Source organism: Actinomadura geliboluensis (assembly GCF_043197915.1).
GTDB classification, from domain to species: Bacteria; Actinomycetota; Actinomycetes; order Streptosporangiales; family Streptosporangiaceae; genus Spirillospora; species Spirillospora geliboluensis.
Window position 1 is genome coordinate 356,593 of the sequence record NZ_JBICUA010000003.1, and the last position, 56,479, is coordinate 413,071.

At 75.2% G+C, this 56,479-nt stretch carries 50 protein-coding genes (2 of these 50 running past the window's edge); 23 read left to right on the top strand and 27 right to left on the bottom strand.

Going from position 1 to position 56,479, the window contains the following annotated elements:
- From ACGFI1_RS12105 to ACGFI1_RS12135, 7 genes are all read right to left on the bottom strand, one after another.
- A protein-coding gene (locus ACGFI1_RS12105) for a chromosome partitioning protein ParA (protein ID WP_392785017.1) crosses the window boundary here: on the bottom strand, positions 1–194 show its 5' end (the start). The gene continues 2,917 nt to the left of window position 1, outside the view; only the first 194 of its 3,111 coding nucleotides appear in the window; its start codon is at positions 192–194; the stop codon falls past the left edge of the window.
- Positions 191–835 (bottom strand): DprA-like winged helix domain-containing protein, encoded by a 645-nt coding sequence (locus ACGFI1_RS12110; protein WP_392785019.1) that lies wholly within the window; start codon positions 833–835, stop codon positions 191–193. Before ACGFI1_RS12110 ends, ACGFI1_RS12105 begins: the two co-directional genes overlap by 4 nt.
- A complete protein-coding gene (locus ACGFI1_RS12115) occupies positions 832–1,389 on the bottom strand; it encodes a hypothetical protein (RefSeq protein WP_301178075.1) in 558 nt (185 codons plus the stop codon). Before ACGFI1_RS12115 ends, ACGFI1_RS12110 begins: the two co-directional genes overlap by 4 nt.
- Complete coding sequence (locus tag ACGFI1_RS12120) at positions 1,386–2,597, bottom strand: hypothetical protein (protein WP_364554025.1); 1,212 nt, start codon at positions 2,595–2,597, stop codon at positions 1,386–1,388. The genes ACGFI1_RS12115 and ACGFI1_RS12120 overlap by 4 nt, the downstream gene beginning before the upstream one ends.
- A gap of 150 nt (positions 2,598–2,747) precedes the next feature.
- Positions 2,748–4,190: an aldehyde dehydrogenase gene (locus ACGFI1_RS12125; RefSeq protein WP_364554023.1), complete on the bottom strand. Its 1,443-nt coding sequence runs from the start codon at positions 4,188–4,190 to the stop codon at positions 2,748–2,750.
- A 109-nt stretch (positions 4,191–4,299) separates the two neighbouring features.
- A complete protein-coding gene (locus tag ACGFI1_RS12130) occupies positions 4,300–4,737 on the bottom strand; it encodes a deaminase (RefSeq protein ID WP_364554022.1) in 438 nt (145 codons plus the stop codon).
- Complete coding sequence (locus tag ACGFI1_RS12135) at positions 4,730–5,416, bottom strand: RibD family protein (protein ID WP_386869807.1); 687 nt, start codon at positions 5,414–5,416, stop codon at positions 4,730–4,732. Before ACGFI1_RS12135 ends, ACGFI1_RS12130 begins: the two co-directional genes overlap by 8 nt.
- 107 nt (positions 5,417–5,523) lie before the next feature.
- On the opposite strand from ACGFI1_RS12135, the gene ACGFI1_RS12140 reads away from it, so the two are divergent.
- Positions 5,524–6,651, top strand: coding sequence for an exonuclease SbcCD subunit D (locus tag ACGFI1_RS12140; protein WP_392785022.1), 1,128 nt, complete (start codon positions 5,524–5,526; stop codon positions 6,649–6,651).
- Positions 6,652–6,712: 61 nt separating this feature from the next.
- Positions 6,713–9,736 carry an AAA family ATPase gene (locus ACGFI1_RS12145; protein WP_392785024.1) on the top strand — a complete coding sequence of 1,008 codons (3,024 nt, stop codon included), beginning with the start codon at positions 6,713–6,715 and terminating at the stop codon, positions 9,734–9,736.
- A gap of 4 nt (positions 9,737–9,740) precedes the next feature.
- Here the strand turns inward: ACGFI1_RS12145 and ACGFI1_RS12150 are convergent, their stop codons facing one another.
- Entirely contained in the window at positions 9,741–10,106 is a 366-nt protein-coding gene (locus ACGFI1_RS12150) for a PH domain-containing protein (RefSeq protein WP_138640554.1), read from the bottom strand.
- A gap of 371 nt (positions 10,107–10,477) precedes the next feature.
- On the opposite strand from ACGFI1_RS12150, the gene ACGFI1_RS12155 reads away from it, so the two are divergent.
- The 3 genes from ACGFI1_RS12155 to ACGFI1_RS12165 are packed head-to-tail and all read left to right on the top strand — an operon-like array spanning position 10,478 to position 13,580.
- On the top strand, positions 10,478–11,560 hold the full coding sequence (locus tag ACGFI1_RS12155) for a multicopper oxidase family protein (protein WP_392785026.1): 1,083 nt from the start codon (positions 10,478–10,480) through the stop codon (positions 11,558–11,560).
- 58 nt (positions 11,561–11,618) lie between these two features.
- On the top strand, positions 11,619–13,103 hold the full coding sequence (locus ACGFI1_RS12160) for a multicopper oxidase domain-containing protein (protein ID WP_392785028.1): 1,485 nt from the start codon (positions 11,619–11,621) through the stop codon (positions 13,101–13,103).
- Positions 13,104–13,124: 21 nt separating this feature from the next.
- Positions 13,125–13,580, top strand: a complete 456-nt coding sequence (locus ACGFI1_RS12165) for a hypothetical protein (RefSeq protein ID WP_364552951.1) — start codon at positions 13,125–13,127, stop codon at positions 13,578–13,580.
- A 70-nt stretch (positions 13,581–13,650) separates the two neighbouring features.
- On the opposite strand, the gene ACGFI1_RS12170 is transcribed toward ACGFI1_RS12165, so the two are convergent.
- The 7 genes from ACGFI1_RS12170 to ACGFI1_RS12200 form a co-directional block, all read right to left on the bottom strand.
- Positions 13,651–14,367: a helix-turn-helix transcriptional regulator gene (locus ACGFI1_RS12170; RefSeq protein WP_392785031.1), complete on the bottom strand. Its 717-nt coding sequence runs from the start codon at positions 14,365–14,367 to the stop codon at positions 13,651–13,653.
- A gap of 59 nt (positions 14,368–14,426) precedes the next feature.
- Complete coding sequence (locus ACGFI1_RS12175) at positions 14,427–14,747, bottom strand: GroES family chaperonin (protein WP_089326083.1); 321 nt, start codon at positions 14,745–14,747, stop codon at positions 14,427–14,429.
- Between the two features lie 10 nt (positions 14,748–14,757).
- Complete coding sequence (locus tag ACGFI1_RS12180) at positions 14,758–15,666, bottom strand: NAD-dependent epimerase/dehydratase family protein (protein WP_392785034.1); 909 nt, start codon at positions 15,664–15,666, stop codon at positions 14,758–14,760.
- A gap of 43 nt (positions 15,667–15,709) precedes the next feature.
- Positions 15,710–16,480 carry a serine protease gene (locus ACGFI1_RS12185; protein ID WP_392785035.1) on the bottom strand — a complete coding sequence of 257 codons (771 nt, stop codon included), beginning with the start codon at positions 16,478–16,480 and terminating at the stop codon, positions 15,710–15,712.
- Positions 16,450–17,430 carry a DMT family transporter gene (locus ACGFI1_RS12190; protein WP_392785037.1) on the bottom strand — a complete coding sequence of 327 codons (981 nt, stop codon included), beginning with the start codon at positions 17,428–17,430 and terminating at the stop codon, positions 16,450–16,452. Before ACGFI1_RS12190 ends, ACGFI1_RS12185 begins: the two co-directional genes overlap by 31 nt.
- 120 nt (positions 17,431–17,550) lie before the next feature.
- Positions 17,551–18,318 (bottom strand): SDR family NAD(P)-dependent oxidoreductase, encoded by a 768-nt coding sequence (locus ACGFI1_RS12195; RefSeq protein ID WP_392734082.1) that lies wholly within the window; start codon positions 18,316–18,318, stop codon positions 17,551–17,553.
- A 9-nt stretch (positions 18,319–18,327) separates the two neighbouring features.
- Positions 18,328–19,779, bottom strand: coding sequence for a flavin-containing monooxygenase (locus ACGFI1_RS12200; protein WP_392785039.1), 1,452 nt, complete (start codon positions 19,777–19,779; stop codon positions 18,328–18,330).
- 115 nt (positions 19,780–19,894) lie between these two features.
- Here ACGFI1_RS12200 and ACGFI1_RS12205 point away from each other — a divergent pair, with 115 nt between their 5' ends.
- From ACGFI1_RS12205 to ACGFI1_RS12220, 4 genes are all read left to right on the top strand, one after another.
- Positions 19,895–22,375: a DUF4132 domain-containing protein gene (locus tag ACGFI1_RS12205; protein ID WP_392785041.1), complete on the top strand. Its 2,481-nt coding sequence runs from the start codon at positions 19,895–19,897 to the stop codon at positions 22,373–22,375.
- A 62-nt stretch (positions 22,376–22,437) separates the two neighbouring features.
- Positions 22,438–24,090 (top strand): DUF4132 domain-containing protein, encoded by a 1,653-nt coding sequence (locus ACGFI1_RS12210; RefSeq protein WP_392785043.1) that lies wholly within the window; start codon positions 22,438–22,440, stop codon positions 24,088–24,090.
- The gene (locus ACGFI1_RS12215) at positions 24,090–26,405 is read left to right on the top strand and encodes a DUF4132 domain-containing protein (protein ID WP_392785045.1); all 2,316 of its coding nucleotides are present in this window, start codon (positions 24,090–24,092) and stop codon (positions 26,403–26,405) included. The genes ACGFI1_RS12210 and ACGFI1_RS12215 overlap by 1 nt, the downstream gene beginning before the upstream one ends.
- A complete protein-coding gene (locus tag ACGFI1_RS12220) occupies positions 26,405–26,797 on the top strand; it encodes a hypothetical protein (RefSeq protein ID WP_392785047.1) in 393 nt (130 codons plus the stop codon). Before ACGFI1_RS12215 ends, ACGFI1_RS12220 begins: the two co-directional genes overlap by 1 nt.
- Positions 26,798–26,809: 12 nt before the next feature.
- On the opposite strand, the gene ACGFI1_RS12225 is transcribed toward ACGFI1_RS12220, so the two are convergent.
- Entirely contained in the window at positions 26,810–27,475 is a 666-nt protein-coding gene (locus tag ACGFI1_RS12225) for a DNA-binding response regulator (RefSeq protein ID WP_392785049.1), read from the bottom strand.
- 83 nt (positions 27,476–27,558) lie between these two features.
- On the opposite strand from ACGFI1_RS12225, the gene ACGFI1_RS12230 reads away from it, so the two are divergent.
- Together ACGFI1_RS12230 and ACGFI1_RS12235 are read left to right on the top strand one after the other, a co-directional pair.
- Complete coding sequence (locus tag ACGFI1_RS12230; RefSeq protein ID WP_392734094.1) at positions 27,559–28,419, top strand: aldo/keto reductase; 861 nt, start codon at positions 27,559–27,561, stop codon at positions 28,417–28,419.
- A 56-nt stretch (positions 28,420–28,475) separates the two neighbouring features.
- Positions 28,476–29,042: a PadR family transcriptional regulator gene (locus tag ACGFI1_RS12235; protein WP_338072593.1), complete on the top strand. Its 567-nt coding sequence runs from the start codon at positions 28,476–28,478 to the stop codon at positions 29,040–29,042.
- 4 nt (positions 29,043–29,046) lie between these two features.
- Here ACGFI1_RS12235 and ACGFI1_RS12240 read toward each other — a convergent pair whose 3' ends face one another.
- Positions 29,047–30,033, bottom strand: a complete 987-nt coding sequence (locus ACGFI1_RS12240; protein WP_386869773.1) for a diacylglycerol/lipid kinase family protein — start codon at positions 30,031–30,033, stop codon at positions 29,047–29,049.
- A gap of 175 nt (positions 30,034–30,208) precedes the next feature.
- Between ACGFI1_RS12240 and ACGFI1_RS12245 the strand changes: the two genes are divergently transcribed.
- From ACGFI1_RS12245 to ACGFI1_RS12265, 5 genes are all read left to right on the top strand, one after another.
- Positions 30,209–31,207, top strand: coding sequence for an alpha/beta hydrolase (locus ACGFI1_RS12245; RefSeq protein ID WP_392785051.1), 999 nt, complete (start codon positions 30,209–30,211; stop codon positions 31,205–31,207).
- A 20-nt stretch (positions 31,208–31,227) separates the two neighbouring features.
- Positions 31,228–32,115, top strand: a complete 888-nt coding sequence (locus ACGFI1_RS12250) for an amidohydrolase family protein (RefSeq protein ID WP_386869769.1) — start codon at positions 31,228–31,230, stop codon at positions 32,113–32,115.
- A 133-nt stretch (positions 32,116–32,248) separates the two neighbouring features.
- Positions 32,249–33,343 (top strand): GH12 family glycosyl hydrolase domain-containing protein, encoded by a 1,095-nt coding sequence (locus ACGFI1_RS12255; protein WP_392785053.1) that lies wholly within the window; start codon positions 32,249–32,251, stop codon positions 33,341–33,343.
- A 25-nt stretch (positions 33,344–33,368) separates the two neighbouring features.
- Positions 33,369–34,871, top strand: a complete 1,503-nt coding sequence (locus tag ACGFI1_RS12260) for a cellulase family glycosylhydrolase (RefSeq protein WP_392785055.1) — start codon at positions 33,369–33,371, stop codon at positions 34,869–34,871.
- A gap of 2 nt (positions 34,872–34,873) precedes the next feature.
- Positions 34,874–36,868 (top strand): glycoside hydrolase family 44 protein, encoded by a 1,995-nt coding sequence (locus ACGFI1_RS12265; protein ID WP_392785057.1) that lies wholly within the window; start codon positions 34,874–34,876, stop codon positions 36,866–36,868.
- A gap of 25 nt (positions 36,869–36,893) precedes the next feature.
- Here ACGFI1_RS12265 and ACGFI1_RS12270 read toward each other — a convergent pair whose 3' ends face one another.
- The 3 genes from ACGFI1_RS12270 to ACGFI1_RS12280 are packed head-to-tail and all read right to left on the bottom strand — an operon-like array spanning position 36,894 to position 39,367.
- Positions 36,894–37,907, bottom strand: coding sequence for a cation diffusion facilitator family transporter (locus ACGFI1_RS12270; RefSeq protein WP_387070641.1), 1,014 nt, complete (start codon positions 37,905–37,907; stop codon positions 36,894–36,896).
- Entirely contained in the window at positions 37,904–38,308 is a 405-nt protein-coding gene (locus tag ACGFI1_RS12275; protein WP_392785059.1) for an ArsR/SmtB family transcription factor, read from the bottom strand. Before ACGFI1_RS12275 ends, ACGFI1_RS12270 begins: the two co-directional genes overlap by 4 nt.
- A 24-nt stretch (positions 38,309–38,332) precedes the next feature.
- Positions 38,333–39,367, bottom strand: a complete 1,035-nt coding sequence (locus ACGFI1_RS12280; protein WP_392785061.1) for a DUF6777 domain-containing protein — start codon at positions 39,365–39,367, stop codon at positions 38,333–38,335.
- A 101-nt stretch (positions 39,368–39,468) separates the two neighbouring features.
- Between ACGFI1_RS12280 and ACGFI1_RS12285 the strand changes: the two genes are divergently transcribed.
- Positions 39,469–41,073: a serine/threonine-protein kinase gene (locus ACGFI1_RS12285; protein ID WP_392785063.1), complete on the top strand. Its 1,605-nt coding sequence runs from the start codon at positions 39,469–39,471 to the stop codon at positions 41,071–41,073.
- Here the strand turns inward: ACGFI1_RS12285 and ACGFI1_RS12290 are convergent.
- The 6 genes from ACGFI1_RS12290 to ACGFI1_RS12315 are packed head-to-tail and all read right to left on the bottom strand — an operon-like array spanning position 41,062 to position 49,322.
- Positions 41,062–42,234: a VWA domain-containing protein gene (locus ACGFI1_RS12290; protein ID WP_392785065.1), complete on the bottom strand. Its 1,173-nt coding sequence runs from the start codon at positions 42,232–42,234 to the stop codon at positions 41,062–41,064. The genes ACGFI1_RS12285 and ACGFI1_RS12290 overlap by 12 nt on opposite strands.
- Positions 42,235–42,260: 26 nt before the next feature.
- Complete coding sequence (locus ACGFI1_RS12295) at positions 42,261–44,528, bottom strand: DUF5682 family protein (RefSeq protein ID WP_392785067.1); 2,268 nt, start codon at positions 44,526–44,528, stop codon at positions 42,261–42,263.
- Positions 44,525–45,637 carry an ATP-binding protein gene (locus tag ACGFI1_RS12300; protein ID WP_392785532.1) on the bottom strand — a complete coding sequence of 371 codons (1,113 nt, stop codon included), beginning with the start codon at positions 45,635–45,637 and terminating at the stop codon, positions 44,525–44,527. The genes ACGFI1_RS12295 and ACGFI1_RS12300 overlap by 4 nt, the downstream gene beginning before the upstream one ends.
- A gap of 11 nt (positions 45,638–45,648) precedes the next feature.
- On the bottom strand, positions 45,649–47,247 hold the full coding sequence (locus tag ACGFI1_RS12305; protein WP_392785069.1) for a DUF5691 domain-containing protein: 1,599 nt from the start codon (positions 47,245–47,247) through the stop codon (positions 45,649–45,651).
- Complete coding sequence (locus tag ACGFI1_RS12310) at positions 47,244–48,542, bottom strand: SWIM zinc finger family protein (RefSeq protein WP_301177987.1); 1,299 nt, start codon at positions 48,540–48,542, stop codon at positions 47,244–47,246. Before ACGFI1_RS12310 ends, ACGFI1_RS12305 begins: the two co-directional genes overlap by 4 nt.
- Before the next feature lie 54 nt (positions 48,543–48,596).
- Positions 48,597–49,322 carry a M50 family metallopeptidase gene (locus ACGFI1_RS12315; protein WP_301177992.1) on the bottom strand — a complete coding sequence of 242 codons (726 nt, stop codon included), beginning with the start codon at positions 49,320–49,322 and terminating at the stop codon, positions 48,597–48,599.
- 190 nt (positions 49,323–49,512) lie between these two features.
- Here ACGFI1_RS12315 and ACGFI1_RS12320 point away from each other — a divergent pair, with 190 nt between their 5' ends.
- Genes ACGFI1_RS12320 through ACGFI1_RS12330 form a run of 3 tightly spaced genes read left to right on the top strand, consistent with a single transcriptional unit; the run spans position 49,513 to position 53,809 of the window.
- Positions 49,513–50,496: an AAA family ATPase gene (locus ACGFI1_RS12320; protein WP_301177986.1), complete on the top strand. Its 984-nt coding sequence runs from the start codon at positions 49,513–49,515 to the stop codon at positions 50,494–50,496.
- Positions 50,497–50,498: 2 nt separating this feature from the next.
- A complete protein-coding gene (locus ACGFI1_RS12325; RefSeq protein WP_392785071.1) occupies positions 50,499–51,629 on the top strand; it encodes a DUF58 domain-containing protein in 1,131 nt (376 codons plus the stop codon).
- Positions 51,626–53,809: a DUF3488 and transglutaminase-like domain-containing protein gene (locus ACGFI1_RS12330; RefSeq protein ID WP_392785073.1), complete on the top strand. Its 2,184-nt coding sequence runs from the start codon at positions 51,626–51,628 to the stop codon at positions 53,807–53,809. The genes ACGFI1_RS12325 and ACGFI1_RS12330 overlap by 4 nt, the downstream gene beginning before the upstream one ends.
- Here ACGFI1_RS12330 and ACGFI1_RS12335 read toward each other — a convergent pair.
- The gene (locus tag ACGFI1_RS12335; RefSeq protein WP_301176692.1) at positions 53,790–54,428 is read right to left on the bottom strand and encodes a hypothetical protein; all 639 of its coding nucleotides are present in this window, start codon (positions 54,426–54,428) and stop codon (positions 53,790–53,792) included. The two genes, ACGFI1_RS12330 and ACGFI1_RS12335, sit on opposite strands and share 20 nt — an antisense overlap.
- 18 nt (positions 54,429–54,446) lie before the next feature.
- Between ACGFI1_RS12335 and ACGFI1_RS12340 the strand changes: the two genes are divergently transcribed.
- From ACGFI1_RS12340 to ACGFI1_RS12350, 3 genes are all read left to right on the top strand, one after another.
- Positions 54,447–54,626, top strand: coding sequence for a hypothetical protein (locus ACGFI1_RS12340; RefSeq protein ID WP_364553559.1), 180 nt, complete (start codon positions 54,447–54,449; stop codon positions 54,624–54,626).
- A complete protein-coding gene (locus tag ACGFI1_RS12345) occupies positions 54,623–55,561 on the top strand; it encodes a threonine ammonia-lyase (RefSeq protein WP_392785075.1) in 939 nt (312 codons plus the stop codon). Before ACGFI1_RS12340 ends, ACGFI1_RS12345 begins: the two co-directional genes overlap by 4 nt.
- A 75-nt stretch (positions 55,562–55,636) precedes the next feature.
- Positions 55,637–56,479, top strand: the start of a protein-coding gene (locus ACGFI1_RS12350; RefSeq protein WP_392785077.1) for a fibronectin type III domain-containing protein. The gene runs 1,236 nt beyond the window's last position; only the first 843 of its 2,079 coding nucleotides appear in the window; it begins with the start codon at positions 55,637–55,639; its stop codon lies beyond the right edge, outside the window.

Here is a 56,479-nt window from a genome sequence, read left to right on the forward strand (position 1 = left end):
GCGCCGTTGGAGTCCTTCGGCCCCTGCCCGGCGACCACGATCAGCGTCCCCGGCACGGTCGGCACCGGATGCGTCGACAGCCGCGAGATGTTCACCGCCTGCACGGCCACGAGCGTCCGGTCGCCGACCACGTTCCCGGTGTCGCGCGCGGCCGCCGCCGGTGCGGCCATCATCGGTTCGGTCCCGGCCGTCATGTGCTCTCCCCCCGTCCCCGCCGCCGCGCCCGGATCGCCGCGGCGAGCGGCGAGTCCGGCCCGGCGGCCAAGATCAGCTCTTCCTGAAGCCGGCGGCGCGCGGCATCGGTCAGCCGGTGGAACTGCGCCCCCGGCACGAACCCGCCGGCGTCGTCCGGGCCCGCCTTCACCTGCGCCACCAGCCCCGCGAGCCGCAGCCGCCGCAGCGACGCCTCCAGTTCGGTGACCGGAAGCTGGGTGCGGCGGCGCAGCTCGTCCAGCGGCGTCGGATGCGGCGACAGCCACGAGTCGTCCGCCAGCAGCCCGGCCGCGCGCGGGATCGCCACCGAATGGATCAGCACCAGCGTCAGCACGGCCCGCTCCCGCACGCCCGGAACGCACGCGGGGTCGTCGGCGAGCGCCTGCGCGACCTCGTCCCGGTACCCGGAGATCCAGCGGGTCTGCTCCGACCGGATGAGCGTCCGCCCGTTCAGCGCGAGCATCTCCTCGACCGCCCGCCGCAGCGCCGGCTCCCGCAGCGCCGCGAACCGCACCTCCGCCACCGGCTCCGCCGCGTGCTCGACCGCCATGTACGCCGCCACGACCTCCGCGCGCCGCCGCTCGTCGAACGCCCGCAGCACACCCTCGAACAACCCGCTCATCCGTCGCCCTCCGGGGCGCCCGCGGGCTCCGCCGGTTCGTGGTCCGGAGGCTGCGGGAGACGGGGGAGGAGGTTGCGGAGGGACGCGAGGGAGGGCTCGGGCCACAGGGCGGTGCGGGGACCCGGGCGGACGGTTCCGGCGGCCTCGTCCAGGATCAGCCAGCCCGTGTCGGACAGGCGGCGCAGTTCGCCGGTGGCCCAGCGGCGCGCCAGGTCGGTGTCGCCGCGCGTCATGTTCGCGTAGACCTCCAGGACGTCCGCGACCGGGGCGGGGGAGCCTGGCCAGGGCGCGTCGTCCAACCGGGTCCAGCAGCAGCGCAGCGCGGCGGCCAGCACGCGGCGGGCCTGGCCCGAGCGGTCCAGCGGCATCGGCGCGGTCTCGTACTCCTCCAGCAGCGCGGGCGTCGCGCCGTCCGGCCATTCGGGGAGCAGCCACACGCGGTCGCCGTCCGCCGCGGCGACCACGCCCGGCGGCACGGGATCGGACGCGGCGACCGCCGGCCCGCCCAGCAGCCGGGCGCGGGCGCGGGCCAGCACGTGCGGGTCGACGGTCACGGGCCGGTCCTCTCGAACCAGCCCGGGGACACCCAGGTCGGGGAGCCGTCGGGACGCGCGGCCAGGCCGTCCGACCAGGCGAGCCGGTAGGGCAGCTCGGGATGCTGGTGCGCGGCGGCCAGGTCGGCGAGCACGCGGCGGGCCGTCGCCCAGTCGCGGGCGAGGACGTCCTGGACCGCGACCCGGTCCCGGCCGCGCAGGATCTGCTCGGCGACCTCGCGGAGCCGCTCGGCCGCCGCGGTGTCCGCGCCGGTGTCGCCCGACAGCCCCGAGTCGGGCACCGACGGGCGGGGCGGCGCCGGGCGCGGCGGCGTGGCGCGCGGGCCGTCCTCCACGGCCGCCACCACGGCCGCCGGCTCGTGCCAGGGCGCCGGCGCGTCGAACACGAACCCGTCCAGGACGGCCGCGAGCTCCTCCCGGGACGCCGTGCGCGTGAACGTCCGCCACGTCTCGGGCGGCAGCAGGGTGAGGTTCCGGGTGGTGCCCGCCGAGTCCGACAGGCGCGCGGCGGCGCGGCGGGACGCGTCGCCGTAGGCGTAGATGGCGGCGCGCAGGTCGGTGCACGTGCGGTCGAGCTGCGGCCACCGCCGCAGGATCGCGCCGTGCAGCCGCTCGGCGCGCAGCAGGATCTCCTCGGTGCCCCACAGCTTCGGCGCCTGCTCGCGCAGCTCCTCGATCGTCCCGTTCGTCAGCGTGACCAGCTCGACGCTCCACAGCCGGAACGCGCGCGCGAGACCGTCCGCGCCGTCCCGCGCCTGCTCGGGCGTCATCCGGGGGTCGGCCACGTTGAGCTGCTCCAGCGCGAGCAGCCGGTGCATCTCGCTCTGCCCGCCGTCCAGCATCATCCGGCGGACGAACATCAGCCCGACCACGCTCGTGAACGACGCCCGGTAGCGCAGCTGGTTCGGCTTCGGGAACACCTCCCGGACCGCCCCGAGCCCCTTCAGCACCCGCAGCCGGTTCTCGAACACCTCCGGCGGGTAGCGGCGGCACACGTACCGCATCTGCTCGCGGCTCAGCCCGTCCTCGCCCGCGTCGGCGAACGCGGCGAGCAGCGTCTCGGCGACGTCCACCAGCTCCGGGTCGTCGACGACCGCGCCGCTGTCGCGGGCCAGCGCCGCGAACATCTGCCGGTACACGCCCAGCACGGCCTCGCCGACCAGGACGTCGTCCAGGCTGGCCGCCGCGTTCTCGGAGGTGGGGGACACGGCGCACTACGGTACGGCCCCCGCGCCGCCAACGTGGAATCGAAGCCGCCGAACCCCCGCGCGCAGGCAGGTTCGGCGTACCGTCCGGGCCGGTGACGTGGCGGGCGGCATGGGAGGCCCCGGTCGGCTGATCGGGGCCTCCGGGGCGCGTCAGGCGGACGGGGCCGGGTGCGGGATGGACTTGTGCTCCAGGTAGGCCTGCAGCCCCTCCGGGCCCAGCTCGCGGCCCATGCCGCTGTTCTTGTAGCCGCCGAACGGGGTGTTCGGGTCGAGGGTGTACATGTTGACGCCGCAGCTGCCGGTGCGGATGCGGCGGGCGACCTCGACGCCGTGGGCGACGTCGGACGTCCAGACCGAGCCGCCGAGGCCGTAGTCGCTGTCGTTGGCGATGCGGACGGCGTCGTCCTCGTCCTCGTAGGGGATGAGGACGAGCACCGGCCCGAAGATCTCCTCGCGGGCGATGCGCATGTCGTTGCCGACGTCGCCGAACACGGTCGGGGCGACGTACCAGCCCCGGTCGTGCGGCCGGTTCAGCCCGCCGGTGATCAGCTTGGCGCCCTCGTCCTGGCCGATCCGGATGTAGTTCTCCACCCGCTCCTGCTGCCGCTTGGCGACCAGCGGCCCGATCTCGGTGCCGTAGTCGGCGGGGTCGCCGACGGCGAGCCCGCCGACCATGGTCGCGAGCGCGTCGGCGACCTCGTCGTAGCGGCGGCGGGACGCCAGGATGCGGGTCTGCGCGGCGCACGCCTCGCCGTTGTTCATCAGCGAGGCCAGTTTGAAGCCCTCGACGGTCGCGGCGAGGTCGGCGTCGTCCAGCACGATCGCGGCGGACTTGCCGCCGAGTTCGAGGGTGACGCGCTTGAGCTGCTCGCCGCACACCGCGCCGATCTTGCGGCCGGCGGCGGTGGAGCCGGTGAACGACACCTTGTCGACGTCGGGGTGCGCGACCAGGTAGGCGCCGACCTCGCGCCCGGCCGGGACGAAGTTCACCACGCCGTCCGGGATGCCCGCCTCCTTGATCCACTCGGCGAGCAGGTAGCTGTCGAGCGGCGTCTCCGGGGACGGCTTCGCGACCACCGTGCACCCGGCGATGAGCGCGGGCGCGAGCTTGAGCATCAGCGTGAACTGCGGGACGTTCCACGGCACGATCGCCGCGACCACGCCGACCGGCTCCTGGGTGACCGTGACCGGCCCGAGCATGCCCTGCCGCTCCTCCTCCCAGGTGTAGGCGGCGGCGAGGTCCACGTAGTACTGCAGGACCATCTGCGGGATGGCGGCCTGGCCGAACACCGAGAACATGATCGGCGAGCCCATCTGAGCGGTGCAGAGGTCGGCCATCTGCTGCTGCCGCTCGGCGTAGATCGCCGACAGCCGGCCGACGATCTCGGCGCGCTCGGCGGGCGTCATCCGCGGCCAGGGGCCCTCGTCGAAGGCGCGCCGCGCCGCCGCCACGGCCGCGTCGATGTCGCCCTCGGTGCCCTCGGGCACCCGCCCGATGACCTCCTCGGTGTGCGGGGAGATGACGTCGATCGTGGCGGTGCCGGCCGGGGCGGCCCACTCGCCGCCGATGAACAGCCGATCGTGCTCGCGCATGGTGCTGTGCCTCCCTGCCCGACGGGCGAGTTCGGGTAACCGAATGCTTGCTTGGGCACAGCATCGCATGAGGTCCCCGGGCGTTGGCAAGAGGAATGAGACTCGCGTCTCACTCGCCGTCCAGGAGATGCCGGTTGGGTTCGCGGGCGCGCGCCGCGAGGCCGGGCAGCTCGGCCACCGCGACGCCCGCCGCCTCCAGCAGCTCCGCGCCCGTCCCCGCGGCGAACAGCTGCGGCTCCCGCCAGGCGAACACGACCCGCGCCGCGCCCGAGGCGATGATCAGCTCGGCGCACGGCCGGGGCCGGGACGCGCGGTGCCCGCACGGTTCGAGCGAGCTGTAGACGGTCGCGCCGCCCAGGTCGCCGGGCGCCTTGGCGAGCGCGGCCTCCTCGGCGTGGTCGTGCGGATCCTGCTCGCGGGAGAAGCCGCGCGCCAGCTCCCGGCCGTCCGCGCCGACGATGACCGCGCCGACGGAGAAAGCCGTCTCGGACGGCGGGCACAGCGCCGCCAGGTCGCAGGCCAGCGCCAGCCAGGCGTGGTCATCCACGCGGGGCTCCGGCCCGGTAGCGCAGCAGGGCCAGGTCGCCGATCCGGGTGACCTCCTCCAGCCGCATCGGACGCTCCGGCGACTGCGGGAACACCCCGGAGCGGACGAAGCGCGGCGCGGCCGGGTCGCCGATGAAGAACGGCGCGACGACCAGCTGCAGCTCGTCCACGGCGTCGGCGGTGAGGAACAGCGTGTGCACCCCGCCGCCGCCCTCGACCATCAGCCGCCGGACGCCGCGCCCCGCGAGGTCGGCGAGCACCAACGGCAGGCTCAGCGGGTCGCCGGCGGCGACGACCTCGGCCAGCCCGGCGAGCCGCGGCGCCAGCTCCGCGGCCGCGGCCGGCGGGGCGTACACGAGCTTCGGCGCCTCGCCCGTGGTGAAGAACCGGGCGCCGGGATCGAGGTCGCCGCTCCAGGTCAGCGTCACCTTCACCAGGTCGGCGGGCAGCCCCCGCGCGACGCGCCGCTCCCGGCGCGCGGCGGAGCGGATCAGCAGCTTCGGGTCGTCGGCCCGCACGGTCCCGGCGCCGACCAGGATCGCGTCGCAGTCCGCCCGCACCGCGTCGACCCGGTCGAAGTCGGCCGGGCTGGACAGCCGCAGCCGCTCCGGCGTCGCGTCGTCGATATAGCCGTCGGCGGACATGGCGCAGCTCAGCAGCACGTAGGGACGATCACTCACGCCGCCACACTACGGGAGCGTCGGCGCGCGGCATTCCAAGATCCTTTGGGGTGGCTCGGCGTTTCTGCGCCGGATGTGTCGGAGGGGGTGCCTATGGTTGCTGCGACATGCGAATCCTGCACACCTCCGACTGGCATCTCGGCAGATCGTTCCACCGGGAGGACCTGCTGGCCGCGCAGGCCGCGTTCGTCGACCACCTGGTCGCGACCGCCGCGGCGGAGGACGTCGACTGCGTGCTCGTCTCGGGCGACGTCTACGACCGCGCGCTGCCCGCCGTCGACGCCGTGAAGCTGTGCAACGAGGCGCTGGTGCGGCTCGCCGAGCACGCCCGGGTCGTGCTCATCGCCGGCAACCACGACTCCGCGCGCCGGCTCGGGTTCGGGTCCGCGCTGATGGACGCCGCCGGCGTGCACGTCCGCACCGACTTCGCCACCGTGGGGGAGCCCGTCGTCATCGGGGACGCCGCGGTCTACGGCATCCCGTACCTGGAGCCCGAACTCGTCCGCCACCCCTGGGAGCTGGACGAGCGCAGCCACGCCGCCGCGCTGACCGAGGCCATGCGCCGCGTCCGCGCCGACGCGGCCGCCCGCCGCGAGCGGTCGATCGTGCTGGCGCACGCGTTCGTGACGGGCGGCGAGTCCAGCGAGAGCGAGCGCGACATTTCCGTCGGCGGGTCCTCGCAGGTGTCGGCGTCGGTGTTCGACGGCGTCGACTACGCGGCGCTCGGCCACCTGCACGGCGCCTGGCGCATCACCGATCGCGTCCGGTACTCGGGGTCGCCGCTCGCGTACTCCTTCTCCGAGGAGAAGCACGTCAAGGGCTCGTGGCTGCTCGACGTCACCGACGGCGGGGTGGCCGGGGAGTTCGTGGAGGCGCCGGTCCCGCGCCGCCTCGCGCGGCTGCGCGGCCGGCTCGACGACCTGCTCGCCGACGCCTCCCACGACGCGGTCGAGGACCGCTGGCTCCAGATCACGCTGACCGACCCGCGCCGCCCGTCCGCCGCGATGGAGCGGCTGCGCCGCCGCTTCCCGCACACGCTCGTCCTCGGCTTCGAGCCCGCGGGCGGCGGCGAGGGCACCGCCCGCACCTGGTCCGAGCGGGTCCGCGAACGCTCCGAGCTCGACGTCGCCCGCGACTTCGTCGCCGAGGTCACCGACGGCCCCGCGACCGAGGCCGAGCGCGCCCTCCTGCACGAGGCGTTCGAAGCCTGCCGCCAGAAGGAGGCGCTGACGTGACCCGCGTCGCCGTCCGGGGCGGGCGCCCGGCGGGGCGCGGCGGCGCGGAAGAGGGGATCGCGTGAGGCTGCATCGGCTCGAGATCGCGGCGTTCGGCCCGTTCTCCGGCACGGAGGTCATCGACTTCGACGCGCTGTCCGACGCCGGCCTGTTCCTCATCCAGGGCCGGACGGGCGCGGGCAAGACGAGCATCCTGGACGCGGTGTGCTTCGCCCTCTACGGGCAGGTGCCGGGCGTCCGCAACAACGTGAAGGGGCTGCGCAGCGACCACGCGCCGCCCGGCGCCGGGCCCCGCGTGGTGCTGGAGGCGACGATCCGGGGCCGCCGGCTGCGGATCACCCGGTCGCCGGCCTGGGAGCGGCCGAAGCTGCGCGGCTCCGGGACGACGACCGAGCACGCCAAGGTCGTCCTGGAGGAGTTCGAGCACGGCGCGTGGACGGGCCTGACCACCCGGCTGGACGAAGCGGGCGACCTGGTGTCGCGCCTGCTCGGGATGAACGCCGTGCAGTTCTGCCAGGTGGTGCTGCTGCCGCAGGGCGAGTTCGCCGGGTTCCTGCGCGCCGGGGCGGACGAGCGCCGCCGGGTCCTGGAGCGGCTGTTCGCCACCGAGGTGTTCACGCAGGTCGAGAAGTGGCTGGCCGAGCGGCGCGCCGCGGCCGGGCGGGCGGCCGCCGAGCTGGGCGCCGCCGCGGCCTCGATCGCCGACCGGATCGCCGAGACGACCGGGGCGGCGCCGCCGCGCGGGGAGCGCCCGGCCGTCCCGCAGCCGCGCCGCGGCGAACCCGCCGTCGAGCCGTTCGCCGAGGTCGAGGCGCTGCCCGCGTGGGCGGCGGAGCTGGCCGGCGGGCACGCCGACGTCCGCGCCGCCGTCGAGGCCATGCGGGCCGGCGTCACCGAGGCGCTCCGGGCGGCCCGCGCGGAACTCGACGACGCGAAGGCGCTCGCCGACCGGCGCCGCCGGCACGCCGAGGCCGTCGCCCGCCGCGACGCGCTGGCCGGCCGGGCGGAGGAGAAGTCCCGGACGGCGTCCCGGCTCGACGCCGCGGCCCGCGCCGACCGGGTCGTCCCGCTGGTGCGCGACGTCCGCGACCGGCACGCCCGGGCGGTGCAGGCGCGCCGCTGGGCCGAGGAGACCCGCGCCCGCGCGGCGTCGCTGCTGCCGCCGAAGGCGCCGGAGGACGTCCTCGCCAAGGCCGAGCGCGACCGCCGCGACGAGGCCGCCGCGCTGGAGCGCATGCGCGCCGCCGCCGCCCGCCTCCGCGAGGTCGAGCGGCAGCGCGACGCCCTCGCCGCGGAGCTGGGCCGGCTGGAGCCGCGGGACGCGCGGACCGCCGCGGCGCTGGAGGAGCTCCCCGCGATCGTGGCCGCCCGCCGCGCCGAGCTGGACGAGGCCAGGGTCGCGGCGGCGGGCGTGCCCGGCGCCGAGGCCGCCGTCCACGACGTCCGGCGCAGGCTGGACGCGGCCCACCGCCGCGACCGGGTCGAGATCCTGCTCGCCGAGGCGGAGGAGGCGCAGCGCGCCGCGGTCGACGCCGCCCAGGAGGCCCGCGACCGCGCCCAGGAGCTCCGGCAGGCGCGCCTGGACGGGATGGCCGCCGTCCTCGCCGGGGAGCTGAAGGACGGCGAGCCCTGCCGCGTCTGCGGATCCACCGAGCATCCCGCGCCCGTCGCCTCGCTCGCCGTCGTCCCCTCCGAGGAGGAGGTCGAGCGCGCCCAGGCCGCCTACGACGCGGCGCAGACGCTCCGGGAGCGGCGGACCGGCGAGGTGGAGTCGCGGCGGTCCGAGCGCGACCAGCTCCTGGAGGCCGCCGGCGACGTGCCCGCCGAGGCGCTCGCGGCGGAGCTCGCCGAGGCCGAGCGGGCGCTGGAGGCCGCGGCGGCGCGGGCCGTCGAGGCCGCCGAGCTGGAGGCCGCCCTGCACCGGCACGAGCAGGAGCTCGACCGGGCCCGCGCCGAGCGCGACGAGGTGTCCCGGCTGCTCACCGAGAACCGCATCCGGGACGGGGAGCTGGCCGACGAGCGGGCCCGGCTGTCGGCGGAGCTGGACGAGGCGCGCGGCGATGACCCGACGCTGGAGGCGCGCATCGCCCGCCTCGGCCGCGAGGCCGGCGCGCTCGCCGAGGCCGTCGAGGCGCTGCGCGCCTCCGGCCGCGCCGACGAGGAGCTGGCCGCCGCCCGCGCGAGGGCGCGGCAGGAGGCGGCGGAGCAGGGGTTCGGCACGCCCGACGAGGTCGAGGAGGCGGCGCTGTCCGACGAGGACCAGGGCGTCCTGCGCGACCGGATCCGCCACCTCGACGACGAGGAGGCGCAGGTCCGCGCCCTGCTGGGCGATCCGGCGCTGGCCGCGGCGGCCGCCGCGCCCGCGCCCGATCTGCCCGCGCTCGAAGCGGCGGTGCGGGCGGCGGAGACGGCGCACACCGCGGCCGCGAACGCCGCCGACCGCGCCCGCAAGCGCTGCGAGCGCCTCGCCGAGCTGCGCGCGGACCTCGGCGCGGCGGTGCGGGCGTGGCGTCCCGCCGCCGAGCGGTACGAGGTCGCCGAGCGCCTCGCCGGGCTGGCGTCCGGCAAGCACCCCGCGAACCGGCGCGCGATGTCGCTGTCGGCGTACGTGCTCGCCGCGCGCTTGGAGCAGGTCGTCGCCGCCGCGAACGAGCGGCTGGAGCGCATGTCCGGGGGCCGCTACGCCCTCGTCCACACCACCGACAGGGTGGCGGGCGACCGCACGAAGGGCGCGGGCGGCCTCGGCCTGCGCGTCGCCGACGCCTGGACGGGCCTGGAGCGCGACCCCGTTACCCTGTCGGGCGGCGAGTCGTTCATCACGTCGCTGTCGCTGGCGCTCGGCCTCGCCGACGTCGTCACCGCCGAGGCGGGCGGCGCCGAGATCGGCACGCTGTTCGTCGACGAGGGGTTCGGCACCCTCGACGAGGAGACGCTCGACGAGGTCATGGACGTCCTGGACGGCCTGCGCGACGGCGGCCGGGCGGTCGGCATCGTCAGCCATGTCGCGGAGCTGCGCGCCCGCATCCCCGCCCAGCTCCGCGTGACGAAGAACCGCGCCGGCTCCACCGCGGCGACCGTCGTGTGACCCGCTACGAGATGTACTGCAGGATCACGTTGTGGACGTGGTGGCTCTTGTCGCTGCCGCGGAACTCGACCTCGTAGGTGTGCGTGCCGACGTTGATCGCGATCGACCCGGTGGAGAAGTAGGACCCGGCCCACGACTTGTTGCTGACCACGCTCACCGAGGTGATCTTCGAGTAGGGCACGCTGGTGATCGCGTACTTCTTGCCGGCGAAGCTCTTGTCCTGGATGATCACGCGCCGGTCGGTGAGGCCGATGAACCCGGTGCCGGCCCCGACCGCGTCGTAGACGGCGATGATCTGCTCGCCGGGGATCAGCCCGCTCTCGATCTGCTTGAGCTGGCCCGACCTGTCGTGTTCGATCCCGTCGCCCATCGGTTCCTCCAGTGCTCGGTGTGCCGGTTCGACGGACGGGCGGTCCGTCCCGTTCCGCAGGGGAGTGTCGCAGCCGTCGCGCGGGGGACGAGCCGCTTCGAGGAAGCCGGTGCCGTTCGCCGCCGTCCGCGGCGTCCGAGCGGGCGGCGGTAAAAAACCAGTGTATTTGGTGTAAATCCCTGTGCCGCAGCGGGGCCGCCGAGCCGCCCCGCAGGCTGACCCCTCCACCTCGCCAACCTTGCTGACCAGCAACTTCGTGAGCCCGCCCGCGGTGTGCGGCGCCTCACAGCACCCCCCTCTGGACGCGCCCGCTCTTTCTCCAATAAAAACTAGCCTGCTAGTAAAAAATAGGCCCGGAAGGGGTCGGCAGGATGGACGGAGCAAGATCGAGGGTGCTCGTCGCGGCGTTCGCGTTCGCGGTCGCGCTGACCGTGGCGCTGTGGACGCTCCCGCGCGGCAACCCGGCCGAGGCGGCGCACTCGGCCGGGTCCGCGCACGAGGCGGAACCGGCCGCGGCGGCCGCGTCGCCCGGCGCGGAGCACGACGGGACATCGCACGACGCGTCGGGCGCCGGCGGGGCGGACGGCTGGAAGGCCATGGACGACGCCATGGCCAAGCGGGACAAGAGCTTCCCGGCGGCGACCAAGGGCCAGGGCGGGCAGGACCTCGCCCCCACGGTGCTGCCGGACGGCACCAAGGAGTTCCACCTGACGGCCAAGGCCGTGAAATGGGAGGTGGAGCCCGGCAAGGTCGTGGACGCCTGGGGCTTCAACGGCATGGTGCCGGGCCCGACGATCCGCGCCGACGTCGGCGACAAGGTCCGCATCGTGGTGAAGAACGAGCTGCCCGAGCCGACCAGCGTCCACTGGCACGGCATCCAGCTGCCCAACAAGATGGACGGCGTCCCGAACGTCACCCAGGACTCCATCAAGCCGCGGAAGACGTTCGCCTACGAGTTCCCGGTGACCCGGATCGCGGACACCTGGTACCACTCCCACTACAACGGCACCAAGCAGGTGAGCAGCGGCCTGTGGGGCGCGATCCAGTTCGGCGACGTCCCCACCCCGCACAAGGAGAAGGTCGCGCAGAAGCAGATCATCCAGATCCAGGACGCCGGCGTGATCGGGATGACCCTGAACGGCAAGTCCTTCCCGGCGACGAAGCCGCTGAAGGCGCGGGTGGGCGACTGGGTGCAGGTCACCTACGTCAACGCGGGCACGATGGCGCATCCGATGCACCTGCACGGCGTGGACCAGGTGATCATCGCCAAGGACGGGTTCCCGCTGGAGCAGACCTACAAGGCCGACACGGTCAACGTCGCGCCCGGCGAGCGCTACACCGTGCTCATCCACGCCGACCAGCCCGGCAAGTGGATCTGGCACTGCCACATCTTCCCGCACGCCGAGGGCTCCCAGGGCATGTTCGGCCTGGTCATGGAGATGCAGATCACCTGATCACGGCCCGGCTCGGACCGCCCGAACCCCCATTCCCCCGCACACCTGGAGTGAGTCGATGTCCACACCAACCCCTGAGCCGGACCGTCCGGCACCGGGCAGACCGCCGGGGCCCGCCCGCAAGCGCTGGACGGCGGCGCTGAACGGGTTCATGCCCGTCATCAGCGCGGCGCTCGCGCTCGGCCTGATCGTCGGGCTGCTCATGGTCAGCGCCGCGCCCGGCGGCCACGAGCACGGCGCGCTTGCCTCGTCCGAGGAGGGCGCCGCGGCGCCCGCCGCGGGCGGCGCGGCCCTTCCCGGGAAGGGCAAGAAGGTCACCCTCGACTTCGAAGAGGGCGACATGTACATCAAGCCGAACAAGGTCACCGTCCCGGCCGGCGCCGACGTGACGGTGAACGTCGTCAACAAGGGCAGCCAGGCGCACACCCTGAGCCTGCTGGGCAAGACGAACAAGCAGCTCGAACCGGGCAAGTCCGAGACCCAGCACTGGGGCGTGCTCACCGAGTCCACCCAGGCGTGGTGCGTCATCCCGGGCCACAAGGACGCGGGCATGCTCGTCGAGATCACCGTGACCGGCGGTGAGAGCACCAAGGCGGCGGGCACCACCGCGGCCGCTGCGGCGGGAGCCGGCACCACGGGCGCCGGCACCACTGGCGACACGGCGAACGCCAAGATCGACCCGGCCGCGAAGCCGGCCGACGGATGGAAGCCGTTCGACCCGACGGCACCGGCCAACGACGGCAAGGACGTCCACGAGGCCACCTTCACGGTCACCGAGAAGGAGATCGAGGTCGCTCCCGGGGTGAAGCAGACCCGGTGGACCTACAACGGCACGGCGCCCGGCCCCACGCTGCGCGGCACGGTCGGCGACACCTTCCGGATCAAGCTCGTCAACAAGGGCTCGATGGGGCACTCCATCGACTTCCACGCCTCGAAGGTCGCGCCGAACGTCCAGATGCGGACCATCAAGCCCGGCGAGACGCTCGTCTACGAGTTCACGGCGCAGTTCTCCGGCATCTTCACCTACCACTGCGGGTCCGACCCGATGATCTACCACATGGGCAACGGCATGCACGGCGCCCTGATCGTCGACCCGCCGGACCTGCCGAAGGTCGACAAGGAGCTGGTGCTCATCCAGTCGGAGCTCTACCTCGGGCCGCAGGGCAAGCCGGGCGACCTGAAGAAGATGCAGGCCGGCGAGTACGACGCGGTGGTCTTCAACGGCTACCACAACCAGTACGTCCACGCCCCGATCAAGGTGAGGCCCGGGGACCGGGTCCGCGTGTGGGTGGACGACGGCGGCCCCAACGAGAACATCGCCTTCCACGTCGTCGGGACGATCTTCGACACGGTCTGGAAGGAGGGCGCCTACACGCTGCGGCGCGACAACAAGGAGAAGGGCGGCGCGCAGGTCCTCGACCTCCAGCCCACCCAGGGCGGCTTCGTCGAGTTCACCCTCCCCGACGCCGGCACGTACCCGTTCCTCGGCCACAGGATGAAGAACATGGCCGCCGGCGGCCTCGGCGTCTTCCAGGTCGGCTGACCCGCACCCATGGAGGTGACCATGACAACCACCGACACCGCGGGGACGGCCGTCCCGGCGTCCTCGCCCGCACTTACGGCCAGGCGCGCCGCCGCGGCCGGGTCCGTGCTCGCCGCGCTCATCCACTACGCCGTCGTGCCGGAGCACCTCGACGAATGGTGGGCCTACGGCGTGTTCTTCAGCGCCGTCGGCATGTTCCAGCTCATCTGGGCCGTGCTCGCGCACACCGGCGACGAGCGGCCGGTGCTGCTGTCCGGCCTCGCCGTCAACCTCGGCGTCCTCGCCCTCTGGGCGGTGAGCCGCACGAGCGGCCTGCCGTTCGGGCCCGAGCCGGGGGAGGCGGAGGCCGTCGGCGTCCTCGACGTGCTCAGCGGCGCCGCGGAACTGGTGCTGGTCGCCGGGATCCTGCTGGCCCTGCGCGGCTCGCGCCGGCGGCCCGCCGAGACCCCGGCGGAACCCGCCGGCGAGAGCGGGTGACGCGCACCCCGTCCCCGCACGCGGGCCCGCGGATCCGAAAGGACCCGCGGGCCCGCCCGCGTGCGGTCGCTCAGTGGCCGGCGTCGCGGGTGCGGCGCAGGTACGCCAGGCAGAGGTGCGGCTCGACCAAGGGGTCCAGCCGGTCCGCCGCCAGGGGGACGCCCATCTCGGCGAGCGCCCCCTGGATCAGGCCGAGGTGCAGCCGGCACACGACGTCCGCGTGCCGTTCCGCGACCGTGCCGAAGGGGCAGTTGCGCACCCGGATGCGCACCTCGTCCGGATCCGGGTCCGGGTGGTCGGCGCCGTGCTCGAACTCGGGGCGGAAGCCCATGCCGGCCATCATCCGGTCGAGCCGCTCCAGCGCCTCCGCCGTGCCGAGCCGCTGGAACGGGGCGGGCGGATCGGCGAGGTGGCGGCCCCAGGCCCGGCCCGCCTCGATCGCGGCGCCCTCCGGATCGGGCAGCATCCCGGAGACCAGGCTCGCCAGCATCTCGGCGAGCAGCCGGTAGCTGTGCCGGCCGTCCGGCTCCTCCGCGCGGTACACCATGCGCGGGCGGCCGGGCCGGTCGCGGCCCTCGGGCACCCGCCGCACCAGGCCGGCCTCCGCCAGCCCGTCGAGATGGAAGCGCGCGGTGTTGGGGTGCAGCCCGGCACGCTCGGCGATCTCGCGCACGCCGAGCGGCGCGGTGCCCGCCTCGCGGACCACCCGCAGGACCCGGGCGCGGCTGCCGCCGAGCCCCGCCTCGCTCGACGCCGGCTCCGCGTCCACCCATTCGCGGTCGTCCATGGCCCGAGTTTATGCATATCCACTAGTGAAAATCAGCAGGCGGGCGGGCGGGGACGCGGTCAGAGGTAGAGGCCGGTGCCGTGCTCGGGGCGCTCGCTGGCGATCGCGTGCAGGTCGCGCTCGCGCATGACCAGGTAGTTCTCGCCCTGGATCTCGACCTCGTACTGGTCGCCGGGGTGGAACAGCACGCGGTCGCCGGGCTTGACGATCCGCACGTGGTGGCCGACCCCGCAGACCTCGCCCCACACCAGGCGGTTCCCCTGCTCGACGGTCGCGGGGATCACGATGCCGCCGGTGCTGCGGCGCTCGCCGCTGTCCTTCTCGACCTTGATCATGACGCGGTCGTGCAGCATCTGGACTTCGAACTTGGGCTCCGACACGCCGGCGAGTTTAGCCGTCCGCGCGGGTCAGGGCGTCCCAGGAGCCGGCGATGATCTCCGGCAGCGCGGACCGCTCGGGCCGCCAGCCGAGTTCGCCGCGGATCGCGGCGGCGTCGCAGACCAGCACCGGCGCCTCCGGCCGGGCCGGGCGGCGGCGCACCGGCACCGGCCGCCCGGTCACCGCCTCGACCGCCGCGACGACCTCGTGGACGGCGGCGCCGGCGCCGCTGCCGACGTTGTAGACGCGGTCCTCGCCGGGGCGGACCGCCTCCAGCGCCCGGACGTAGGCGGCGGCGAGGTCGTCCACGTGCAGGTACTCGCGGACGGCCCGGCCGTCGCCGTTGACGTCCAGGTGCGGGGCGTGCCCGGCGGCCACGGCGAGGGCCGCCGGGATCAGCCGGGTCCCGTCGGGGTCGATCCGGCCGTCCACGGACCCGGCGACGTTGAACGTGCGCAGGACGACCGCGCCGATCGCGCCCGTCCGGGCGTGGTACCGGACGGCCTGCTCGGCGGCCAGCTTCGACGCCCCGTACGGGCTGGCGGGCGCGGTGGCCTCGGTCTCGGGGATGGGCTGCCGCTCCGGCGTCCCGTACACGGCCGCCGTGGAGCCGAACACGACCCGGTCCGCGGCCACGGCCTCCAGCAGGTTCACCGTGCCCTGCACGTTGGCCGTGAAGTACGGCAGCGGCCGCTCGAACGACTCGCGGACGCGGGTGAGCGCGGCGAGGTGGCACACGCCGTCGTAGGGGCCGCGCGGCAGCCCGTCCGGGGTGAGCAGGTCGCCGCGGACGGCGCGCACCCCGGCCGGCAGCCCGGCGTCCCGCCGCACCAGCCCGTCGACCTCGTGCCCGGCGGCGGCGAGCCGCCGCCCGACCGCGTACCCGATGTACCCCGCCGCCCCCGTCACCAGCACGCGCATGCAAGCCAGCATCCAGCGGCGGCGCCGCGGGTTCAAGCCGCGGTCACGGCAGGGAGTCGAGCCGCGCGTACACGCCGGGGTAGCCGGGCTTGGCGCAGCCGTACCCCCAGGACGTCAGCGCGGCGACGCGGCCGCGGACCAGCAGCGGCCCGCCGCTGTCGAACTGGCACGAGTCGGCGGTGCCGGACCCGGCGCACAGCATGTCGGACGGGTCGAACGCGTCGCCGTAGGCCCGCCGGCACGCCGCGTCGCCCGGCAGCGGGAGGTCCGCCGCCCGCAACCGGGTGTTGAACAGGTCGTTCTCCGAGGTGAAGCCCCAGCCGGCGATGCGCCCCGTGCGGGCCGCGCCGGGTGGGCCGAGCACGGCGAGCGGGCGGCGGACGGGCCGCGCGAGGGTGAGGACGGCGAGGTCGTGGTGGCCGACGGTCTCGTCCTGGAACGAGGTCTCCCGGTACTGCGGGTGCAGCCGCACCGACCGCACCGCGACCGTCTCGCCGCCCGAGCCGACCAGGTCGTCCCGGCCGAAGGTGGCCGTGAGCAGGCCGGGCAGCGACCGGAACAGCGAGACGCAGTGCGCCGCGGTGAGCACCCGGTCCGGCTTGATCAGCGCGCCGCCGCAGAACTGCCCGGACGGCCGGACGAAGAAGACCGGCGACCCGACCGCGGCCAGCCACGGGTAGGCGGAGGTCGAGGCGGGGGCGCCGCCCACGACGGCGGACGCGGGGGCCGACAGCGGCGGGAGGGCCAGGAGCGGGAGCATCAGGAGCGCGCCGAGCACCCCCGTCAGGAGGGACCGGCGGGAGTGGAGGGCCATCTGGGCAATGTACGGGGATCAAGGGCGGCGTGCACGGTGTCGCGGGCGGCCGGTTCCGGCTCCTCGTGCCGGGGGAACAGCACGAGCGCGACGAGCGCCAGCACGAACCCGCAGGCCCGCAGCGCGAACGGGCCCGCGTCGCGCGGCCAGTCCTCGCCGAACAGGACCGAGCTGCTGAGCAGCAGGTACGACCGGCCGATGACGGTGAGCACGACCGCGACGATCGCGATCCGGCAGCGCTGCAGCGCGACCTGGAGCTGGCCGAGCGCGATCGCGGCGAGGCCGATCGTCAGCCACGGGTAGGCCGACTGCAGCACCGCCTGGAAGCTGCCGGTCTCCTCGTAGACGATCGCGATGCCGCGGATGCCGGCCTCGGCCAGGCCCGCGCACGCCCCGGCGCCGACGCCGTAGGCGACGCCGGCGAGCTTGCGGGCGTGCCGGCCGCTCGCCCGGCGGTCCCCGACCAGCCACACCAACGCCGCGATGACGACCGCCGGCGCGCAGATGGCGATCATCAGCCACGGCCGGGCGAGGGTTCCGGTCAGCGTGGCGTCGGCGTGCAGCTCGCCCTCCTCGGTGGCGGAGAGCCCGATCAGCATGGTGGCGAGCACGAACAGCGCGACGCTCGTCCACTCGCGGAGGCTGAGTCGCTCGCCGAGGAAGCGCACCGCGTACGCGACGAGCATCACCAGCGCCACCGCGAAGATCGGCTGCGCGACGGCGAGCGGCATCGCCGAGAACGCCACCACCTCGTAGCCGAGGCCGAGGAACAGCAGCAGCCCGCCGCCGAGCCACACCGGGTCGGTGAGCATCAGCCGGGCGACGCGGAACGGGCGGCTGCCGCGCAGCGGCTCCATCCGGCGCGCGGACGCCCGGAACACCAGGAACGCGATGTAGTAGGCGGTGGTCGCGATTAAGGCGAGGGCGGCATAACCCAGGTCGGAACCCATCGGGAGGAACCTCTCGGTGGACGGGGGACGGGGCATGTCGTTCGGCGCGCCATCGAATCGACCTGTCCTTTCAGCCTGCCCCCTCCGTCCCGTCGTTGCAAGTGACTGCTTACTTGACGCTCAGTCGTACCGGCGGCCAGTGGTGGACGACAGCCGGGTGACCAGCGCGCGCGGGACGAGCCGGGCGGCGCCCGCGAGCGCCTTGTACTGCGCGCCCGGGATGCTGATCTGCGCGCCGCGGCGCAGGTCGCGCAGCGCGGTGTCGACGACGTCGTCCTTGTCGAGCCACATGAACTCCGGCAGGGCCGACATGTCCATGTGGGCGCGCTCGTGGAACTCGGTGCGCACGTAGCCGGGGCACAGCGCCATCACCCGGACGCCGCCGCGCGACCGCTGCCGCAGGTCGGCCGCGATGCCCTGGCTGAAGCTCACCACCCACGCCTTGGACGCCCCGTAGGTGCCGCGCGTCGCGAACGCCGCCATCGACGACACGTTGACCACGGCGCCCCGGCCGCGCTCCAGCATGCCCGGCAGCGCCGCGTGCGTGAGCCGCAGGACGGCCTCGCAGTGCACCTTCAGCATGGTCAGCTCGTCCGACACCGGGACGTCGAGGAACACGCCCCGGTTGCCGAACCCGGCGTTGTTGACCAGCAGGTCCACGTCCTTGCGGACGCGCTCCTCGGCCGCGGCCAGCCCGTCCTCGGCGGACAGGTCGGCGGGCAGGGCCTCGGCCCGGACGGCGTAGTGGTCGCGCAGCTCCGCGGCGGTGCGGTCCAGGCGCTCGGCGTCGCGGGCCAGCAGGACCAGGTCGAACCCGTCGGAGGCGAGGCGGCGCGCGAACGCGTGGCCGATGCCCGCGGTCGCGCCGGTGATGAAGGCGGTCGGCATGCCCCGAGCCTAGGCCGCCCGCCGCGCGGTGAAGTGCCGCGGGTCCGGTCGGCGCGTCGCGCGGCGGTAGGCGAAGGTGAACCCGGGCCAGTTGTTGACCACCGTGCCGTCGGCCGTCATGTACCAGCTCTGGCAGCCCGCCTCCCACACGGTCGTGCGCATCCGCTCGCGCATCTCGCGGGTGAAGGCGTCCTGGACGTCGGGCTTCACGTCGATCCAGGCGAGCCCGGTGCCGCGCAGCGCCTCCACGCAGCCGAGGACGTACCGGAACTGCGACTCCAGCATGTAGATGATCGAGTTGTGCCCCAGGTTGGTGTACGGGCCGTAGAGCAGGAACAGGTTCGGGAAGCCGCTGACCGTGATGCCGAGGTGCGCCTGCGCGCCGTCGCGCCACGCCTCGTTCAGCTCCCGGCCGTCCCGTCCGACGATCTTCATGGGGGAGAGGAACTCGGTGGAGCGGAACCCGGTCCCGTAGACGATGGCGTCCACGTCGTAGGAGCGGCGGGCCGTCCGGACGCCGGTCGGCGTGATGCGCTCGATCGGGTCGGTGACGAGGTCGACGTTGGGCCGGGCGAGCGCCGGATAGTAGTCGCTGGAGATCAGGATCCGCTTGCAGCCCATCGGGTAGCCGGGGATCAGCGCGTCCCGCAGCACGGGGTCGTCGATGCCGTCCCTCAGGGTGTTCTTGAAGCGGTTCTCCAGCATCGCCATCAGCTTCGGGTACTTGATGAAGCCCAGCGCGCGCGCCTCGTACGCCAAGTACGTGTAGCCGCGGTTCAGCTCCCACAGCCCCGGGACGTGCTTCATGGCGGCCTGCTGCCACGGCCGGTACACCCGGTCCGGTTTGTCGATCACGTAGGGCGCGGACCGCTGGAACAGCCGCAGCTCCGCCGCCTCCTTCGCGACCTCCGGGACGAACTGGATCGCGCTCGCGCCCGTCCCGATCACGGCGACGCGCTTGCCGCGCAGGTCGGCGCCGTGGTCCCAGCGCGCGGAGTGGAAGCTCGTCCCGGCGAACGAGCCGCGCCCCTCGATCTCCGGCAGCACCGGCCGGTTCAGCTGCCCGCACGCCGAGACCAGGACCCGCGCCTCCAGGTCGCCGCCGGTCGTGGAGATCCGCCAGAGCGCGGCGTCCTCGTCGAAGCGCGCCTCGGTGACCTCGGTGCCGAACCGGATCTTGTCCAGCACCCCGTACTTGCGGGCGCAGTGCCACAGGTAGTCGAGGATCTCCGGCTGCGGGGGGAACCGGCGCGTCCAGTCGGTCTTGCGCTCGAACGAGAACGAGTACAGGTGGGACGGGACGTCGCAGGCCGCGCCGGGGTAGGTGTTGTCCCGCCAGGTGCCGCCGAGCCCCGCGGCCTTCTCCAGGACCACCACGTCGTGGACGCCCGCCTCCCGGAGCCGGATCGCCATCCCGATCCCGCCGAACCCGCTACCGATGATCACCACGCTGTGCGCCATGGCCGTCCCGAACCTCGTTCTATTTGCGGTACCCCGAGCGTAGGTGACCACGAGGTCACTGACCAGGTGTCGCGATCGCCCGGTTTCTGTCGGTCCCGTCTGCCAGCATCGCGCCATGCTCCACGACTCCCTCGTCGCCGAGTCTCGTACGGGCGACGGCCTGGACGGCGTCCGGCTCGCCGCCCTCGCCGACGCCCGCTGGGCGCTCGACCTCCTCGCGCCGCTGGCCTTCCCCGAGCTGCTCGACCCGCGACTCACCTCGGGCCGGCTCGGTGAGCGCGAGTGCGCCGCGCTGCTCGACAAGCGGCGCGAGCAGCAGCGGGCGGCCATCCGCACGGAGTTCGGGAAGCGGCTGCCGTCCTCCTCGGACGCCGGGCTCAGGGCCTTCGTGGTGGCGTTCTTGCTCGCCTCGCGCACGCACGACTGGCTGCTCTGGCAGTACGCCTCGGACCTGCGCCGGTCGTCCTCCGGGGCCGGAGGCTGGTCCCGCGACGAGGCCGCGGTGCTGCTGGAGTGCGCCGCCGGCATCGCCGACGGCAACCGGATCCCCGAGGCGCTCAACGCGGCCCTGACCGCCACCGAGTCCCTCGCCGCCGAGCCCCTGCGGGACCTGGAGCCCAGGCTGCGGAATCTGTCCGCCGTGCTCGCCCGGCTGGACCTCCCGGCCGGCTTCCGCCCCTCGCTCGTCGGACGGCTGTGGGGGCTGCTGGAGACCCTGGACGAGACCCTCGTCCCCGACGGGCTGCTCCCCGTCCGCGACTCGTGGGCGGCGCGGCTCCGCGACCTCGCGCAGGCGGAGCCGACGGTCGAGGCGGCCCGGTTCGTCCGGCATCTGGCGGGCCTGTCGGCGCCGCGCCCCTCCCAGAAGTGGCGGCGCGAGTGCGTGTCCCTCGCCGACGCGGCCTCGGCCCGCGCGGCGGTCGCCGACGCGCTCCGCGGCCTCGCCGAGGACGAGGCGCCGGGGCACTACGGGCTCGTCCACCAGAACCACGGCGACCTCGCGCGCGGCGTCGTCTGGGCGGCCGCCCTGACCGCCGGCCCCGCCACGGCGTCCCACCTGGAGGCCCTGGCCCTGCGCACGGGCCGGGACGGCAGCGGCCTCCCGGAGGACCTCAAGCTCGCGGGCGCGTCGATCAACGCGCTGGCCGCGCTCGACGACCCCGCCGCGCTGGAGTCGCTGTGGCGGCTGCGCGCCAGGACCAGGCACCGGGCGCTGCGCAAGCAGCTCGACACCGCGCTGGAGACGGCGGCGGGGCGGCAGGGCATCACGCCCGCGCAGCTCGTCGAGCGGACCGTGCCCGCGCACGGCCTCGCCCCGGACGGCTCGGCGGAGCGGGTGATCGGCGCGCACACCGCGCACACCGCGCGGGTCGCGATCGAGGACGCGGCGACCGTCCGGCTCACCTTCACCGGCCCGGACGGGCGCCCGTCCCGGACGGCCCCGGCGGCGGTCAAGGACGGCTTCCCGGCGGAGCTCAAGGAGCTGAAGGCGCTCGCCAAGGAGGTGCGGGCCACGCTGTCGGGCGAGCGGGCGCGCATCGAGGCGCTGATGTCGGAGGAGCGCGTCTGGCCCTTCGCCGAATGGTGCGAGCACTACCGCGACCACCCGGTCACCGGTGTCCTCGCCCGCGGCCTGATCTGGGAGTTCCGGGACGAGGGGGGCGACTGGCGCGCCGCGCTCGGCGACGCGGACGGCAAGCCCGCCGAGGTGCGGCTGTGGCATCCCATCCGGGCCGCGCTCGACGACGTCCGCGCCTGGCGGGAGCGGATCGCCGACGAGCAGGCCCGGCAGCCGTTCAAGCAGGCGTTCCGGGAGATCTACCTGCTCACCCCCGCCGAGGAGGAGACCGGCGCGTACTCCAACCGGTTCGCCGCCCACATCGTCCGCTACGCGCAGCTGTACGCGCTGTTCAAGGAGCGCGGCTGGCAGTCGAACTTCCTCGGCCGCCACCAGGGCGGCTACAACGGCGAGGCGCGCGGCGAGTTCGGCGGCGGGGAGTGGCGGGCCTGCTTCCACCACGAACCCGCCGAGGAGGACTTCGACTACGCCCCGACCCACGCGACGACCGACCAGGTCCGGTTCGAGCGGCGCAGCGGCCGCCGGTGGCGGGAGGCGCCGCTCGCCCACGTCCCGCCGGCCGTCTTCAGCGAGGCCATGCGCGACGTCGACCTGTTCGCGGCCGTCACCTCCATCGCCGCCGACCCGCGGTGGGCCGACGGCGGCGAGGAGCGCTTCACCGCCTACTGGCGCAGGGCGACGGTCGGGGAGCTGACCGCGAACGCCGAGGTCCGCCGCGCCGCGCTGGAGCGGATCCTGCCGCGCACGAAGATCGCCGCCCGCTGCCGGATCGAGGGCCGCTACCTGGTCGTCCGGGGCGAGCTGCGCACCTACAAGATTCACCTGGGCTCGGGGAACGTGCTGATGGAGCCCGACGGCGCCTACCTGTGCATCGTCCGGGCGAGCGGCCGGGGCCAGGGCGCGCTTTTCCTGCCGTTCGAGGACGAGCGGCTGTCGCTGATCCTCAGCAAGGCGTTCCTGCTCGCCGCCGACCACAAGATCACCGACCCGGCGATCACCCGCCAGCTCGACCGCTGAGCGGCGGGCGCCGATCAGCGAAACACCGGGAACCCGCCGCGGCCTTCTGGAAAGATCACCCCATGTCAGACGACTCCGCCGACCTCCGGGCGCATCTGGACGCGCTCAACGCGCCGCGGCCGACCCGCGCCTGGCGCCGCCGCACGCTGGAACTCCTGGCCGACCCCGCCGCCCGCGACGAGGTGCTGCGCAGGGTGCGCTGGTACGCGACGAAGGAGCCGGACCTCGTCGGCGGCCGGCCGTTCTCCGACCCGTCGCTGCGCGCCGAGCCGGGCGGCCGCGGCCGGGTGTGGGCCGCCGCGCTGCTCGGCGACCCCGGCGTGATCCCGCTGCTGGACGTGATCGCGCGCCGCGCCGCCGGGGTGACCCGCGAGTTCGAGCCGTCCGCGAAGCTCGCGGGCGGGGCCGTCAACGCGCTCGGCGAGTTCACCGATCCGCGCGCCCTGGACGTGCTGCGCGGGCTGAGCCGCGACGTCCGCTACCCGGGCCTCGGCCGGCAGATCGCCGCGGCCGTCGAGGCGGCGGCGGCCCGCCGCGGCATCACGCCCGCGCAGCTGGTGGAGCGCGGCGTCCCCGGGCACGGCCTCGGCCGCGACGGCTCGCTCGCCCGCGACATCGGCGCCTACCAGGCGGTGCTCGTCATCGCCGACCCGCTGACCGTCCGGCTCACCTTCACCGGCGCCGACGGCCGGCCGCTGCGCACCGTCCCCGGCGCGCTCAAGGTCCCGTTCGCCGCCGAGATCAAGGAGCTGAAGTCGCTGGTGAAGCAGGTCCGCGCGACGCTCGCCGCCGAGCGGACCCGGGTCGAGGCGCTGATGGCGGTCGAGCGCTCCTGGCCGTACGCCGAGTGGTGCCGCTACTACCGCGACCACCCCGTCACCGGCGCGGTCGCGCGCGGCCTGGTGTGGGAGTTCGAGGCGCCGGGCGGCGTCTGGCACGCGGCCACCCCCGGGGAGGACGTGCTGGTGACGGTGGACGGCCGGGCACTGCCAGAACCGCCCGCGGAGGCGCGCGTCCGGCTGTGGCATCCCGCGCGGGCCTTCCCGGGCGCCGTGCGGGCGTGGCGCGGCTTCGTGACCGGCAACCGGATGGCGCAGCCGTTCAAGCAGGCGTTCCGCGAGACCTACCGGCACGCGGGCCCGCACGGCCGCGCCGTCGCCGAGCCCGTCCCGGAGTTCGACGGCGAGCTGCGGCGGGTCTTCGCCGAGGGCGAGTGGCGGGTCTGCCGCCACGGCGGCACCCGGTTCGAGCGGAAGACCGCCGGCCGCTGGCGGGAGGTCCGCCCGGCGGACGTGCCGCCGCTGGTGTTCAGCGAGGGCGCGCGGGAGGTGGACCTGTTCCTGCGGGTCACCTCGCTCACCGAGGAGGAGCCGTTCGGCGCGCCGTCCGCGAGCGCGGAGATCCGCGGCGACGTGCTGCGCCGCGTCCTGCCCGGCACCAGGATCGGCGCGCGCTGCGCGGTCGACGGCCGGTTCCTGGTCGTCCGGGGCGAGCTGCGCACCTACAAGATCCACCTGGGGTCGGCGGGCGTGCTGATGGAGCCCGGCAACGCCCGGCTGCGGGTGGAGCCCGCCCGCCGGCCGGGGCCGAAGGGGCTGTTCCTGCCGTTCGAGGACGAGCGGCTCACCCGGATCATCGGCCTCGCCGCGCTGCTCGCCGCCGACCACCGGATCACCGACGAGGCCGTGCTGCGGCAGATCAGGCGGGGCGCCTGATGGAGCTCGCCGCGCGGCTGCTGCGCGCCATGACCGCCCCGACCGCGGCCGACACCGAGGACTTCCGCGGCTGGTACGGCGAGATCTCACGGCTCTCCGACGCCGAACTCGGCGGCCTCCTGCCCGTCGCGTACGGGCTCGGCCGCGCGCCGGACCATGTCTCGACCTGCGTCCGGTTCATGGTGGAGGAGGAGGTGAAGAACCGTCAGCCGCGCTTCACGCCGGAGGCGTGCGAGCAGGTGTTCGCGGCGCTCGTCGACGGGCTGGCGGCCCGCAAATGGGCCGATATCGCCCTGGGCGCGGCGGCGCTGGCCCGCTGCCAGGGCCCGTGGCCCGATGTCGCCGGCCCCGCGGCCACGCTGGTCGACTACCTCCTCGACCACGACCGCGCCGAGAAGCCCTTCGCCCTCCTCGCCGTCGGCGGGGTCGCCGGAGACGACGTCCTGCGGCGCACCGCCGGACGCCTCCGCCGCGGCAGGACGGGCGAGATCGCGCTGGACGAGTTCGCCGTCGCCGTCCGGCTCGCCCCCGAGGAGCGGGTACTGCTGGCCGAGCTGGACCGGGCCCGCGCCCACGACTCCCCGCCGCACCTCCCGGACGCGTGGGAGCGCGTCGCCGCGATCCCCGAATACGCCCGGTTCGCCCGCCGCGCCCTGGAGACCGCGGGCGCCCGCGCACGCGCGATCCAGGACGGCGAGATCCCCTACCGGGCCGACGCGGCGTTCACCGCCGACGAGGTCCAGGCGCTCGGCCGCGCCGCGCGCCTCGCGCTGCTGCGGGACGAGGAGTGGCTCCCCGCCTTCTTCGACCGCCTCCTCCCCGACATCTCGATCGCGCCGACCCCGGCGAAGACGCTGCCGTCGCAGGCGCTGCTGTACGAGATCGTCCGGGCCGGGCTGGACTTCCCCACGCCGGAGCTGGTCGCCGCGATCCGGCACGTCCGGCGGAACGTCCGGCACGCGGGCGTGCCCAAGCAGCTCGACAAGATGCTCAAGAAGGCCGACGCGGCCCTGGGCGAACGCGCCGAGGTCGCCCTCCGCCTCCCCGACCCCGGCGTCCTGCGCCGCGACCTCGGCGGGTGCACCGCCGAGATCACCGTCGCCGGCAAGGCCGCGCTGACCTTCGAGAAGGACGGCAGGGCGCTGAAGGGCGTCCCCGCGGCCGTCCGGCGCGACCACAAGGACGAGCTGAAGGAGCTGCGCGGCCTCGTCAAGCGCATCGACGCGCAGGTCGCCACCCTCGTGCGCGCCCTGGAGGGCGGCTTCACCGCCGACGCGACCCACCCGTTCGGCCGGTGGCGGGACACGCTCGTCCACCACACGATCGCGGGGCCGACCGTGCGCGGCCTGATCTGGGAGATCGAGACCGCTCCCGGCGAGTGGCGGGCCGTGCTGCCCGAGGCCGGCGCGATCCCGGACGCCGCCGAGGACGCGCGCGTCCGGCTGTGGCACCCGATCAGGGCGGAGCCGGACGAGGTGCGGGCCTGGCGCGACCTGGTCGTCGAGCGGCGGATCAGGCAGCCGTTCAAGCAGGCGTTCCGCGAGATCTACCTGCTCACCCCGGCCGAGGAGGGGACCGGGACGTACTCCAACCGGTTCGCCGCGCACCTCGTCCACTACCGGCGGATGTTCGCGCTGTTCCGGGCGCGCGGCTGGACCAGCGGCCTGCTCGGCCCGTGGGACGCGGGCGGCGCGGACGAGGCGGCGCGGACCCTCGCGGCGGGGGAGTGGCGGGTCCGGTTCTCGCACGTCCTCGCCGACTGGGAGGACGAGCAGGAGATCGCCGGCACGAACCGGGTGCTGTTCGACCGCCGTGTGGACGGCGCCTGGCGGAGCGCGCGGCTCGCCGACGTCCCGCCGCTGGTGTTCAGCGAGGCGATGCGCGACGTCGACCTGTTCGTCGGCGTGACCTCGATCGCCGCCGACCCGATGTGGGAGGACGGCGAGGGCCGCGAGTACTGGGTCCGCGCGTGGTACGCCGAACCGGCCGAGACCACCCGGACCCGCGCCGACGCGCTGGCGCGCATCCTGCCCCGCACGAAGATCGCCGACCGCTGCTCGCTCGACGGCCGGCACCTGGTCGTCCGCGGCGAGCTGCGCACCTACAAGATCCACCTGGGCTCGGCGAACATCGTGATGGAACCGGACGACGCGTTCCTGTGCGTCGTCCCGGAACGCCGCTCCCTCGGCGCCCGGGTGTTCCTGCCCTTCGAGGAGGAGCGGCTCGCCCTGATCCTCAGCAAGGCGTTCCTGCTCGCCGCCGACGACGAGATCACCGACGAGTCGATCCTCACGCAGATCAAGCGAGGTGCCTGATGGCCGCCGTGACGTTCAAGGACGAGACCGCGACCGGGCGCCCCGTCGCCGAGGTCCGGCTCGACGGGCTGCCGGAGCGGATGACCGTCCGCGAGCTGATCCGGCTCCGGGTCCGCGAGGAGGTCGCCCGGCACAATGCGCGGCCGTCCGACCGCTTCAACGGCCTGGTCCGGCCGGACGACGCCGAGGCCGAGCTGAACGGCTACCGGCTGCGCGAGCCGCGCCGCATCGACTGGGAGCGGCAGGCCGAGATCGCCGAGGCGGCGTTCGCCGCCAACAGGTTCTTCGTCCTCGCGGGCGACCGCCAGGTGGAGGACCTGGACGAGGAGGTCGACCTCACCGCCGGCCCCGAGCTGGTGTTCATCAAGCTCGTGGCGCTCGCGGGCGGCTAGCCGGGCGGGCCGTCAGCCGAGCAGGCCGAACTCGTGGGCCCGGATGCCGGCCTGGAAGCGGGAGTCGGCGTCCAGCAGCGCGAGGATCTCCGCGACGCGGCGCCGGTAGGTGCGCAGCGACATGCCGAGCCGCCGCGCCGCCGCCTCGTCCTTCAGCCCCGCGCCGAGCAGCCGCAGGATGTGCCGGCTCTCCGCGCTCAGCGCGGGCGGCCGGTCGCGGCGGTGGTCGGCGAGGTCGGCCGCCGTCTCCCAGGACGCCTGGTACAGCGAGACGACGCCCTCCACCACGCCCGGCGACCGGACCACCGTGTACTCGCGCACGCCCGCCGCCGGCGGCCCCGCCAGGATCGCGACCCGCCGGTCCACGATGATCGTCTCGTGCGGGAGCGGCGCCGTGCAGATCCGCACCCGGACCCCGGCGCGGGCCAGCTCCACCAGCCGCCGCTCGGACTCCTCGTCCGCGAGCGCCGCCGGGGTGTAGAGCTTGCGGACGGCGGGCCCGGGACCGGCGCGCCGCCGCGCGGCGACGATCGCCTCCCGCGCCCCCGGCATCGCCCACGTGTGCATGTCCGTCGCGGCGCAGGCGAACTCCTCGCACGCCGTGAACAGCCGCCCGGCGCGCTCGACCAGCTCCGCCTCGCCGCGCAGCACGACGTTCCGGTCCAGATCCACGCTCATCCCCACCGAGTCTGCCACGCCGCGACTGGCAGCAACCTGCCAGCGGCTCGCCGCGCGCCGGAGCGCGCGGCACCGTACAGGGCATGACCACTGACAACACCTTCGACATCGGCGGCGACCTGCGGGTGAGGCGCCTGGGCTTCGGTGCGATGCGGCTGCCCGTCAGCTCCCTCGGCGGCCCGCCGAACGACCGCGAGACGGGGCTGAAGATCCTGCGCCGCGCCGTCGAGCTGGGCGCCGACCACATCGACACCGCCGCGTTCTACTACCACCCGGACGGCGCCGCGGCCAACGAGATGATCCGCGCGGCGCTGAGCCCGTACCCGCCCGGCCTGGTCATCGCCACCAAGGTCGGGCCGTACCGGGGGCCCGGCGACGCGCACCCCACCGGCCAGCTGCCCACGTCCGCGCTGCGCGGCGAGGTCGAACGGAACCTGCGCGAACTCGGACGCGACCACCTCGACCTCGTGTACCTGCGGCACGGCGGGCTGGAGGCGCCGTCGGACGAGCCGATCGGCGAGCGGTTCGCGGTCCTCGCCGGCCTGCGTGAGGAAGGTCTCATCCGGCATCTCGGACTGAGCCACGTCAGCGCCGCGCAGCTCGCCGAGGCGCGGGAGATCGCACCGGTCGCCGCGCTCCAGAACCGGTTCGACATCACCCTGCCGGAGGACGCCGGACTCCTGGAGATCTGCGAGCGCGAGGGCATCGCCTACGCGCCGTACTTCCCGCTCGGCGGCTTCGGCATCCCCGACGAGGCCCGCGTGAACGCGGTCGCCGCCGCGCGCGGCGCGACCGTCCCGCAGGTGCTCCTCGCGGGCCTGCTGGCCCTGTCGCCGGTCACGCTGGCGATCCCCGGCACCGGCTCACCGGAGCACCTGGAGGAGAACATGGCCGCCGGCGGCCTCGCCCTCACCGCCGCGGAACTCGCCGCGTTGCGGAGCTGACCACCGGGCCCCGCCCGGACCGTCTACCCTGGACGGGTTTTGCCGATCAGGGGGAGATGATGTCGACGACGCGGCTGCTGGTGCTCGGCGGGGTGCGGCGGTTCGGGCGGGCGCACGGCTACGAGGTGCGCCGCGAGCTGATGTCGTGGGGCTCGGACGAGTGGGCCCACGTCAACCCCGGCTCGATCTACCACGCGCTGAGGCAGCTCGCCAAGGAGGGCCTGCTGCGCGCCCACGACGTGGAGGAGAGCGAGGCCGGGCCGCCGCACACCGACTACGAGATCACCGACGCGGGCCGCGCGGAGTTCCTGCGGCTGCTGCGCTCCGCCCTCGCCACCGTCGACATCCGCCATCCGGAGATGCTGACGGCCGGGCTCGGGTTCCTCACCGAGCTGCCGCGCGCCGAGGCGGTCGCGCTGCTGCGCCGCCGGCTGGACGGGCTGGCCGGCTGGCGCGCGTCGGTCGCGCCGCACCTGGCCGAGCAGGACCCGTCCGACCACCTGCGCGAGCTGCTCGGCTACTGGGTGCACTCCGCCGAGTCGGCCACGGCGTGGACGCGGGGGCTGATCGAGCGGCTGGAGGCCGGCGCGTACACCATGGCGGGGGAGGCGGCGCCGGGGTAGCCGGTCAGGTGTCCAGGAACGCCTGCGGGACGATCACCCGCAGCGCGTTGCCGCGCAGCCTGATCGAGACCGGGGTGCGGCCGCGGATCTCGCCGTCCACGTCGACCCGCATCGGCGGGTCGGTCTCGATCTCGACCCGCGCGGTGGTGAGGAACGCGTCCTCGCTCAGCGACCGCCACTGGCCGGTGAGGACGTGCCGGGCCGTCGCCGACGCCAGCCGCAGCCGCCGCTCGTCGCCGAGCCGGTAGACGGCCAGCAGCCGGTCGTCGGGGCTGGCGTCGCGGGCGATCCGCTGCCCGCTGTGGTGCGCGCCGTTGGCGATGTTCAGCTGGTGCGTCGCCAGCTCGCGGGTCTCGCCGTCGATCGTGACGCGGGCGGTGAACGCCTCGTGCCGGGGCAGCAGCCGCGCCGCCGTCAGCGCGTAGGCGGGCCGCCCCACGAACCGCTTGAGCGCGTGCGGGACGTTCTCGGCGACCTGCACCGACAGCCCGAGGCTCACCATGTTCGCGAAGATGTGCTCGCGGTCGGCGCCGGGGCCCGCGCCCTGCGGGTCGCCGGTCGACTCGAACCAGCCGACGTCCACGTCCGCGACCTTCCCGGCGCCGGGCCGGCCGACGGCGAGGGTGCGGACCGCGCCGGGCAGGTCGAGCGGGAGCTCCAGGCTGCGGGCGAAGTTGTTGGTGGTGCCGAGCGGCAGCACGCCGAGCGCGATGTCGCGGTGCGCCAGATGCCCGACCGCCTCGGCGACCGTGCCGTCCCCGCCGCCGACGACCACGAGGTCGGGCTCCAGGGCGAGGACGTCGGCGAACAGCTCGCGCAGCCGGGTCGGGTCGGTGACCGGGAACACGTGCAGGAACTCCACGCCGGACTCGCGCAGCAGGCGGCGGGCCGTGCCGTACAGCCGGCGGCCCCGCCGCGACCGGGAGTTGATCACCAGCACCGCGCGCCCGCCGCCCGCGATGGCCGACTCCAGCTCCGCCTTGCTCCGCATCTCGGCGCTCCGCATCTCGACCGGTCGCCCTCCCTCGTCCGCGTCACCCTACAAGGGGGTCCGGACCGGAACGTCCGGCCCGACATTTTATAAACCGATTACTCAACGTTGAAACATGCCGCCGAGTGGGGATCCTTACAAGGAAAGCACTTCTGGTTGACCCGGGGCGAAAATCATGCGGCTGCGCGGTGTGGCGGGAGCGGGATTCATCGTTGCGGTCGCCGGGCTCGCGGCGTCCGTCGCCGCGGGCGGCGCGGCCCCCTCGGCCGGCCGCGCGGGCGGCGCCGCCGTGGTCGGCGAGCGCCGGCGCCGCCGCCGGGTCCTCGACCTGGCCGTCCGCTCGCCCGTCCTGGACGACGTCGCCCGGGTGCGGCTGCTGCTGCCGCGCGGCTGGTCGCGGGACGCGACCCGCACCTGGCCGGCGCTGTGGCTCCTGCACGGCGCCGGCGCCGGCCGCGACGGCCACACCGCCTGGAGCGACCACACCGACATCGAGGAGCTGACCGAGGAGGCCGACGTCCTCGTCGTCATGCCGGACGGCGGGCCGTGCGGCAATTACACCGACTGGTGGAATCGCGGGACCGGGGGCGTGCCGCAATGGGAGACGTTCCATCTCGCCGAACTCCGGCGGATCCTGGAGCGCGGATACCGCGCCGGCCCGGACCGCGCCATCGCGGGGAACGCCATGGGCGGGCTCGGCGCGCTGGCCTACGCGGCCCGGCACCGCGGCCTGTTCCGGGCGGCGGCCTCGTTCAGCGGGCCGCTGCACACCCTGTACCGCGACCCGTCCGGGCTCGACGTCGCCGACCTCGTCGAGCTGGGCGTCGCGATCGGCACTCCGGGCCTCGACTGGACGGACGTGTGGGGCGACCCCGACGAGCAGCGCGTCGTGTGGCGCCAGCACAACCCCTACGACCTGGCCGGGCGGCTCGCCGGCGTCCGCCTGCACATCAGCGCGGGCGACGGTGCGCCAGGTCCGTACGACCCGCGGCCGGGGGCCGGGCCGGACGTGCTGGAGCGGCTCGCCCGCACGGTCGGCGAGGAGTTCGCCCGCAAGCTCGGGAAGCTGGGCATCCCGGTCACGACGCACTTCTACCGGGGCACCCACACCTGGCCGTACTGGCGGCGGGAGCTGCGGCGGGCGCTGCCGGACCTGCTGGCGGAGCTCGGCTGACCGGCCACTAGGGTCGGGGCGTGGCCGAACCCCGTTCTGACGCAGCCGTCCCCGCGTTCTGGCAGGCGCTCGGGCTGCCCGGCATCATCGACGTCCACGTCCATTTCATGCCGCAGCGGCTGATGAGCGCGGTGTGGGAGTACTTCGACGAGGCCGGGCCGCTGATCGGCACCGAGTGGCCGATCACCTACCGGGAGTCGGAGGAGGAGCGGCTGGCGTTCCTGCGCGGCCTCGGCGTGCGCGCGTTCACCTCGCTGGCCTACCCGCACCGCCCCGGCATGGCCGAGTCGCTGAACGACTGGACCGCGCAGTTCGCCGCCCGCGTCCCCGAGTGCCTCCAGACCGCCACGTTCTTCCCCGAGCCCGGCGTCGCGGAGTACACGGCCCGCGCCCTGGAGGCGGGCGCCCGGGTCTTCAAGGTCCACCTCCAGGTCGGCGGGTTCGACCCGCGCGCCGAGGAGCTGGACGCGGTGTGGGGGATGCTCGCCGACGCGGGGGTGCCCGCGCTCGTGCACGCCGGGTCCGGCCCTGTCGCGAACGGCTACACCGGCCCCGGCCCGTTCGGGGAGGTGCTGGCCCGCCACCCGGACCTGACGGCGATCGTCGCGCACATGGGCGCCCCGGAGTTCGACGGCTTCTTCGCCCTCGCGGACGCCTACGAGCGCGTCCACCTGGACACGACGATGGTGTTCACCAGCTTCGCCCGGCTGGCCGACTTCCCGGACGCGCTGCTGCCCCGGCTCCGCGAGCTGGGGCTGGCGGGGCGCGTCCTGCTCGGCACCGACTTCCCCAACATCCCGTACCCGTACGCCCACCAGCTGGAGTCGCTGGCCGCCCTCGACCTCGGCGACGACTGGCTGCGCGCGGTCTGCCGGGACGGCGCCGCCCGGCTCTTCGGGCTGCCGTAGCGGGCGGCCCGCCCGTTTCACGGCCTTTCACGCCGGACGGCTGGTCACCGCGGGCGCGGTGCCGCGTTCTTGACAGCGTTCGCGGCGCCCGCGACTTTGGGAGCGCTCCCACACCGTCGAATGAGGTTCCGCAATGAGAGCGCGTCTGAAGAGCTGTGCCGTCCTTGCCGCGGCCCTGCTGGCGATCCCCCTGTACTACGTGGCCCCCGCGTCCGCAGCGACGCAGTTATGCGGCGCCACCGGCACGACTCCCGTGAGCGGCGGCGCGTACATCGCGCAGAACAACATCTGGGGCGCGGACACCCCGCAGTGCATCACCGTGGACGGGACGTCCTTCACCGTCGACTCGGCCGGGCACAACAACGCCACCAACGGCGCCCCGGCCGCGTACCCGTCGTTCTTCAAGGGCTGCCATTGGGGCCAGTGCACCTCCGGCAGCGGCCTCCCCGTGCAGGTCGGCGGCATGCCGGCCGTCACCAGCGACTGGAGCACGACGCAGCCGTCCTCGGGCGCCTACAACGTCTCCTACGACCTCTGGTACGACAGCCACCCGAGCACCGCCACCGACCCCGACGGCGCCGAGGTCATGATCTGGCTGAACCACCGCGGCGGCGTCCAGCCGGCCGGGTCGCGGGTCGCGACCGGCGTCCAGATCTCCGGCGCCACCTGGGACGTCTGGTACAGCCGGATGAACTGGAACTACATCGCCTTCGTCCGGACCTCCGGCACCACGTCGGTCAACGACCTCGACCTGCGGGCCTTCACCACGGACGCGGTGTCGCGCGGCTACATCGACAACGCCTGGTACCTCATCGGCGTCGAGGCCGGGTTCGAGCTGTGGCAGGGCGGGGCGGGCCTCGCGACGAACTCCTTCGGCGTCGACGTCGGCGGCCCCACCACGCCGCCCACCACGCCCCCGCCGTCCTCGGACGGATGCTCGGCCACCCTGCGCACCGACAACGCCTGGAACAGCGGGTTCACCGCCACGGTGACCGTGACCAACGACGGCGACGCGCCGCTGTCGGGATGGTCGGCGGACTGGACGTTCTCCGGTGACCAGCGCGTCGTCAACGGCTGGAACGCCACCGTGACGCAGAGCGGGTCGTCCGTCCACGCCGTCAACGCGGGCTACAACGGCGCCGTGCCCGCGCACGGCTCGACCAGCTTCGGCTTCCAGGGCACGGGGGCCGCCCCCGGCGCCCCGGCCATCACCTGCACGGCCCGCTGACGGACAGGGAAGAGGGGAACGATTCATGACCGGGTCCTCCACGGCCAAGCGCGCACTCCTGATCGCCATGGCCGCGCTGCTGGCACTGGTGCTCGTCCCCGCACCGGGCACGGCCCGCGCGGCGGGCACCGGCTACTGGCACACCAGCGGCCGGCAGTTGCTCGACTCCAACGGGCAGCAGGTGCGGATGACGGGCATCAACTGGTTCGGCGCCGAGACGTCGAACTTCTCCCCGCACGGGCTCTGGACGCGCGGCTACAAGGACATGCTCGACCAGATCAAGAGCTTGAAGTACAACACGCTGCGGCTGCCCTACACCAACCAGCTGTTCGACTCCGGCAGCGCGCCGAACAGCATCGACTACTCCAAGAACCCCGATCTGCAGGGCCTGACCGGGCTGCAGATCCTCGACAAGATCATCGACTACGCCGGGCGGATCGGGCTCAAGGTCGTCCTCGACCGGCACCGCCCCGACGCCGGCGGCCAGTCCGCGCTCTGGTACACCGACGCCTACCCCGAGTCGCGGTGGATCTCCGACTGGGAGATGCTCGCCCGGCACTACGCCGGCAACACCACGGTCATCGGCGCCGATCTCCACAACGAGCCGCACGCCCCGGCCTGCTGGGGCTGCGGTGACCAGAGCAAGGACTGGCGGCTCGCCGCAGAGCGGGCCGGGAACGCGATCCTCGCCGTCAACTCCAACTGGCTGATCATCGTCGAGGGCGTGGACGGCTACAACGGCGACAACTACTGGTGGGGCGGCAACCTGCAGGGCGCCGCGCAGTACCCGGTTCGGCTGAACGTCCCGAACCGGCTCGTCTACTCCGCGCACGACTACGCCACGTCCGTCTACCCGCAGCCGTGGTTCGACGACCCCGCCTTCCCGTCCAACATGGCGGCCATCTGGGACAAGAACTGGGGCCACCTCTACAAGAACAACGTGGCGCCCGTCCTGCTCGGCGAGTTCGGCACGACGCTCACCGACCCGCGCGACCAGACCTGGCTGCGCACGCTCATGGCCTACCTCGGCACGGGCGCGAGCGGGATGTCCTTCACCTTCTGGTCGTGGAACCCCAACTCGGGCGACACCGGCGGCATCCTCAACGGGGACTGGACGACCGTCAACACCGCCAAGCAGTCCTACCTCGACCCGTACCTGCTCGGCGCCTTCGACTCGGGCGGCGGCGACCCCGGCCCCGGAGACCCGCCGGGCGTCTCCTGCGAGGTCGCCTACCAGGTGCAGAACAGCTGGCAGGGCGGCTTCACCGCCCAGGTCACCATCACCAACACCGGCTCGGCCGCGCTGAACGGCTGGACGCTCGGCTTCGCCTTCCCCGGCGACCAGAAGATCAGCCAGGGCTGGAGCGCGACCTGGACCCAGTCCGGGGCCGGCGTCACCGCGAAGAGCCTGGACTGGAACGGCGCGCTCGCGGCCGGCGCGTCCGTCACGGCCGGGTTCCAGGCGACGGGGTCGTCGGCCGGCGCGCCCGCCGCGTTCGAGCTCAACGACCAGCCCTGCGAGTCCTGACCATGTCCGCCAAGAGCAGGACCTTGCTCGCGGGCGCCCTCGCCGCCGCGCTGCTGCCGTGGGCGGCCCCCGCGGCGCGGGCGGCGGACGGGCCGGCGCTGACCGTCGACCCGGCGGCGTCCCGCCACGCGATCAGCCCGGACGTCTACGGGATGAACTTCGCCGACGAGGCGCTCGCCAAGGAGCTGCGGCTCCCCGTGCGGCGGTGGGGCGGCAACGCCACCACCCGCTACAACTACCTCTACGACGAGACGAACCGGGGCTCGGACTGGTACTTCGAGAACGTCCCCGGCCCGGCGCCCGACCCGGCGGCGCTGCCTGACGGCTCCGAGACCGACCAGTTCACCGAGCAGGACCGCCGGACCGGCACCGGCACGATCCTGACCGTCCCGCTGATCGGCTGGACGCCGAAGGGCCGCGACTACACCTGCGGCTTCAGCATCGAGAAGTACGGGCCGCAGCAGGGCGCCGACTCCCAGTGGCGCCCCGACTGCGGCAACGGCGTCAAACCCGACGGCACCGACGTCACCGGCAACGACCCGACGGACACCAGCGTCCCCGCCGGCCCGCGGTACATCACCGACTGGCTGGCGCACTTGACCGGCAAGTACGGGCAGGCGAAGGACGGCGGCGTCCGGTTCTACAACCTCGACAACGAGCCGGACCTCTGGCACGCGACCCACCGGGACGTCCACCCCAAGGGCGCGGGCTACGACGAGATGCGCGACCAGACGTACGCGATCGCGGGCGCCGTGAAGGCCGCCGATCCGGGCGCCAAGACGCTCGGGCCGGTCGGCTGGGGCTTCCAGTCGCTGACGATGTCCGGCCTCGACAAGCAGACGTGCGACCGCGAGGGCGGCGACTGCTGGTCGAACCCGCCGGACCGGGCCGCGCACGGCGGCGTCCCCTTCGCCGCCTGGTACCTCGGGCAGATGAAGGCGTACGAGCAGGAGCACGGCACCCGCATCCTCGACTACTTCGACGAGCACCTCTACCCGCAGCAGAGCGGGGTCGCGCTCGGCGACGCCGGTGACGCGGCGACGCAGGAGCTCCGGCTGCGCTCCACCCGCCAGCTCTGGGACCCCGCGTACACCGACGAGAGCTGGATCGGCCAGCCGATCGAGTACATCCCGCGCATGCGCCGCCTGGTGGACGAGAACTACCCCGGCACCAAGCTCGCGATCACCGAGTACAACTGGGGCGCCCTCGGCCACATCAACGGCGCGGTCGCCCAGGCCGACGTCCTCGGGATCTTCGGGCGGGAGGGCCTGGACCTCGCCACGCTGTGGGCGCCGCCTGGCGCGTCCGACCCGGGCGCCTACGCCTTCCGCATGTACCGGAACTACGACGGCGCCGGGGCGTCCTTCGGCGACACGTCCGTCAGGGCGGCGAGCGCCGACCAGGGCAGGCTGGCCGTGTACGCGGCGGAGCGCTCGTCCGACAAGGCGCTCACCCTGATGATCGTCAACAAGTCGCTGACCGACGACCTGACGAGCACCGTCTCGATCGCCGGGCGGTCGGGCACGGCGGCCGGGCACGTGTACCGCTACGGCGCGGACGACCTGGCGTCGATCGTGCACGAGCCGGACGTGACCGTCGGCCCGGACGGGTTCACCTCGACGTTCCCCGCGTCCTCGATCACGCTGGTCGAGATCCCGGCGGACGACGGGCCGCCCGCGTCGGCGTGCAAGGTCGGCTACAAGGTGCTGAGCCAGTGGGGGAGCGGGTTCACCGCCGAGGTCACCGTCGCCAACACCGGCACCTCGCCCGTCTCCGGGTGGACGCTCGGGTTCGCGTTCGCCGCCGGCCAGCGCGTCACGCAGGGCTGGAGCGCGGCCTGGGCGCAGGACGGCGCGGACGTCACCGCCCGCAACCTGTCCTGGAACGGCACCGTCCAGCCGGGCCGCTCCGTCGTGATCGGCTTCAACGGGTCGAGCGGCGGGGCGAACCCGCCGCCCGCGTCCTTCACCCTGAACGGCACGCCCTGCCGCCAGTGATCACAGGGCCGCCCGTGATCGGGGGTCAGTGATCACAGGGCGCGCTGCCCGCGTGATCGTGGGGCCCGCCGGCCTCCGCCACATGGCGGGGGCCGTGCGCGTCCTCGCAGTGCACGTGCGCGCCGCCCGCCCGCTCGGCCACGTGGTCGACCTCCAGCGTGGTGTGCGTGATCCCGTACGCGTCGCGCAGCAGCTCCTGAAGGTCGCGGCGGACGGCGTGGCAGTCGCCCTGCGTGTCGACGAGCACGTGCGCCGACAGCGCCGGGTAGCCGGAGCTGACCTCCCACACGTGCAGGTCGTGGACCTCCTCCACGCACGGGCGGCGGGCCAGCCGGGCGCCGAGCTCGGACGGGTCGAGGCCCGCCGGCGCGGCCTCCATGAGCACCCGGCCGGCGTCCCGCAGCAGCCCGTACCCGGCCTTGATCATCAGCGCCGCGACCACCAGCGAGGCGACCGCGTCGGCGCGGGTCAGGCCCGCCGTCCACACCAGCAGGCCGGCGATCGCCGTGGCGATGAACGCGAACAGGTCGTTGAGGATGTGCTGGAACGCGCCCTCGACGTTCAGGCTGCTCCGGTCGGCCCTGCTGATCAGGAAGGTCGCGGCGACGTTGACCGCGATGCCGGCGAGGGCCGTCCAGAACACGAACTGGCCCTCGACGGCGGGCGGCTCGACCAGCCGCCGGACGCCCTCGTAGACGAAATAGGCCGCGAGCAGCATCAGTGTCAGCCCGTTGAGCTGCGCGGACAGGATCTCGGCGCGGCGCAGGCCGAAGGTGTAGCCGCCCTTCGGCGGGCGCGCGGCGATGCGCATCGCGACCAGCGCCAGCGCGATCGCGAACGCGTCGGTCATCATGTGCGCGGCGTCGGAGATCAGCGCCAGCGAGCCGGAGATCACGCCGATGGCCGTCTCGGCCGCCATGAAGGCGAGGATCAGCGCCAGCGCGCCGCCGAGCAGCCGCCGGTCGGCCCCCGCCGAGATCGCGTGCCCGTGGCCGTGCCCGTGGCCCGCGCCCTCGTCCGGCCTGCCGTGCCCGCTCATGCGCCTTCCTCCCCGTGGCCGACGTGGGTGAGGGCGAGGTCGAGCAGCATCCGGACGTGCGAGTCGTCCAGCCGGTAGTAGGCCATCCGGCCGGCGCGGCGGACCCGGACGACGCGGTTGGCGCGCAGCAACCGCAGCGCGTGCGAGACCGCGGACTCCGAGTGCCCGCAGGACGCGGCGATGTCGCAGACGCACATCTCGCCGCCCTCGAGCAGCGCGATGATCACCCGCAGCCGCCCGGGATCGGACAGCAGCCCGAACACCTGGGCCAGCTCGGTGATCGTGTCCGTGCCCGGCAGCGCGGCGGTGACGATCGCCACCTTCTCGGGATCGACCACCCGGACCGCGCACGCGTCGGCGGTTCCCGCGGTGGCGGGCACGACATCTGACTGGCTGCTCATATGAGCAAATGTAGCGCATTGCCCTCAGGAGATCCCGGGGGCCGGCTCCGTGGCCGGCGGCAGCGAGACCGGCGTGCCCGGCCCGCCCCCTTCCGGAGGCTCCGTCCCCGTGCCCGTACCCGGGTCGCCGGACGTCACGCCCGCCGACTCCGGGGAGGTCCCGGGCGCGGGCGAGCCGGTGCCCGGCGACTCCGCGCCCGGCGATTCGAGGCCCGGCGACTCCGTGCCGGGCGACTCGGCTCCGGGGGAGCCCGGCCCCGAATCCGACGGCGACGGCGTGTCGCCCGACGGGACCCCGGTCTCCGCGGGCGGCAGTTCCGCGGGCGGCCCGTCGGCCTCGCCGGCGGTCCCCCGGGGCCGCTCGAACCCCATCGTCGCGCCCGGGTCCACGAGCACGAACGCGGTGATCGTCCCCTTCCGGGAATCCCGCGGCGCGATCCTGGTGACATTCCGCCGCTCGAATCCCGGCCAGGAGCGGCCAGTATAGGACGCGTTCCCGGTGGAGATCTTTTTCTCCGGCGGAGTGAGCGGATTGCCGCAATTGCACTTCACCGCGGGCACCCCGCGGCCATTGACGAGAACGCCCATTCCGGCCTGGAGGACGGCGGGCCCGCTGGTCGCCCTCCCGTTGTCGTAGCCGTGGTTGGTGACGAGCGTGTCGGTGCGCAGCAGCACCGGCGTCAGCCGCGACACGTAGCGCGGGACGTCGCTGACCGGAATGCCCTGAACGCCCGCCCACGCCCGCGCCTTGTCCGGGTTGGCCTGCAGGAACTCGATCAGCTTCCGCTGGTCGCAGGTCGACGCCCGCCGCGTCCCGCCGTAGAGGCCGGGGGTGTCGCCGGCCTTCGTGCCGCCCGCCCGCGGCCGCTCCTTGACGCCGAGCTGGTCGGTGCCGGCGACCAGCGTGTACGGGTCGGGGCCGGGCGATCCGACGGTCAGCCGGGTGATGGCCGCGCCCGCGTCCCCGCAGCCGGCGAGCCCGCCCGCCGCGACCGCCAGCGCCGCCACCGCCGCCGCGGCCGCCCGCCGCCGGACAAATGGTGAATGGTTCTCACGCATGCGTCTACTCCCGCCCCCGGCTCGCCGTACCTATACTCTTCGATGCCGGGCGGAGCGGATTTGTGCGCGGCGGAATGCTCCAGTTTTCGCGGGGGTGCGAAATGGCGGGCCCGGTACCACTCGACGCCGCAGACCCGACCCGGCTCGGCGGCTGGGAGCTGCTCGCCCGGCTCGGCGCGGGCGGCCAGGGCTCGGTCTACCTCGGCCGCCCCGTGGACCCGGCGGCCGGGCCGCCGCGCGTCGCCGTGAAGCTGCTGCACGCCCGGCTGCTCGGCGACGCGGACGCGCGGGAGCGGTTCGTCCGCGAGCTGGCGCTGCTCCAGCGGGTCGCCGGGTTCTGCACCGCGCAGATGCTCGCCGCCGACACCGCGGGCGACCGCCCCTACATCGTCAGCGAGTACGTGCCGGGCCCGTCGCTGCGCGCCCTCGTCCTCGCGGAGGGGCCGCGCGCCGGCGCCGACCTCGACCGGCTCGCGATCAGCTCGGTGACGGCGCTGTCGGCGATCCACCGCGCGAACGTCGCGCACCGCGACCTCAAACCGCAGAACGTCCTGATGGGCCCGGACGGCCCGCGCGTGATCGACTTCGGCATCGCCCGCGCGTTCGCCGCCGGCGCCACGCTGACCAGCCAGGTCGTCGGGACCCCCGCCTACATGGCGCCCGAGCAGTTCGCCGGGCGGGCCGGGCCCGCCGCCGACCTGTTCGCCTGGGCGGGCACCCTGCTGTTCGCCGCGACCGGCCGCGACCCGTTCGCCGGCGGGCCGCTGCCCGCCGTCATGTACCGGATCCTGCACGAGACGCCCGACCTGCGCGTCCTGCCCGCCCCGCTCGCCGAGGTCGCCGCCGCCTGCCTCGCCAAGGACCCGGCCGACCGCCCCGCCTCCGAGGACGTCCTCCTCTGGCTCCTCGGCCACCGCACCACCCGGACCCCCACCCAGCGCCTTCCCGCCCCCACGATCCCGGCCCCGCAGCCACCGCCCACCACACCGCCGGCCCCCACCCCCTCCCTCGGCGCCCCCGCACCGCCCCAACCTGCCGCACCGCCGCCGGGATCGGCCGCACCGCCGGGCTTTGCCGCGCCGCCGGGGTCTGCCGCGCCGCCGGGGTCTGCCGCGCCGCCGGGGTCTGCCGCGCCGCCGGGGTCTGCCGCGCCGCCGGGGTCTGCCGCGCCGCCGGGGTCTGCGGCGGTGCGGGGGTCTGCCGCGGTGCCGGGGTCTGCGGCGCTGCCGGGATTTGCGGCGCCGTCGGGGTCGGCCGCAGGGCCGGAGGGCGGTGCGCCGTGGGGCTTCGACGCGGCCTCTGGGGAGCCGCGGCCCGCCGCGGCCGCCGGGCGGCTGCCGCTCGGGGCGGCTCTGGCCGGCGGGCTGCTGCTCGCGGGGGTGCTCGCCGCGCTCGACGTCGCCGCGCTGGCGATCCTCATCGCCCGGCCGTCGCTCAGCGAGGGCCACCGGGGCGGGCTGCTGCCCGTGGTGGCGTCGTCGTTCGCGGTCGTCGCCGTGGTCACGCTGGTCGCGGTGATCCTGGCGTGGCGCGGGTCCCGGCCCGCCGCGTGGACGGTGATGGCCGCGCGCGTCGTCCGCGTCGCGATGTGGGGGGCGTGGGGCGCGCTCGTGCAGGTCCAGGCGTCGGCCCTCGCCGGGCACGCGGTGCTGACCGCCGTCGTCGTGGTGCTGCTGGCGCGGGGGCTGTCGCGCTCACCCCGCTGACGCGTGCCGTTCCGCCCACTCCCCGAGGTCGCGGCGCTCGATCGCGGCGGCCATCAGCTCCGGGAACGCGTCCGGGGTGCACGCGAACGCCGGGACGCCCAGCGCGGCCAGCGCCGCCGCGTTGTCGCGGTCGTAGGCGGGCGCGCCCTCGTCCGACAGTGCGAGCAGCACCACCACCTGCACGCCCGCCGCGGTCAGCGCCCCGATCCGGCGCAGCATGTCGTCCCGGACGCCGCCCTCGTACAGGTCGCTGATCAGCACCATGATCGTGTCGGCGGGCCGGGCGACGAGGCCCTGGCAGTAGGCGATCGCCCGGTTGATGTCCGTGCCGCCGCCGAGCTGCGTGCCGAACAGCACCTCGACCGGGTCGTGCAGCTGGTCGGTCAGGTCGGCCACGGCCGTGTCGAACACGACGAGCGAGGTGCGCAGCGACCGCATCGACGCCAGCACCGCGGCGAACACGCTCGCGTACACCACCGACGCCGCCATCGACCCGCTCTGGTCGACGGCGAGCACCACGTCCCGCTTCACGGCCTGCTGCCGCCGCCCGTACCCGATCAGTCGCTCCGGGACGAGCGTGCCGTGCTCGGGCAGGTAGTGCCGCAGGTTCGCGCGGATCGTCCGCTCCCAGTCGACGTCGGCGAGCCGGCGCGGCCGCAGCACCCGCGCCGACCGGTCGAGCGCCCCGCCGACCGCCGACCGCGTCCGCTGCGCGAGCCGCTGCTCCAGATCGCGGACGACCGTGCGCACGACGGCCCGCGCCGACTCCCGCGCCCGGTCCGGCATGACGCGGTTCAGCGACAGCAGCGTCCCGACCAGGTGCACGTCGGGTTCGACGGCGTCGAGCATCTCCGGTTCCAGCAGCAGCCGGGTGAGGTCGAGCCGCTCGATCGCGTCCTTCTGCATGACCTGCACGACGCTGGACGGGAAGTACTCGCGGATGTCGCCGAGCCACCGCGCCACCGTGGGCGCCGAGTCGCCGAGGCCGGCGCTGCGCCGGCCGGGCCGCGACCGGCCCTCGTCGCCACCGCCGCCGTAGAGCTTCTCCAGAGCCCCGTCCATCCGGACGTCGTCGCCGGTCAGCGACACCCCGGTCCCGTCGGCGCGCTCGCCGCCGAGCACGAGCCGCCACCGCCGCATCCGGTCTTCGGCGCCGTCCATGCCGGGCCCTCCTGTCGTCGCGTCGGTCATGGGGTCCGCCAGCCGAGGATCTGCAGGGCGGTGGCCGCCGCGGGGGCGGCGCGGGCCTCGTCGATGTCGTCGCCGGGCGGGGCCGGCCGGTCCGCGCGGGGCTCGGCGCGGCGGCGGAGGCGCTCGCCGATGGCGCGGCGCTCGGCGGCCGGGTAGGCGCCGAAGGTGCGGCGCAGCAGCGGCAGGACGTCGGTGAAGGAGCCGGCGGGCAGGCCCGCGATCCAGGCGTCCACCAGGCGGAGCAGCTCGTCGTCGTGCAGCAGGAGCAGGGCGCCGCCGGACAGGAAGCCCTCGACCCACGCGGCGGCGCGGTCGGGGGCGGCGCCGGCGGACACGGCCCGCGCCATCCGGTCGGGGACGTCGGGCAGCCGGCCCGCGTCGAGCAGGAGGCGGGTGAGGCGGCCCTCGATGAGGCCGTGCAGCGCGTCCGGGCGGGCGAGCAGGCCCTCCAGGGTGCGGCGCCAGCGTTCGAGGTGGCCCTCGTCGGCGAGCAGGGCGAGCGCGCCGTGCACGGCGTCGACGTGGGCGAGGAACTCGCGGGCGGCGTCGTCGTCCAGCCCGGTGATCGCGGGCGGGAGACCGACGCAGACCCGGACGATCAGGCCGTCGACGACCGTGTGGAGCGGGCCGGTGGACGTGCCGCGGACGTCGCCGTAGCGCAGCGCCCGGACGAGCGCGGGCAGCGCCGCCATCAGGTGCCCGACGTCGGTGTCGACGGCGGCCCGGTCGGCGAGGGCGCGCATCACGGTCGGGAGCGCGTCGCCGAGGTCGGCGAGCAGGCACCGCTCGGCCACCGACGTCAGGTCGGCGAGCGCGGCGGCGTGCTCGGCGAGCGCCTCGGCGCGGGCGGTGGTCGCGCCGCGCACGGTGGTGCCCCACGCGCCGGCCTCGATCAGCTCGACGTCGAACTCGGGGCGCCAGGCGAGCGTCCACGTCTCGCGGAACGTCCCCTTCGAACGGCCCGTGTCGGCGGGCACGCCCCAGTCGACGCCCAGCAGGCGCAGGCGGTGCAGCAGGCGGCTGCGCTCCAGGTCGGTGGGCTTGCGCAGGTCGAGGTCGTGCTCCCTGCCGAGCGCCGACGGCTTGAGCCGGAGCCGCCGCTGCTGGGCCTGCAGGTCGCGCTGGAGCGGCACCATCGGGGTCCGCTCCGGGACGGCGCCGAGCCGCTCCCCGACGACCATCCGCCGCTGGATCAGCTCCACGGGCAGGTCGGCGCCCTCGCACAGCACGGCCCGGGTCGCCTCGGTCACCTCGTCCAGCCCGGCGAGGGGGCGGCCGCGCAGCGCGGCGAGCGCCTCGGCGAGCCGGACCGCCTCGATCACGTGCGCGGACGAGACGTGCAGGTCCTCCTCGCGCAGGACGCGGGCGGCGGCGGTCAGCCAGCGCTCGATCGGGCGGTCGGGGGCGGCGAACAGGTGGTGGTACCAGCCGGGGGAGCGGACGCCCGCGCCGTAGCCGGAGTGCCCGGCGAGCCGCCCGTGCGTCCACGGCACCCAGGTCATCGCGACCTTGGCCTTCGGGAGCCCGCGCAGGGTCCGGTCGTCGTGGGCGGCCGGGACCTTGGCCCGCAGGGCGGGCACGTGCCACGCGCCGCAGACCACGGCGACCCGCTCGTGCCCCTCCTTGAGGGTGCGGCGCAGCGTCCGCCGCATGTGTGCCTCGCGCTGCTCCTCGCGCCGCCGGTGCGCGGCGGGCCCGGCGTCCGCGGGCCGCTCGGCGAGCTGCGCGCGCAGCTCCGCCATGGCCTCGGCGATCGCCGGGAACGGGGACGGGCCGCCGCCGCGGTGCTCGACCACGTCGTCCCACCAGCGCTCGGCGTCGTCGTAGCCGGCGGCCTTCGCCAGCCAGCCGAGCGGGTCGAGCCGGATCCCCTCGGCGGCGGGCTCGGCCGGCTCGTCCGCGTCCTCGTCTTCCTCCGGGGCCGGGACGAGCTGGTTCGCCGCCGGCAGGTCGCAGAACCGGACGGGCACGCCCGCCGCCAGCCCGTACCGGATCGCCTGCCATTCCGGGCTGAACTCCGCGAACGGCCAGAACGCGGCCTTGCGGTCGCCGTCCCCCGCGCCGGGGGCCGGGGCGGGGGAGTAGGCGAGCAGCGCGACCGGCGGCACCATCCCCGCGTCGCCGGCCAGGTCCACGATCGGGTCGGCCTCGGGCGGCCCCTCGATCAGCACCGCGTCCGGCTTGTACTCCTCCAGGGCGCCGCGCAGCGCCCGCGCCGAGCCGGGCCCGTGGTGGCGGATCCCGTAGACCTCGACGTGGCTCAAGAGACCTCCCGGCAGGCCCGGTAGAAGTCCCGCCACTCGGGGCGGTCGCGGACGACGGCCTCCAGGTACTCCTGCCACACGACCCGGTCGGACACCGGGTCCTGCACGACGGCGCCGACGATGCCGCCCGCGACGTCGGCGGCGCGCAGCACCCCGTCGCCGAAGTGCGCGGCGAGCGCGAGGCCGCTGGTGACGACCGAGATGGCCTCGGCGGTGCTGAGCGTGCCGCTCGGCGACTTCAGCTTGGTGCGCCCGTCGGCGGTGACGCCGGAGCGCAGCTCGCGGAACACGGTGACGACGCGGCGGATCTCCTCCAGCCCCGCCGGGGACTCCGGCAGCTCCAGCCCGGCGCCGATCTGGTCGACGCGGCGGGCCACGATGCCGACCTCGTCCTCGGCGGTCTCCGGCAGCGGCAGCACGACGGTGTTGAACCGGCGGCGCAGCGCGCTGGACAGCTCGTTCACGCCCCGGTCGCGGTCGTTGGCGGTGGCGATCACCGTGAAGCCCTTGCGGGCCTGCACCTCGGTGTTCAGCTCCGGGACCGGCAGCGTCTTCTCCGACAGGACGGTGATCAGGGTGTCCTGGACGTCGGACGGCATCCGGGTCAGCTCCTCGATGCGGGCGACCGCGCCGCGCCGCATCGCCCGCATGAGCGGGCTCTCCACCAGCGCCTTCTCCGACGGGCCCTCGGCGAGCAGCCGCGCGTAGTTCCACCCGTAGCGGATGGCCTCCTCGGCCGTGCCCGCCGTGCCCTGCACGAGCAGCGTCGAGTCGCCGCTGACGGCGGCGGCGAGGTGCTCCGACACCCATGTCTTCGCCGTGCCGGGGACGCCGAGCAGCAGCAGCGCCCGGTCGGTCGCGAGCGTCGCGACCGCGACCTCCATGAGCCGGCGCGGCCCCACGTACTTCGGGCTGACCGCCGTCCCGTCGGGCAGCTCGCCGCCGAGCAGGTACGTGGTGACGGCCCACGGTGAGAGCCGCCAGCCGGGCGGCCGTGGCCGGTCGTCGTGCTCGGCCAGCCGCGCCAGCTCGCCCGCGTACTCCTGCTCGGCGTGCGGGCGCAGGACGGCGGTCGCGCCGGGGGCGGGACCCTCCGGACCACCCGGCATCGAATTGTCGGTCAAGGGGTCAGCTCCTTCAGCATCTCGTCGCGGAAGCCCAGGGTGGCGATCAGGTCGGTGACGGCGCGCGGGGCGGCGGCGTCCGGCGCGGTCAGCGGGGCGAGGCGGGGCGCGGCGGCCGGGTCGAGCCGCTGGTCGGCGAGCCGGCACAGCTGGGTGATCAGGTGCTCGTCGCGGCGGGTGGGCCGCTCGGCGGACGCGGTCAGCGTCGCGACCACCGCCGCCGCGAGCGGCCCCGCCCACGGGCCGGGGACCCGTTCGAGGACGCGCAGCAGCTCCGGCCGCCCCTCCACCCAGCGGATCAGGTCGGCCGCCGCGGCGTCGCGCTCGCCCGCGGGCAGGACGGACAGCAGGTCGGCGAGCGCCTCCGGCTCGTCGACCATGACGCCGCCCTTCAGCAGCGCCCGCGCCCACCCGGCGTCGTGCTGGCCGAGGGCGGCCTTGGCCCACCCGATGTGGACGTCGCGCCCGTCGGAATCGGCGTGATCACCCTGGGCGGACGACCCCCCCGACGCCCCGGACGCCCCGGACGCCCCGGCGGCCGCGTCGATGGGCAGGCACACGATCTCCATGGGCGGCAGCCCGAACAGCTCCGTCCAGGTGGACAGGGGCGTGCGCGCGAGGATCTCGCGCAGCCACGCGGCCCGCGTGCCCACCGGCCCGCCCCCGGTGCGCGGCGCGAACGACCCGCTGGGGTGGAAGGGGATGCCGTCGCGGGCCATGTCGTCGCCGTGGGCGTGCGGCGGCTCGACCGCGATCCAGGTCTGCCGCCTGCCGCGGACCGTGCGGGTCTCCGGCGTCAGGCAGCCCCGGGCGCGGGCCGCCATCCGCGCCCCGTAGGCGGACCCGGGCAGGCGGGCGAGCAGGTCGGACGCGAGCTGCCGGACGTCCTTGCCCCGGTCTTCGAGGGCGGATTCGAGGAACTCCTCGTCGTCCAGCGACAGCCCGTGCTCGAACGTGGCGAGGAACGCCGCGCGGTCGGGCGCGGGCTCCTTGCTCCACGTCTCGCTCAGCAGCTCCCGCGCGCGCTCCGGCTCGCTGCCGCGCAGCCTGGTCAGGTAGGCCACGCGGCGGTTGCGCGTCCCGGTCTCCCACACCTCGGCGCCGCCGGCGGGGTCGTCGCCGGAGCCGACCAGGTACGCCCAGTCGGTGTTCTGCAGCGCCAGCCACACGCCGCGCCGCCCGCACGCCCGCGCGATGGACGGCCGCAGCATCCGGTCGCTGCGGCCGCGCTCCAGCAGGTCGGGCAGTGCCTGCACCGGGACGCGGAACCCGTGCGCCGCCGCCGCGTCCAGCCATTCGGGCAGCACCCGCAACTGCTCCCCGGCGAGGATCCGCCGCAGCCGCGCCGCCGCGGCGGGCGGCACCACCGGGGCGTCCTCGACCGGGGCCAGCGCGACCGGCTCCGGCGCCGCGCCCTCCGGGCCCGGACCGGACGGCGCCCAGCCGGCCCGCCGCCGGACGGCCAGCAGCGCGGCCTGGTCGAGCAGCCGGCCGGCCCGGTCGCCGGTCTCGGCCGGGGCCTCCGGCAGGGCCGGCGGGTCGCGCCGCTCGGTGCCGAGCAGCGCGGCCGTGACGTGCTCGTTCCACGCGCTCACAGGACCACCGTCCCCTCGTCGTCGTGCCAGGCCGCCAGCGGGCGCAGCCCGCGCGGGCTCCACTCGCCGGACAGCGTGACCGGCCCGCCGCCCGACAGCGCGAGCAGCCGCCACGGGTCGCCCATCCGGAGCGGCAGCGCGTCCCCGGCCGCGTCGACCACCGACAGGCCGCCGCCCTCGGCGCGGGCCAGCCGGACCTCGGCCAGCGTCGCGGGCCAGCGGTCGAGCCAGGGGTCCAGCGCGAGGGCGGCGGCGTGCTCGCCCAGGAACTCCCGCACGGACGTCCCGCCGGGTGTACCCGGCTCGGCGGGTCCGTACCGGTCGGCGACCAGGGCCCGCAGCGGCTGCGACCCCGGATAGAAGGCCAGTTCCGCGTCGATCTCCGTGCCCACCACGAGCGAGGCGTCCAGGGACGTGCCCGGCGCCGCGAACGACAGCACCAGCGCGGGGCGGCCCGTCCGCCGCCCGCGCAGCCACACCCGGCGGGTGGTCAGCATCTCCTGCGCGGTGTCGTGCGACCCGGTCACCGACCACAGGTCGCGGACGCGCTCCCCGCCCGATAGGACCTCCTCCTGCGGGACGGTGAACCCGACCCGGGAGCGGACGGTGTCGCGCAGCCCGGCGGGCAGCTCCTCCCGCCGCCGATGGGCCTGGATCAGGAGGCGCAGCAGCGCGTACTCCTCCAGCAGCCGGCCCGGCCACCCGGGGCGGCGGGGGAGCGCGGCGAGGCCCCGGACCTGCCCGGCGAGCGCGCCCGCCTGCGCGTCGACGAGCCGCCGCGCCGCGTCGTCCCAGAGCCGGTAGGGCGCCTTCTCGGCCTGCGCGAGCCCGTGCGCGACCTGGTCGCGGAGCCACTGGTCGAGTTCGGCGAGCCCGTCGTCGACGCGGCGCTCCCGCCGCTCGGCGGTCTTCGGGTCCTTGGTCTTCGCCGCCGCCGAGGCGCGCTTCTGCGCCGCCTTGTCGGCCCGCTCGCGCCGGTCCTCCAGCCATTCGGCGACGTAGCCGGGCCGGGGGCCCTCGTCGACCGCCCCGTCGGCCCACAGGAGCAGCAGCCCGAGGGCGTGCTTGCAGGGGAACTTGCGGCTCGGGCACGTGCAGCGGAACGCGGGCTCGGTCAGGTCGGCGCACGTCCGGTAGGCGGACTTGCCGCTGCCCTGGCACTCGCCCCAGACGGCCTCGCCGTCACACCCCGTGCCGGCCCACTTGGCGGGCTTGGCGACACCGCCGGCGGCCTTCGCGGACGACGCGTCCGGCGCCAGGCCGAGCACCTGCTCCCGAGCCCATCGTTCCCTCACACCACCGAAACTATCGGCGCCCTACGACAATGCGCCCACCCCGCCGGCGGCCGGTCAGAAGCCGGGCGGCCTCGGCAGATCGGGGACGGAGACGTCCGGCACGAGCAGGGCGCCGCCGGCGAGGAGGGCGAGCAGCGCGGTCGCGCCGAACAGGCTCACCCAGGCGAGGCCGGGCACGCCGGTCAGGTGGGCGAGCTGGTCGGCGTCGGAGCTCGGCGCCATGTGCCGGGCGCGCATCCGCTGCAGCTCGATCACCGGCCGGGTCGCGGCGAGCAGCAGGAACCACGCGGCCAGGTAGGCGAACCCGGCCTGGACCTCGGCGCTGCCCAGCCACGACACCCCGAGGATGATCGCCCCGGTCGCGACCACCGAGAGCGCGCCGTAGGCGTTGCGGATCATCACCAGCATCGCCGCCAGCAGCGCGAGCGAGAACCACAGCATCAGCGTGATCCGGCCCCAGGCGAGCAGCAGCGCGAAGAACAGCCCGAGCAGCGGCGGGGTGACGTACCCGGCCAGCGCCGTGAAGATCATGCCGGGGCCGTGCGGCTTGCCGCGCGACACCGTCACGCCCGAGGTGTCGGAGTGCAGCTTGATGCCGTCCAGCTTGCGGCCGGTGAGCAGCGCGACCAGCGCGTGCCCGCCCTCGTGCGCGATCGTGACGGTGTTGCGGGCGATCCGCCAGGTGGGGCCGTGGAGCACGGCGCCGAGCGCCACGAGGCCGACGAGGCCGACCAGCCAGAGCGGCGGGTCCGGTTGCGACCCCGTCAACCGGTCCCACATGTCGCCGATGCTCACGTCTTCCACGTCCACCTCGGAGTTCCTCGTCGCGATGCCCAACCTTAGGACGCTCCGGACGATGTCCGCGTTCGGTTCGTGACGGATCGGGGTTGATGTTGGGGATCGCCCCGTCTCCGGCCCGTATTGCCGTTAGGGTGCCGTCCCGTCGGCAGGGACGGGGGTCCAGGGGCGGATGACCGAGAACACGGGGATGGACGCGGACGCGGTGGCCGGGCGGTTCGCCCGGCTGTTCGGCGCGCTCGCGGGCAACGTCGAGCGGGTCGTGCACGGCAAGCGGGACCGGATCGAGCTGGCGCTGATCTGCCTGCTCGCCGAGGGGCATCTGCTCGTCGAGGACGTCCCGGGCGTCGGCAAGACCACCCTCGCGCGGGCGATGGCGGCGTCCGTCGAGGCGAAGTGGACGCGGATCCAGTTCACCCCCGACCTGCTGCCCGGCGACATCACCGGCGTCTCGGTGTTCCACCAGGGGACCGGCGCGTTCGAGTTCCACCCCGGCCCGATCTTCGCCAACCTCGCGGTCGCCGACGAGATCAACCGGGGCTCGCCGAAGACGCAGTCGGCGCTGCTGGAGGTCATGGAGGAGCGCCGGGTCACGGTGGACGGCGTCCCGCACCCGGTGCCGCGCCCGTTCATGGTCATCGCCACCCAGAACCCGGTGGACATGGACGGCACGTACCCGCTGCCGGAGGCGCAGCTCGACCGGTTCCTGATGCGGATCTCGATGGGCTACCCCGACCACCGCGCCGAGGTGGCGCTGCTCGCGGGCGCGCCCGCCGCCGCCGCGCTCGACCGGCTGCCGCCCGTGCTGGGCGGCGAGGACCTCGCCCGCGCCATCGAGTTCGCGCAGCGGCTGCACGTCGCGGCGCCGCTGCACGACTACCTGGTGCGGGTCGTCGCCGCCACCCGCGACCATCCCGACCTGCGGCTCGGCGCGAGCCCCCGGGCCGGGCTGGCGCTGCTGCGCGCCGCGCGGGTGCGGGCGGCGGCGGCCGGCCGGTCCTACCTCGTCCCCGAGGACGTGAAGGCGCTCGCCGTGCCGGTCATCGCGCACCGGCTGCTCGTGACGCCGGACGCGGAGCTGCGCGGGCGGACCGGCGCCGACGTGGTCGGCGAGGTGCTGCAGAAGGTGCCCACGCCGCAGGCCGCCGGGGTCTAGCGGTGCTGACGCCGCTCGGGCGGGGCACGGCGGCGGCCGCGGTGCCCCTGTACGCGGCCGGCTGGTGGCTCGGCTACCCCGAGCCCGCCGCGCTCGCCGCGGCCGGGCTCGCGGCGGTCGCGGGCGCCCTGCTGTGGACGCTGCCGAGGCCGCGGCTGGACGTTCGCCGCGAGATCGCCCCGGCGAAGGTGGCGCGCGGCGAGCCCGCCGTCGGCGTCCTGCACGTGACCAACCGGGGGCGCGGGGTCCGCGGGCTCAGCGCGCAGGACGCCGCCGGATCCGCCGAGGTCGCGGTCGCGATCCCGCGGCTGCGCGCGGGCGGCGGCCGCACGGTGACCTACCGGCTGCCGACCGCCCGGCGCGGCGAGATCACGGTCGGGCCGCTGCGGCTGGTCCGGGCCGACCCGCTGCGGCTGGCCCGCCGGGTGCGGGAGTACGGGGAGCCGCGCGTCCTGCTCGTCCGGCCCCGGACGGTGCCGCTGCCGGTGCTGCCGTCCGGCCGCGCCCACCACCTGGAGGGGCCGACGAGCGACCGGTCCCCGGCGGGCACGGCGACGTTCCACGCGCTGCGCGAGTACATGGCCGGCGACGAGATGCGCCACATCCACTGGAAGTCCTCGGCCCGTACCGGGACCCTGATGGTGCGCCGGCTGGTGGACGCGAGCCTGCCGACCACGACGGTCGTGCTGGAGACCCGGTCGGCGGCGTGGCCGGAGCCCGACGACTTCGAGCTGGCGGTGGACGCGGCGGCGTCCGTGGCCGCCGGGGCGGCGGCCGCGGGGTTCCCCGTCCGGATGCTGACCGGCGGCGGCCCGCTCGCCGCCACCCGCGGCGGTCCCGGCGACCTGGAGGTCCTGCTCGACGCCCTCACCACCGTCCGGACGGACGAGGGCGGGCGGCCCGCGGCCGACGCGGTGCGCGGGGTGCGCGCGGGCGGCTCCCTCGTCGTCGTCACGACCGGCGGCGCCGAGCTGGGCCGGATCGCCTCGGTGCGGTCCCGGTTCGACCGGGTCGTGGTGCTGCGCGTCCGCCCGGCCGGGCCCGCGCCCGCGCCGCCCGGCGTCCACCCGGTCGACGTGACCGGCCTGGACGGGCTGGCGGAGTCGTGGCGGCGCCTGGGGAGCGCCCGGTGACCCGGTACCTGTCGCTCGCGGTGACGGCGTGCCTGGCCGCCGTCGCGGGCCTGGCGTTCCAGCGCGTGTTCGGGCTCGGGCCGGTCGTCCCGGTCGCCGCCGTCGCGGCCACCGTCCCGACCGTGCTGTGCGGGCTGCTGTCGGGCCCGCGCAAGAAGGGCCCGTGGCCGCTGTGGATCTCGCTCGTGCTGACCGTGCCCGCCTGGGGCGCGACGGTGTCGCTGACCGTCCTGCGCCCCGCCCTGAGCGACGGGACGCTGCCGCAGACCCTCCGCGAGGGCGTGCTCAGCTCGTGGAAGGCGATCCTGACCACGCTGCTGCCCGCGCCCGCCGAGCCGGAACTGCTCGTCCTGGTCAGCGTGGCGGTGTGGCTCGCGGCGTTCGGGTCCGCCGAGCTGGCGCTGCGGACCTCGACCCGCGCCGTTCCGGCGCTTCCGGCGCTCGGCGCGTGGGCGGTGGCGCTGCCGCTCGGCGCGGGCGGCGCCGGCTCGAACCTGCCGCTCGCCGCCGCGACCGCCGTGCTCGTCGCCGTGCTCGTCCTCGTCCGCGCGGACGGCCCCGGCGCGGGCGCCGGCTGGCGGCCGCTCGCCGCGGGGGCGCCGGTCGCCGCCGCGCTCGGCGCGCTGGCCTTCGCCGCCGGGCCGCTCGTCCCGGTCGGCGCCACCCCCTACGACCCGCGCGAGCAGGTGCAGGCGCCGCCGCCCCGGCTGCGCGACGGCGTCAGCCCCCTCGACCGCGTCGGCGGCTGGCTGCTGGCCCCCGGCCAGGCCATGTTCACCGTCCAGTCGGACCGGACGGAGACCGAGCGGCTCGCCGTGCTGGACCGGTTCGACGGCGTCACCTGGTCGTCCGCGGCCCGGTTCGTCCCGACCGGGAGCCGCGTCCCGGCCGGTCCGGAGCCGGGCAAGAAGCACGAGGTCGCGCAGCGCATCACGATCCAGGACCTGCCCGGCGTGTGGGTGCCCGCCCCCGACCGGCCCCGGCGGGTGGACGGGCTGCCCGTTGTCGCCGACCCCGCCAGCGGCGCCCTCGCCGCCGACCGGCCGCTGCGCCCCGGCCAGACCTACCGCGTCGAGGCCGCCGTCCCAGAGTGGACGGCCGCCGACCTGGCCCGCGCGGGCGTCGCGGCCGACGCGGAGGCGGACGCCGCGCGCGAGCTGCCGTGGGGGCCGGGCGCGAAGAAGCCGCCCGTGCAGATCGCCGAGTTCCGCCGGTTCGCGCAGGCCGCGACCCGCGGCGCGGCGACGCCGCTGCAGAAGGCCGCGCAGCTCGCCGAGTACCTCAAGGTCTTCGCCAGGTACGACGTGACCGCGCCGCCGGGCCACTCCTACCGGCAGATCGACTACTTCCTCGCCGAGGGCAGGCGCGGCACGCCCGAGCACTTCGCCACCGCCTACGCCCTGCTCGCCCGGACGATCGGGCTCCCGTCCCGCGTCGTCGTGGGGTTCGAGGGCGGGAAACGCGAGGGCGGCACCGTCCTGGTCCGCTCCGGCGACGTCATGGTCTGGCCCGAGGTCAAGTTCGACCGGCTCGGCTGGATCCGCTTCAACCCGCTCCCCGACAGCGGACGCCCGTCCAAGAAGAGCGAGGGCGTCGCGGCGGGGGAGACCGAGCAGAAGCTGGAGCAGGCCCAGAAGAACGCGGCCGCCCAGCAGAACGACCCTGGCCCGGCCAAGACGACGCAGAAGCAACAGGCGGGCCCGGCCGCCGCCGAAGAGGCGCCCACGCCATGGTGGGTGTTCGCCTTGATCGCGGTGGGCGCCGCCGTCATCGGCTACCTGTGCGCCGTCCTGCTCGCCCCCGCCCTGCGCAAGCGCCGCCGCCGCACGGGACCGCCCGCCGCGCGCATCACCGGGGCCTGGCACCAGGCGCTCGACCACCTCGCCGACGCCGGGCTGTCCACGGTGCGGACGCTGACCGCGCACGAGGTCGCGCGCTTCGGCGCGTCCGCCGTGGGGGAGGAGGCGGGCGGGCATCTGCGGCCCCTCGCCGACCTGGTCAACCACAGCCGGTTCGCCCCGTCCGGCCCCGACCCGCGCTCGGCCGACCGGGCGTGGCACCACACCGACGCGCTCGGCCGCCTGGTGACCGCCAAGGCCGGCCGCCTCCGCCGGTTCCGCCGCCGGCTGCGCCCCGGCTCGCTGCGGGACCGCCGGGCGGTCACGCCGGAGGCACGCTGACCCCGATCTCCCCGCCCAGCACCGCGCCCGCCTCCAGCTCCAGGTCGTCCCCGCTCCAGAACCGGCCCGGGTCGAACCAGTTCGGGCGGCGGCCCTTCGGCAGCAGCCCCATCGCCTGGTAGGTCACCGCGACGATCTCCGCGCAGAACGCCGTCTCCAGATCCATCTCCCGCTCCGCCGGCCGCCGGATGGGCACGCGCCCCCGCAGCCAGCGCGTCGCGAGCTTCGACGTCGAGGGGAACGGGGTGCCGTCCAGCCGCGCCACCGCGCGCAGCGCCGCGTCCTCCATCGCGCGGGTCGGCGGCGGCTCCAGCTGCCGCAGCCACGCCCGCTGCCCGTACCGGTTCCCCCACGCCAGGACGGCCTCGCGCAGGTCGTGCAGCTGCGCGCCGCGGTGGTGCCCGCCCGTCCACATGTCGCGCAGCGAGCGGCCCAGCTCGGCGTGCCACATCAGCGGCGGCAGGTCGTCCAGGACCAGCGCCATCCCGACATGGTTGACGGGGCTGTTCGTGGTCATCTGGATCGCGCGGTCGGCGACCGTCCGGCCGCGGAACAGCCACACGTCACCGGTGCGGGTCAGGTCGACGGCCTCGTCCAGGGAGATGCTGGTGCCCGGCATGGTCGCTACCGTAGCCGCATGCGACTGTGGAAGAGCCGGGCCCTGTGGAAGGCGCTCGGCGTCGCCGGGTTCGTGGGCGTCGCCGCGACCGGCGCGGTGATCGTGCGCTCGGAGCGGCGCCGCCGCGCCTACACGCCCGAGGAGATCCGGAGCCGGCTGCACGACCGGATCGCCGAGGAGACCGGGGAGCGGCCGTGACGCCGCGCCCCGTCCGCGCACCCGGCCCGGACGACCTGGACCGCGCCTGGCGCGCCGTGTCCGCCGTGCTCGACCCGACGCCGCTCGTCCCGGCGCCCGGCCTGGCGCCCGGCGCGCTGCTGAAGCTGGAGACGTGCCAGCCGACCGGCTCGTTCAAGGTGCGCGGCGCCCTCGCCGCCGTCGCGGCACTGCCGGAGGGCGTGCCCGCCGTGACGGCCAGCGCGGGCAACCACGGCCTCGGCATGGGCCACGCCGCCGCGCGGGCCGGCGCCGACGTGACCGTGGTCGTGTCGACGCGTGCGTCCCGGGTGAAGGTCGAGAAGATCGCCGCGTTCCCGGTGCGGCTCGTCGAGCACGGCCTGACCTACGACGAGGCCGAGGCGCACGCGGTCACCCTGCCGGGACGGTTCGTCTCGCCCTACAACGACCCCGACGTGATCGCCGGGCAGGGCACGATCGGCCGCGAGCTCGACGCGCAGGCGGCCGGGCCGCTCACCGTCGTCGCGCCCGTCGGCGGCGGCGGGCTCCTCGCCGGCCTGTGCCTGTGGGCCCGCGAGCGCGGGGACGTCCGGGTCGTCGGCGTCGAGTCGGCGGTCTCGCGCGGCGTGTCCGCGTCGGTGGCGGCCGGGCGGACCGTCGAGGTGCCGGTCGGCGAGACGTTCGCCGACGGGCTGCCCGGCAACCTCGAACCCGGCTGCGTCACCCCCGCGGTCATCGGGGACACGGCCGCGCTGACCGCGGTCACCGATGACCAGATCCGGACGGCGCTGCGCTGGCTCTTCCGCGAGCACGGCCTCGTCGCCGAGGGCGCCGGCGCGGCGGGCGTCGCCGCCGTTCTCGCCGGTGAGGTGCGGGTCGAGGGCCGCCTGGTGGTCGTCGTCTCCGGGCGCAACATCACCGTCCCCACCTACATCGAGGCGATCCGCGAAAACTGAGGCATCCGGGAAAACCCGGGCGGACACGCTCCGGGCCCACTACGGTTCCGTCCGAAACGGGGCAGGTGAACGGGTGTGCGTGTGCGTGTGTTCGGGGTCGATCGGCTGACGGGGCAGATCGCGGTGGGGCTCGTCGGGGTGCTCGTCATCGCGGCGGCCGTCTACGGGGTGGGGGTCGCCAGCGCCAAGTACCGGCTCGCCGACGTCGGCGCCTGGCTGACCGCCCGCACCAAGGGCGTGGTCGTGCACGTCAACGGCCCGGCCGGCAAGGTCGACGGCAAGGCGGGCGTCGTCCCGCAGATGCGCGGCCACAACATCAGGATCGTGCAGGACGGCGGCACCGTCCTGATCATCGACGAGGACACCGGCGTCGTCAGCCGGCTGGACCCCTCCCAGCTCGACATCGGCACGAGCCGCCCGCTCGGCAAGGGCATCCAGGTCCTCGCCGGGGCCGGGAAGGCGTACACGGTCGACTCGGTCAAGGGCGTCGTCCAGGAGATCGACCCGGTCGCGCTGACCCCGGTGGGGCAGGCCGCGACGCTGCCGCCCGTCCTCGGGCAGGCGGGCATCGACGCGCGCGGCGCGCTCTGGGTGCCGGTCGCGAAGGACGGGCAGGTCGCGGCGTTCACCGGCGGCCGGCTCCGCCCGCCCGTCCGCGTCGGCGCGGCGGGCAGCGACCTCGCGCTCACCATGGCGGGCGGCGACCCGGTCGTCACCGACTCGACCGCCGGCACCGCCACCGTCGTCAAGCCGTCCGGGGCGAACCTCACGGTGAAGCTGCCCGCGACCGTCCGGCGGGCGGGGCGCGGCGGCGTGCTCGCCCCCGCCGCCACCGACGGCGCCGTCGTCCCGATGCTGGTGCCGGGCGCCGGATCGCTCGTCACCGTCGACACCGGAACCGGGCGGTACTCCAGCACG

Coding starts and splice junctions, on each gene's coding strand:
- ACGFI1_RS12110 (WP_392785019.1), bottom strand. CDS start 835: ATGAGCGGGTTGTTCGAGGGTGTGCTGCGGGCGTTCGACGAGCGGCGG.
- ACGFI1_RS12125 (WP_364554023.1), bottom strand. CDS start 4,190: ATGCGCGAGCACGATCGGCTGTTCATCGGCGGCGAGTGGGCCGCCCCG.
- ACGFI1_RS12140 (WP_392785022.1), top strand. CDS start 5,524: ATGCGAATCCTGCACACCTCCGACTGGCATCTCGGCAGATCGTTCCAC.
- ACGFI1_RS12150 (WP_138640554.1), bottom strand. CDS start 10,106: ATGGGCGACGGGATCGAACACGACAGGTCGGGCCAGCTCAAGCAGATC.
- ACGFI1_RS12155 (WP_392785026.1), top strand. CDS start 10,478: ATGGACGGAGCAAGATCGAGGGTGCTCGTCGCGGCGTTCGCGTTCGCG.
- ACGFI1_RS12160 (WP_392785028.1), top strand. CDS start 11,619: ATGTCCACACCAACCCCTGAGCCGGACCGTCCGGCACCGGGCAGACCG.
- ACGFI1_RS12165 (WP_364552951.1), top strand. CDS start 13,125: ATGACAACCACCGACACCGCGGGGACGGCCGTCCCGGCGTCCTCGCCC.
- ACGFI1_RS12170 (WP_392785031.1), bottom strand. CDS start 14,367: ATGGACGACCGCGAATGGGTGGACGCGGAGCCGGCGTCGAGCGAGGCG.
- ACGFI1_RS12180 (WP_392785034.1), bottom strand. CDS start 15,666: ATGCGCGTGCTGGTGACGGGGGCGGCGGGGTACATCGGGTACGCGGTC.
- ACGFI1_RS12185 (WP_392785035.1), bottom strand. CDS start 16,480: ATGGCCCTCCACTCCCGCCGGTCCCTCCTGACGGGGGTGCTCGGCGCG.
- ACGFI1_RS12190 (WP_392785037.1), bottom strand. CDS start 17,430: ATGGGTTCCGACCTGGGTTATGCCGCCCTCGCCTTAATCGCGACCACC.
- ACGFI1_RS12195 (WP_392734082.1), bottom strand. CDS start 18,318: ATGCCGACCGCCTTCATCACCGGCGCGACCGCGGGCATCGGCCACGCG.
- ACGFI1_RS12200 (WP_392785039.1), bottom strand. CDS start 19,779: ATGGCGCACAGCGTGGTGATCATCGGTAGCGGGTTCGGCGGGATCGGG.
- ACGFI1_RS12205 (WP_392785041.1), top strand. CDS start 19,895: ATGCTCCACGACTCCCTCGTCGCCGAGTCTCGTACGGGCGACGGCCTG.
- ACGFI1_RS12210 (WP_392785043.1), top strand. CDS start 22,438: ATGTCAGACGACTCCGCCGACCTCCGGGCGCATCTGGACGCGCTCAAC.
- ACGFI1_RS12215 (WP_392785045.1), top strand. CDS start 24,090: ATGGAGCTCGCCGCGCGGCTGCTGCGCGCCATGACCGCCCCGACCGCG.
- ACGFI1_RS12220 (WP_392785047.1), top strand. CDS start 26,405: ATGGCCGCCGTGACGTTCAAGGACGAGACCGCGACCGGGCGCCCCGTC.
- ACGFI1_RS12225 (WP_392785049.1), bottom strand. CDS start 27,475: ATGAGCGTGGATCTGGACCGGAACGTCGTGCTGCGCGGCGAGGCGGAG.
- ACGFI1_RS12230 (WP_392734094.1), top strand. CDS start 27,559: ATGACCACTGACAACACCTTCGACATCGGCGGCGACCTGCGGGTGAGG.
- ACGFI1_RS12235 (WP_338072593.1), top strand. CDS start 28,476: ATGATGTCGACGACGCGGCTGCTGGTGCTCGGCGGGGTGCGGCGGTTC.
- ACGFI1_RS12240 (WP_386869773.1), bottom strand. CDS start 30,033: ATGCGGAGCAAGGCGGAGCTGGAGTCGGCCATCGCGGGCGGCGGGCGC.
- ACGFI1_RS12245 (WP_392785051.1), top strand. CDS start 30,209: ATGCGGCTGCGCGGTGTGGCGGGAGCGGGATTCATCGTTGCGGTCGCC.
- ACGFI1_RS12255 (WP_392785053.1), top strand. CDS start 32,249: ATGAGAGCGCGTCTGAAGAGCTGTGCCGTCCTTGCCGCGGCCCTGCTG.
- ACGFI1_RS12260 (WP_392785055.1), top strand. CDS start 33,369: ATGACCGGGTCCTCCACGGCCAAGCGCGCACTCCTGATCGCCATGGCC.
- ACGFI1_RS12265 (WP_392785057.1), top strand. CDS start 34,874: ATGTCCGCCAAGAGCAGGACCTTGCTCGCGGGCGCCCTCGCCGCCGCG.
- ACGFI1_RS12270 (WP_387070641.1), bottom strand. CDS start 37,907: ATGAGCGGGCACGGCAGGCCGGACGAGGGCGCGGGCCACGGGCACGGC.
- ACGFI1_RS12275 (WP_392785059.1), bottom strand. CDS start 38,308: ATGAGCAGCCAGTCAGATGTCGTGCCCGCCACCGCGGGAACCGCCGAC.
- ACGFI1_RS12280 (WP_392785061.1), bottom strand. CDS start 39,367: ATGCGTGAGAACCATTCACCATTTGTCCGGCGGCGGGCGGCCGCGGCG.
- ACGFI1_RS12285 (WP_392785063.1), top strand. CDS start 39,469: ATGGCGGGCCCGGTACCACTCGACGCCGCAGACCCGACCCGGCTCGGC.
- ACGFI1_RS12290 (WP_392785065.1), bottom strand. CDS start 42,234: ATGGACGGCGCCGAAGACCGGATGCGGCGGTGGCGGCTCGTGCTCGGC.
- ACGFI1_RS12300 (WP_392785532.1), bottom strand. CDS start 45,637: ATGCCGGGTGGTCCGGAGGGTCCCGCCCCCGGCGCGACCGCCGTCCTG.
- ACGFI1_RS12315 (WP_301177992.1), bottom strand. CDS start 49,322: ATGTGGGACCGGTTGACGGGGTCGCAACCGGACCCGCCGCTCTGGCTG.
- ACGFI1_RS12320 (WP_301177986.1), top strand. CDS start 49,513: ATGACCGAGAACACGGGGATGGACGCGGACGCGGTGGCCGGGCGGTTC.
- ACGFI1_RS12335 (WP_301176692.1), bottom strand. CDS start 54,428: ATGCCGGGCACCAGCATCTCCCTGGACGAGGCCGTCGACCTGACCCGC.
- ACGFI1_RS12340 (WP_364553559.1), top strand. CDS start 54,447: ATGCGACTGTGGAAGAGCCGGGCCCTGTGGAAGGCGCTCGGCGTCGCC.